Here is a 57,671-nt window from a genome sequence, read left to right on the forward strand (position 1 = left end):
CATATGTGCAGTAGAAGAAATCGGAAGATATTCTGTCAATCCTTCTACAATGGCAATAATAATTGCTTTGATTAAATCCATATTCTTTTAAAAATTAAAAAGATTAAAAGATTTAAGAATTAAAAAAGACTGGCTCTTTAGCTTAAATCTTTCAATTCTTAAATTTTTTAATCCTTAAAAATTATTTTATTTATTTTCTTTTTAAGATAGCGTATACTTCTATTACAAATCCTATAACAACAAACAGAGGTGCTATCCTGATTCTTCTGATAGAAAATATCTCATCATTCCATGAGTTCGGGTCAAATTTACCATCTACCGTATTGGCATCCGGGCCCATCATCAGTAGAAATCCTACGACAATAAATGCCAGTCCTATCAGCATCCACTTGAAATTCTGCGGTCCGAAATAGAAAGCGTTTTCCTGTGGTACTTCAGCTTCATGTCCAAAGTCTGAAGCGGAGAATTTATTTGTTTTTTTGCTCATTGTTAAGAGTAATATAAATCGTCAACGTTTGATTTTAAGAATCTCCATGTAGCGAAAACTGTACTTAAGACAGAGATAAAAACTCCTACTCCCAGTACCAAGATCACTAACCAGAAATACTGGTTGTTGTCCTGTACGAAAGCAGAACCAATCTGGCTTGTGAAATAATACCAGACACCACCTAAAGCAATAAGACCAATTACAGAACCAATAGCTCCTAAAATGATAGCTTCTATGATGAAAGGTTTAAGAATAAATCTTCTTTTCGCTCCTACCAACTGCATTGTTTTAATAATAAATCTCTTCGAGAATATTTTCAGACGGATAGAGTTGTTAATCAATACAACAGCCAATACCAGAAACAAAATTGAAAATCCTAAAATCCACTTTAAGATTCTGCTCAGGTTATTGTAAACATCCACCATCAAGGTACTGTCATTTTTAACATCGCTAATCCCGGGAACTGATTTGATCTCTTTAATAGCCTCATCAATTTTTGCTGGATCTACGAATTCCGGTTTTAGAGCAACTTCAATAGAAGAAGGGAAGATATTTTCTTCGAACAATGCATCACTGTCAATTCCCATACTTTTCTTGGCTTCTTTTGCAGCCATGTCTCTTGAAATATAGGTTGCTTTTTTTACTGGAGCTAGAGTCTGTACTTTTTTAAAAGTTTCTTCCTCCAGTTTTGCAATTTTTACAGAATCTTTAGCATCATAATTTTCATCAAAGTAGGCGTTTACCACCAATTGTTCTTTGATATAGTCAGAATACTTCTGGGCATTAATTAAAATAAGCCCCATTAATCCTAACAAAAATAACACTAAGGCAATACTTATCACTACTGTAATATTGCTGGACCGAAGCCTTTTCTTATTAAATTCATCTACAGATTTAGCCATTAATATTAAAATTTTTGGCTAAAATAGAAAAAAACTTCCGAAATTTGGGACGAAATAAAGAAAATCATTGTTAATAAAATCATAAAAAACCTTGAGTGTAAAAGCAAAAAAACATCTTGGACAGCACTTCCTGACAGATGAAAACATCGCAAGAAAAATCGTAGAAGGTCTTAGTTTTGAGAACTATAATAATATTATGGAAGTAGGTCCCGGAATGGGAGTTCTTACCAAATATCTTCTTGAAAAAGATCAGAACATTTACCTTGCAGAGATCGATACTGAGTCTATCGAATACCTGAAAAAAAATTATACAAAGGTTACTGAAGAGACTTTTGTGGGAGATTTCCTGAAACAGGACTTCAGTTTTATCAAAGATGATCAGATTGCTATTATCGGTAATTTCCCATATAACATTTCATCACAGATCTTATTTAAGATTGTAGATCATTATCAGCTGATTCCGGAAATGGTGGGAATGTTCCAGAAAGAAGTGGCTGAGAGAACGGCCGCCGTTCCGAGAACTAAAGATTACGGTATTCTTTCTGTCCTGATACAGGCTTATTATGATGTATCTTACATGTTTACGGTACATGAGAACGTCTTCAATCCACCTCCGAAAGTAAAATCAGGGGTAATTCGTCTTACAAGAAATCCTAAGAATGGTCTTGCGGGCAACGAAATTCTCTTTAAGCAGATTGTAAAAACAGGATTCAACCAGAGAAGAAAAAAATTATCTAATGCATTGAAATCCTTAACTATTCCTGAAGCTTTAAAAGGCCATGAGTTTTTGGATAAAAGAGCGGAAGAACTTAGTGTATCGGACTTTATACACTTCGCCAATCTCTGGAAAGAAAATCAATAAACTTCAATAATAAAGCTTCTGATAAAGGAGCTTTTCTGTTGAATTAATAACAACCTTTATTCCTAAAAAAGCAGAAAGCCTTTCAAAATAAATCTGAAAGGCTTTCTTATATTACATTATCAATTCTAGTTTCTGTTTTTCAGCATGATCCATCCTGACCAGTTCATCTGAGCTTTTGATTTTGGATACTCAAAATTGAACTTGTACCAGTAGGTTGCTGTAGGAAGTCTCTTACCTCCAACTGTTCCGTCCCAGATAGGATTTTCTTTTGAGAATCTGAACATCTCTACTCCATATCTGTCATACACAGAACCCGTAAAGTTTTTAAACTCTCCAAGAGCTTTAAGATCCAGAACATCATTGATTCCGTCTTCGTTTGGAGTAATAATGTTATTGATCTGCAATGTAAAGAATTCAAGAGATCCCACACAATGTGTACCTACTCTTCTTACCAACACGGTATAATTTGTATTGTCTAAAAGATTAGTAAACACGTTTGAATCCTGCCAGCTGATTCCGTTGTCAATAGAATATTCCAAAGTACTTGGCATATTGTTCATCGGAGGATTTTCAGCCGTGATCGTTACTGTTTTCTTGATGCTTTCATAGTTTAATCCAGTCACAAAAGGAGTAGCTGCACCCATTACTTTGGCTTCAAAAACTTTCTTACAAATTCCGTTATCAATTTCTACGGAATAGATTCCCCATTGGTCTACATCAATTTTCTGTGTTGTAGCACCTGTACTCCAAAGGTATTTAAAGCCATCTCCTGCTCCTGCATCAAGAGTTACTTTATCACCGATACACATTTCAACATCTTTTAATGGTGAAGTGATTTCAGGAGTAACTTCGATTCTTATTGTTGCCGGATTAAGAGATTTACAGCCTTTTGCTCCAATTGCATATACTGTAAATGTTGTCGTCTGATATAAAGTAACAGTCTGTATATTTCCTGTTCCCATAAAGTTGCTCCATTCGTAAGTATCTCCCCCTTCAGCAGTAAGGGTTACAGATTCTCCCGGACAGATTTTTATTCTGGAAGCTTTTACTTTAGCAGTTGGGGTTACTTCTTTATGCAATGTCAATTCAACCATTTTACTACAGAAACTACCATTGGAAACCACAACATAGAGAATCTGGCCATCATTACCGTTATAGTTTAACGGAGTCTGAATATAATTATCATTCTGTGCTATTGCATCCGCCTGATTTACGTAGAACTTAAAAATAGCTCCCGGTGTCGGGCTGATAGTAGAGGTAATTGTACTTAAATCAAAAGTAGTAATATCCGGTGTGGTACAAAGCAGCAACGTAGCATCCTGAGCCAGCGGAGTTGTTCCTCCATGAATCTGAATTGTAGCTTTACCCGGACATGGATTTCCCGGAACACTTACTTCGATAGTATAAGTACCCGGCTGTATAGCCGTAATTGTGTTGGTTGTAGCATTGGGTACCGGTGTACCATTATAATACCACTGATATACAAGGTTAGGATCACTTACAGAAGCGGTGATTACCTGAGGTACATTATCACACACGTTGATATCAGAAGGTAATTTTGTTCCTGCAGGGTCTAAAAGGTCTACTCCGATATTGAAAGATCCTCCTTCCAGAAATACTGCAGAGTCATAACTATGGTCACTATAATCGGCAATTACCATTTTGAAGTGGTATTGCTGTCCTGCTACTACGGTTGCTGTAGCAGTCAATGGAATTGTTCTTCCGTTAAAGTTGGTTTCCACGTTACCTGTGTTGTATCCTGCAAAATATTGTTCGTTTACGGCACCACAACTACCTGCTATTGCAGGGTGGATATTGGTAATACTTACAGGTCCTGCTCCTCCGGGAAGTACAGCCATATTTACATAAGGTCCTCCTGAGGTAGGTCTCAATAAGATGGCAAATGCATCTGCAAAGGTACAAGGGAAAGAACCCGTATATTCTTCAGAGGCAATCAGATAGTTAAATTTAATCTGCGATGTAGTGGGAACAAAGTCAAATTCCAAAAGAACGGCATCGTTCAATCTGCTTTCCACTACTCCAATTATCTGTGCAAGATCAGCATCTGATCCTCCACCATTGACATCACTCAGTCCACCTTCAAAACTGTTACCAGCTCTTCTTGCATAACCTGTGGAAAGAATAAGCCCGTCTTTAAAAGGGAAATTGGTTGTTGCTTTATGAAAGTACCCCCAAGCTCTGTCCGCATCACTTGCAGCATGATTAGGAGTGATCTTCACATTACTTACATTCGGAGTAAGGCAGGTATTGGTCCCGGATGAGATCAATACATCTTTTACCATTTTCTCTATCGTGTAACTTGTTTCAGCATACTGTGGAGCATTTACATCAATAAAAACTCCTGCCCTTCTGGATAATGCCGTAGGAGTTTCCTTTACGTGTTTCCTGGGTGGCAGATCTTGTGAAAATAAAAAAGTCGAGATGACTAAAAAAAATAAACAAAGCGGTAGATATCTTCTCATAATATTTTTGTTTCAACAAATTTAATTTTTTTTTAAATATCTCACATACATATTTATATTTTTTACTATAAAAAAACAAAACATGAACCTTTTAAAGTAAACTTTCGTTAATTAGCCCCCTATAAAGAATGTGGTAGTATCGTCTTACAAATTGTTTTAACATATTTATTCTCTCATTAAAATAATTCACAAAACGCGATAACATTTATGGTATAAAACAACAAAATCTTTCATTACTGAAAGATTTTGTTGTCTATTTTTTATTTTAATAAATTTTAGTTTCTGTTTTTCAAGAGAATCCAGCCTGAGCGTTGCTCCATTTTCTTACTGGCCGGGTTTTCCCACTGTACTCTATACCAATATGTCCCTGTAGACAGATTGATTCCTTTTAAAGATCCTGTCCAAATAACATCTCCTTTCGTGGCTTTGAATACCTCGGCTCCATACCTGTCAAAGATTGAAGCTCCAAAATCTTTATATCCACTGATTCCTGTGAAATCTATGGTATCATTTATACCATCCATATTAGGGGTAATAGCATTGCTGATAACGAATGTAAAATAATCCAGTGAAGTACCGCATTTAGCACCTTTTACTCTTACCATCAGGGAATACATTGTATTGTTCAGGATACCGGTAAATATATTCGACGGCTGCCACGTCAGCCCTCCATCTATTGAGTATTCTAAAGTACCTCCTGTGGGATTGCTTGCCGTAAGGGTAAGAATATGATTATCATATACTACATTGGTAAACTGTGGCAGGTCAGGATTAATCAACTGAGCAGAGAACGTTTTGGAACAAACTCCATTACTGATGATCACAGAATAAGCACCTGCAATATTAGTTGTTATCGTCTGGGTGGTTGCTCCTGTATTCCATAAATAAGTATAATTTGGTCCCGGACCTGCATCAAGAGTTCCTTTATCTCCGGCGCAAACAAATACATCCTTCAATGTAGAAACAATTGCAGGGACTACTTCAATAGTAACTTTAGCCGGATTCACAGAGCTACATCCGTTTCCTCCCAATGCAAATACTGAATATTCTGTTGTTACGGTAGGAGTAACGACCTGAGTATTTCCGTTTCCGGTAAGTCCTATCCAGTTATAAGTAATACCTCCCGTAGCTGTCAATGTTACAGATTCGCCTTCACAAATTTTTAATTTTGATGCTGTAAGTCCCGCTATAGGTGGACCTACCTGAACAGTTACTGTTGCTGGTGTTGCAGAAATACATCCGTTAGCTCCAACAGCAAAAACAGTATATACCGTCGTTGTTGTAGGTGAAACAACCTGAGTACTTCCGTTTCCTGTAAGACCATTGCCCCAATTATAGGTTACCCCTCCCGAAGCTGTTAATGTTACAGATTCACCTATACAAATACGAGGTACTGACGAAACAAGAGCAGCAACCGGTTTTACTTTATCTTCCTGTACTGTTACTGTTGAAGTATAGGTACAGCTCAGGTTTCCTGGTTGTGACACGTTAGTAACCGTTAGAGTATACGTTCCACCAGCACTTACAACAGGGGTAAGTGTATTCCCTCCGGACACAATGGTTCCTCCGGTTGTTGTCCAGGCAATAGTAGATCCTGCAGGTACTACAGATGCCGAAGCATTAATGGTAATCTGAGGAGTTGTGCAGGTAATTGTTTGTGGCGCTGCAATTGTAAGGGTAGTTTGCGCTGTGCTTAATAATTGCAGAGATACTACATAGCTACAACCTCCGTTGCTTGCCAATACATAAATAGTCTGGCTTCCTCCCGGTGGTGTATATGTTGTAGGTGTTACAATAAAGTTTCCGTTAGCAGCATTGGCATCAGCCTGGTTTACGTAATAAGTAAAAGTAACTCCTGCAGTAGTTGTGATCTGAGGCTGTGCTTCGGTAAGATTATAAGTTAATCCTGCCTGATAACATTTATGTAGTATTGCATTTTGTGCGGTAAAAGGTTCTGATACTTCAATTGTTATAGTGGCTGGGTTTTGAGAGACACAACCATTAGCACCTACTGCTGTTACAGTATAAGTAGTTGTAACCGTAGGAGAAACAATCTGTGTACTTCCGTTTCCGGTAAGACCGTTACCCCAGTTATAGGTAGCACCACCTGAAGCGGTAAGTGTTGCTGATTGACCTTTACAGATTTTTATTTTGCTTGCGGTAAGTCCCGTAACCGGTGGAGCACTGTTTCCCGTTACAGTCACATTGCCCACTGCTGTACAGCTAATATTACCTGGCTGATATATTTTTGTTATCGTTAAAGTATAAGTTCCTGCAGCATTGATAACAGGATTTAGGGTAGTTCCCCCTGAAACAATATTTCCTCCTGTAGTTGTCCAGTTGAATGTAGCGCCTGCCGGATAAACGGAAGCTGAAGCATCCAGTGTAGTTTGAGAGCTAGCACAGGTAAGTACTGCCGGTGGAGCAATAGTAGGTATCATTTGTGGTGCTTTCACCAATTGGAGTTGTGCTACTTTTGCACAGAAACCGTTTGCTACTCTTACATACACCGTTCCGCCTGCACTCTGATGAGCCGCTGGGTTAGGAATTGTATTTGTATTTCCTGCATTAGCGTCCGCTAATGTGGTATAATAAGAAAACACAGCTCCCGGAGTCGTACTTATTGAAGCCTGTGCTGATGTTAAATTAAATGTAGCATTTCCGGCAGCATAACAGGCCGTTAATGTAGCATTCTGTACTGTAGGGGATGTTCCGCCTACCACTGTAATAGTAGCTTCTCCCGGGCAGGTATTCCCCTGAATAAAAACCTTAACAGTATATACTCCTGGTTGGGTTGCCGTATAACTTGCATTGGTAGCTCCGGCAATTGGGTTTGTTCCCAAATACCACTGATAGGTTATATTGGGTCCCTGAACAGAAGCCGTAAACGTTTGTGGTGTATTGTCACACATATTTACAGATCCAGGCAGCTGTACTCCGGCCGGGTCCAGAATTTTCACTCCAATATCGAAAGATCCTGCTTCCAAAAATACTGCAGAATCAAAATTGGGATCCTGATAGTCGGCAAGAACGATTTTAAAATGATACGTTTCCCCCGGAATTACGGTTGCCTTTGCTGTAAGAGGAATGGTACGTCCGTTAAAATTGGTTTCAATCTGAGCGGTATTTGTTCCTCCGTAATAGGCTTCATTTTTAGGTCCGCAGTTTTGATACTGCGGGTGAATATTGGTAACACTTACAGCTCCTGCTCCTCCCGGAAGCACTGCAAGGTTGGTATAATTAGGATCAGATGCTTTCTTTAATAACAGGGCGAAACCATCTGTAATGGTACATGGAAAGTTTTGTTGATATTCTTTCGAAGCAAATAAATATCTGAAAGTAATTTCAGTAGAAGCTGCCACAAAGTCAAATTCTATAGAGGTAGCATTGGTTAGGTTGTTATTACCGATTCCCAAAGCGTTCGCCAGATCTACATCTCCTCCGGTTCCAAGGTCATCACTTAAAGTTCCCTGAAGAGTATTCCCTGCTTTATTGGCATATCCGGTAGAAAGTATAATTCCTTTACTGAACGGAAAATTGGTATTTGATTTATTAAAATACCCCCAGCTTCTATTCTGATTGGTAGCGGGTAAATTTGGAGACACGGTTACGTTGCTTACACTTGAACTGGTACAGGTAGTACCTCCTGATATAAGAACATCATTTATTAGCTGGGTTATAGGATAGCCTGATTCCGGATAACTTGGTGCATTTACATCTATAAAAGCACCTGCTCTCAAGGAAGCAGCACTGGGCTTTCTCGCAATTTCTACCCTTCCTCTATTTTGAGCCAAAATAAAGTTGCCTATGAAAACTAAAAATAACGCTAAAAATAAATTTCCTCTCCTCCTATTTAACATTTTATATTATTTTAAACAAAAATACTATTTTTTTTGATTGAAATTCATGTTAACACAATTTACATTATTACTAACGCAAATTTATTTATGTTAAGATATCAACTCTATTTATTTTAATATAATAAAAAAAGACTGACAAAATAGTCAGTCTTTCGATTATAATTTTAATTATTCTATATTTTTAAGTAATATCCATCCTGTTTTCACCGTAACTTCTTTACTCGCAGGATCTTCAAAGGTTATCTGATACCAGTATGTGGAGGTAGGAAGCTTTTTCCCCTGGAAATATCCATCCCAATATGGATTGATCTTCGCTGCTTTGAAGACTTCTCTTCCGTATCGGTCAAAAACCTGTCCGCTGAAATCTTTATAGTTGACCACTCCGCTGAAATCTATAATATCATTAATATTATCCCCATTTGGAGTAATTACATTTTTCATAACGAATGTAAAGAATTCAAGGAAACCTACGCAGCTTGTAAATTTAACTCTCACCCTGATTGAAATGACTTTATTTTTAGGGACATTGTTAAATACATTTGAAGCCTGCCATGTTACTCCGTTATCCACTGAATATTCTAGAATACCATTACTTGGATTACTTGCTGTAACAATCATTGTCCCATTATCATTATAATCCACTTTTATTACTTCAGGAATCACTGCTTTAATAACTTGTGTTTTAAATTCTTTTGAACATACTCCGTTGCTTATCATTACTGAATATTCTCCCGGAGTAGATACAGTAATACTCTGACCTGTTTCACCATTACTCCACTGATAGCTGTATCCAGGTCCTGAACCTGCATCCAGGATTATTTTATCTCCCTGGCAGATATGTCCTCCTTTTAAGTTTGAAACGATAGCTGGTACTACTTCTATTGTAATACGTGCCGGCTGAAGAGATTTACATCCCTGTGCTCCGATAGCATATACTGTATATGTAGTCGTTTGAGTAGGGCTTACAGTTCTTATTCCACCAGTAGTAGCTGCAGAATCGCTCCACTGATATGTTACTCCACCGGTAGCTGTTAATAATACAGATTCGCCTGCACAGATTTTTAATCGAGGAGCTGTAACTAATGCTGTTGGAGTTTCTTCTTTTCTTAAAGTTAAAGTTGCAATTTTACTACAAAAAGCTCCATTGGAAACCAGTACATATAATATCTGTCCATCTGTTCCGTTGTAGGTTGTCAGATTGGTAATATAACTATTATTTTGAGCCTGTGCATCAGCCTGATTGGCATAAAAACGGAATACCGCTCCCTGCGTTGTACTGATGAGAGGTTTTGCTGTTTCTAAATTAAAGGTACTGAGCGAAGGTGTTGTACAAAGCTTAAGTTCAGCATTCTGTACCGTAGGGCTCGTTCCTCCAACAATGGTAATAGTTGCTTCACTAGGACACTGATTGCCCGGAACCATTACTTTTACAGTATATACTCCTGGTTGGGTAGCAATATAAATAGCGCTGGTTGCTCCGGGAATGGCAACTCCATCTTTATACCACTGATACGTCATTCCCGGAATGGCTGCTACCTGAGCTTTCAATTGCTTTGGTGTATTGTCACACATGTTGATGCTGCCTGGCAAAACTGCTCCGGCTTCATCTACAATTTTAATTCCGACATCAAAAGATCCACCTTCCAAGAAAACAGCAGAGTCATGAGAAGGATCCTTTGCATCTGCCAATACCATTTTAAAGTGATAGGTCTGTCCAGGAATTACATCTGCCACGGCTGTTAAAGGAGTTGTTCTCCCAAAATAATTAATAACCAAATGCGGATTCGCCAAAGCGCCAAAATAAGTTGCATTGATAGGACCACAACTGAATCCATTTCCTGCAGGAACAATATTGGTTGCACTTACAGGTCCTGCACCTCCGGGTAATATGGCAAGATTAGTATAGGTAGGATCTCCAACTTTCTTTAATAATAGCGCAAAAGCATCAGAATATCCCGTACAAGGATAGTTGGAAGTATATTCATCAGAAACGAATATATAATTAAATTTTACCTGATTGGAATTGGGTACAAAATCAAATTCAAGTGCTACAGCATCCGTTAAGCTAACATTAGCCCCGGTAGCTGCCACAAGATCAGCATCACTTCCTGTTCCTACTGATTGTCCAACAGCTGCCACATAGTTATTACCTGCTTCCGAAGCATATCCTGTAGTCAGAACAATACCATCAGTGAAAGGAAAACTTGTTGTACCTTTATGAAAATATCCCCAAAATCTGTTGTTATTAGTCACATCATGATTAGGAGATACTGTAACATTGGTCACATTGGCTGTTGTACAATTGGTACCACCATTGATCAAAATATTCTTCACCAATTGCTCGGGTGTATAGTTTGAAGGGGTGTAAGGAGGTACATTCACATCAATGAATGCTCCAGCCCTAAGACTGGCAGCAGAAGGCTTTATCTTTTCTGATTTTCTGACTGGTCTCGATTGAGAAAATGCAGAAACTGAAATCAATAAAAAAGAAAAAAGGAAAAAATAGTTTTTTAGTCTATAGATTAACATTTTGTTTTCATTTGTTCAAATGTAGCAAAAATATCAATAACAAATCAGCCTTTAATGTTACTATTTTTCAAGTAAACGCCTAGATTCATAATATTTTTTTCTTATTATTACGTTTTTCGCAAATCATTTTATAACAAAAATCCACAAAAAAACAGATCAATTGTATTGATCTGTTGATATTTCATTGCTATGATTCAGTTGCAGCTATTCTTCTTTTTTCAATTGCTCAATTTCATTTTTCAACTGAGAGATAATATCTTTTAAAGCTTTTATTTCATTCTTATTAGAGTTGACATTACTCCTCAATATTACATTTTTTGCTCTTTCATTGTGATCTTCTTCTTCCTCTTCTTCATTAATCTCTTCAATATCTTCCTGAATATCTTCTATATCCTCATTAATCTCTTCAATGTCTTCGCTGATCTCTTCAATATCCTCACTGATTTCTTCGATATCCTCCTGAATGTCTTCAATATCTTCACTGATCTCTTCAATATCCACCTGGATATCTTCAATTTTCTCGTGACTTTTATTAACCGACATCTGGATAAAAATAGCCAGATAAATAGCTTCCAGAGAAAGCACTGTAGTAAGAATCAGAAGCATCTTATCAAAATCTACGATATGCAGCATCGGAAGCACAAACGAAGTAAGAAACAATAGAGTATGTACAATCAGAGACTGAATAGACCCTATCCATGATGTAATACTGTCTGCTATTTTTTCAAGAACTTCTGTTTTTTCGTTATATTTTTTCATCCTTTATATTTTTACAACAGTTCTTTGGTAACGCCTAATCCAAACAAGGCAAAATCATATTTTGCAGGATCTGTTTCATCAAATTTCCTGATGGCAGCATCCAGTTCTTCTACTGTTTTCCAGTCATTTTGTGTTCTGGAAACCAATCCCAGTTTTCTGGAGATATTTCCGGTATGCACATCCAAAGGAATGGAAAGATATTTCTGATCTATATTTTCCCAGATTCCAAAATCTACCCCTCTTTTATCTTTACGTACCATCCACCTTAAAAACATAATAATCCTTTTGGCAGAAGAGTTTTTGTAAGGCGAGCTGACATGTTTATGGCTTCTGTGTTTTTCTGTTTCAAGAAATCCACTCCTGAATCGTTCTATGGCGTGGAGAAAATTATTCTCCGGTTCTTTTACCTCAAACAGATTTTCCAGGCTTTCATTTTCTTTATAAATCCTGTTGAACTGTTTGATAAAATAGGAAAAATCCTGCCCATTGAAAGTTCTGTGAATGCTTTTATCCTGAATATCTTCCAGATCTTTTTCTGAATAATTCATCACAAAATCATAGGGAGAATTTCCCATAATATCAAGCATCTTGTCCGCAGAATTAATGATTGACTTTCTGTTCCCCCAGGAAATTGTAGCTGCCAGAAATCCTGCAATTTCAATGTCCTGTTTTAAAGAAAAACGATGAGGAATCTGTATGGGATCATTTTCAATAAAATCGGGAGCATTATACTGATCTGCCTTTTCGTTGAGAAAATCTCTGAGTTCTTCAAATTTCAGCATATTCATTTTAAATCTTTACACTTTCCAATGCTTTTGGTAAAAATGTATTGGGAAAAATCTCTCTTGCTTCATCGGTAAATACAGTCAGATCACCATATCTGTTGGAAAAATGTCCTAAGATCAATTTTTCAACCTGCGCTTTCTGAGCAATCGTTGCTGCTTCTAATGCCGTAGTATGCCCTGTATAATCAGCCATTTCCTTCAAATCATGTAAAAATGTAGATTCATGGTAGAGAACCGTTGCATTTTTAATAATCGGAATAACACTTTCAAGGTAACGGGTATCACTGCAAAATGCATAAGATACCGGCGGAACAGGCTCAAGAGTCAGAATTTCGTTTTTTAGCACATATCCATCGCTCAGTACAAAATCTTTCCCTGCTTTTATATTATGATAATCACAGGTTTCAATCTCGTTGTATTTCGCAATTTCCTTCATATTAAGATGCCTGTCTTTTGGCTTTTCCTTAAAAAGGTAACCATTACAGTAAATTCTGTGATCCAATGGAATGGTATATACTTCTACTCTGTTGTCTTCATATATTTTTTCAGAATGATCTTTATCCAGTTCATGATAGACTACCTCAAAACCGCGGTGGGTTTCCGTAATCTGAAAAATAGTTTCCAGCATCTTCTTAATCCCTTTCGGGCCATAGACATGCAGCGGAGTATCTCTTCCTAAAAGACGGAAAGAGGCAATAAGTCCCGGAAGCCCAAAACAGTGATCTCCATGAAGATGAGAGATAAAAATATGATTGATTTTTGAAAATCTTGCTTTTGCTTTTCTCAGCTGTACCTGTGTTCCTTCTCCACAATCAATAAGGAAGAGTCTTTCTTCCATTTCCAGCAGCTGGGCTGTGGGTGATGTATTGATGGTCGGAATCGCTGAATTGAAACCTAATATTGTTAAATAAGTACTCAAACCAATAATTTATTATAACAAATGTACGACAGAAAATCTAAATGGGTCGTTCACCCTGATATTTAAACTTAATCAGTCACTTTTAAAAAATCCATAAATAAATCTAAGGCCTGCTTACGGTGGCTGATTTTGTTTTTATCTTCCGGATTCATCTCTGCAAAGGTTCTGTCATGACCCGTCGGAACAAAAATAGGATCATATCCGAAGCCTTTAAAACCTTTATTTTCTGTCAGTAAATTTCCATGTACTCTACCTTCAAAATACTGAGCTCCTTTTTCATCATAGTAGCACAGAACGGTAACAAAATAAGCTTTTCTGTTTTCTATTCCCTGCATTTCTTCCAGCACCTTTTCAATATTTTTCGCAAAATCATGATCTCCGGCATAGCGGGCAGAGAAAATTCCAGGTCTTCCATCCAAGGATTCCACTACCAGACCGCTGTCATCTCCCAAACTTGGAACACCTGTTTTTTCAAAGCAGTATTTTGCCTTGATCAGGGCATTGGCATGAAAAGAATCTCCATCTTCCACAATTTCTTCGTGAATATTATAATCGGTAAGACTTTTCACAACGCAGTCACTTCCCAGGATCTGTTGAATTTCTTCTTTTTTATGTTCGTTGTGTGTGGCTACTAATAATTCCATTTCTATATTCATTTTCAATTTTACTTTTTTAGCTTGGTTAATTACATTTCAGCATAATGCACTTTATACTTTTTCATAAAAAGATAATAGAATAAAGAGAAAAGTACAATTCCTACGGCCAGTACAAGCCATTCTGAAACATGAAGAACTTTTGAAAAACTTTCATCTTTACCATAAAGTACCAACAGCGAAAGGGTTAAATTATTAAACGCATGCAGCAGTATGGGCATCAGTAAAGATTTTGTTTTATGGTATACCAATCCCAGCACGCAGCCCAGCATCACTGCGCTGATAAACTGCCATGGATTTCCGTGAACCACTCCAAAAATAATGGAAGCATACAGAATCGCTTTCCATGGTTCTACTCCTTTATTAACCAATCCTTTCTGGATAATTCCTCTGAATATAATTTCCTCAAAAATGGGAGCCATAATCACCGTCATGATAATCATTACAACAGGATTATCAGTAAGCTGGCTCATCAACTGAGTAAAATATTCATAAAAATCACCAAAAAAAGGTCCTGTAGTAGGAATCTGAGCGGCAATAAATTCTGAAATAAACATCATTCCCGCCATCATTGGAAAAATAAGAAGATAGGTAGAGAAATTAACGGATGATAAATTGAAGTTAAGCTTCTTTTGGGTGGTACGTCTTACAATGAAAAAATCAAAAAAGGCAATAGCCGTAAGGAATCCTACAGAATTCGCAACCATAAGAAACCAGTCTTTAAGCTCAATATTTTCCTTGAAAACAACTTTCCAAAAAGTACTGAATAAAGAAACAGCCATTGTTCCTACGAATAATCCAACCACCAAAACAACACCGCCAAACCATGTGAACGTAAACTTCGGATATTTGCTATTTTCCATCCTTTCTCTGTAAAAAGTTTATTAAAAACAAAGATAATTTTTTTGACTGCTACAGGCAACTAAAAAAGGATTTTCTTATTTTCGTTCTTTTATCCATGAACCTCATAAAATGAATACCGAATCTCCGTTCCAGAAGATTGAGTCTACAACAAACAAATTGATGACGATCATTCTGAATGCCCTCTTTTTCATTACATTGATTCCTTTCACGATACTTTTCGTTTTGGGGCCTGTTTACGGAATTTATAAAAGAGGATTTGAGACAATGTTTTATCCAGCCTTGGTTAGTTGGGGAATATCAGCACTTATTTTAATTCCTGTAATCCGTTACTATATTTTAAAAAGAAAAAAAATAAGAAGTAAAATTATGGTTGATGAAACCGGACTTTTATTTTATAATGCAAAAAATGAGATTGAAGATCAGATACTTTATAAGGACCTTCGGCCTTCAAAACAAAATTTTGATATTTATACTGTAACTCCGGTGGGATCAGGTATTGCTCCTTTACTGGAAATAACAACCCAATCAGAGAAAAAAGACGAGACTACAAGACGTATTGATATGAACCTTCCTCTGAAGGTGGTAAAGAATAAATATACTTTGTATGCACACTTCCTGCGCGGCATTGTTACTTTCCGCCCTGATTTAAAGGTGGATCCGCTTGTTTTCTGCAGCTATTCCATTGATACGGAAACATGGAAAGTGGATAACAAAGGAATTTCCCCGGGAGGCTGGCTTTTAATTCTTGCAGCTCTTATTATTACAGCACTTATCATCGGATTTGTCTTTTTATTATCTGAAACCTCCAATTAATATGACAGAAAAATTCCAAACCATAGAATCCAAAATCAATAAACCCATTACTTATTTTTTAATGGGAATCATCTGGATAGCTGTCATTCTGATTATTGTAGTAATCGGGATCGTTTTTGATCTTATTTACAATAATTTCAAACAATATTTAGAAAATGATCCCGGCATTCTTTTCACTCTTTTTGTTGCCCAGCTTCTTCTTCTGGGTTGCAGCATAGCTTTGATAATGGCTTTGACCTACCGAAAAAAGGAAAAGATAAGAAAAGCGGTTGTAGATGACAAAGGAATTACTTTCTACAATAATCAAAATACCATTATTGAAACCGTATTTTACAATAATCTTCATCAAGCCCAAAATTCTTCTGATGATGTATACGTCCGCAACACTCAGACCGTAAAATATGGTAAAACAACATTACAGGTCTATATGAAAAATAAAACAGGAGAAATTGTCCCTTTAACTGTAGATTTTAACTTTGAATTGGTAATTCTGCGTAATCAATATGATTTGTACCGTCATTTTCTAAAAGGCATTCAGCACTTTCGTCCTGAACTGAAAATTACCCAGCAGACCATTGAACAGTATAACCTTAGTTCAGAGCCACAAAAAACGGAATTTGGTGTGTTTGAATACATTATATCTGCCGTTTTTATACTGATTGCCGTTGGATTGATTTATGTTTTTATGTTGCTAATAAAAATGTTTGTTTGACAGCAGCGTTAATGTAAAGCCCGCTATTGATCTGTTCACAGCCCTATTTATCATTCTCAAACGTGATTATCGTTCTATTCTTCTGCCTGATCAACATTGTCGTAATATAATTTGAAAACCTCGCAAAAAATCACGATTTTTGCAACTTCAAAATACGATATGTCAGACTTAATCAAAGAAATACAAAAAAGAAAGACCTTCGGGATCATTTCCCACCCGGATGCCGGAAAAACAACTCTTACGGAAAAGCTACTTCTTTTCGGGGGTGCTATTCAGGAAGCGGGTGCGGTAAAATCCAACAAAATAAAAAAAGGAGCTACCTCCGACTTTATGGAAATTGAAAGACAGAGAGGGATCTCTGTAGCGACTTCCGTATTGGCTTTTGAATATAGAGACCACAAAATCAACATTCTCGATACTCCCGGTCACAAAGACTTCGCAGAGGATACTTACAGAACATTAACTGCTGTAGACTCAGTAATCGTTGTGATCGACGTTGCAAAAGGGGTTGAGGAACAGACTGAGAAACTCGTTAAGGTTTGCAGAATGAGAAACATTCCTATGTTGGTTTTCATCAATAAACTAGACCGTGAGGGTAAAGATGCTTTCGATTTATTGGATGAAGTAGAACAAAAATTAGGATTAACGGTTTGCCCGCTTTCTTTACCAATTGGTATGGGAAGTGACTTCCAGGGAATTTATAATATCTGGGAAGACAACATTCAGCTATTCCTGGAGGAGAAAAAACAGAAAGTTGGTGATTCTATCAAGTTTGATGACATCAATGACACTTCTATAGATGAGGTAATTGGTGAAAAAGCAGCAAAAACTTTAAGAGAAGAACTTGACCTTATTCAATCTGTTTATCCTGAGTTTAACCGTGATGATTATATGAAAGGTGATCTTCAGCCTGTATTCTTCGGTTCGGCTTTAAATAACTTTGGGGTTCGTGAATTACTGGATGCTTTCATTGATATTGCACCAATGCCACAGCCAAAAGAAAGTGATACGCGTTTGGTAAAACCTGAAGAAAGTACTTTCACAGGATTCGTTTTCAAAATCCATGCGAATATGGATCCTAAACACAGAGACAGACTTGCTTTCGTAAAGATTGTTTCAGGAACATTCAAGAGAAACGAAAATTATTTGTTGGTAAGAGAAGGTAAAAAAATGAAGTTTTCTTCTCCCAACGCATTCTTCGCTGATAAAAAAGAAGTAGTGGAAGAAAGTTTCCCTGGGGATATTGTTGGTTTACATGATACCGGAAGTTTCAGAATCGGAGATACACTTACGGGTGGAGAAAAATTAAGTTTCAAAGGTATTCCTAGCTTCTCTCCTGAACATTTCCGTTATATCAACAACAATGATCCGTTAAAAGCCAAACAACTGGCAAAAGGTATTGATCAGCTGATGGATGAAGGGGTTGCGCAGCTATTTACTCTTGAAATGAACGGAAGAAAGATCATTGGAACTGTAGGAGCCCTTCAGTACGAGGTTATTCAATATCGTTTAGAGCATGAATATGGGGCAAAATGTACGTATGAACCTCTATCCATGCACAAAGCATGTTGGGTAGAAGCTGATGAAAAGTCTGAAGAGTTCAAAGAATTTGCAAGATTAAAGCAGAGATTCCTGGCAAGAGACAAATACAATCAATTGGTATTCTTAGCAGATTCTTCTTTCACAATTCATATGACGCAGGAGAAATTCCCGAATGTGAAATTACATTTCATTAGTGAATTTCAGGAACATTAATTAAAAGACAAATCGCTTACAATATAGATCCGTAGAAATTTTCTACGGATTTTTTATTTCTTACTATATAATCATTTTTATGAAGGGGGTGAGATTATTATATCTGGATTCCTACGGAATGACAAACAGAACGCTAAATTTATCCATGCATTTTGTCATTCCGTAGGAATCTAATTCATAAGTAATAAAGTTGTATTATTAAATACTTCTTTAGAGAGCATATCTCAGCTTCTTATACTATTAAAACTCAGAAACGTTTTGTAAATCTTTTGTAAAACAAATACAAACCCCTGAAAATATAACAGTTATAATTTTACCAGCACAATACATTCTATTTACAATCTTTACAAGAACTTCCCTCCTAATTTTACTTCATCAAAAAAATTAATGTTATGAAAAAGTTCATATTACTTGTTGCTGTATCAGGCACTTTCATTATGTGTAAAAAAGGAGAAACTACTCAGGAGAGTCTTCACGAAGCAATTCATTCAGCAGACAGCGCAGCTACAGTAGCTACAGAAACCATTGACAATGCCAGTAAAGCAGCCAACCAGGTAATGGATTCTGCCAGTATTAAAATAAAAGATTTTGAGGATACCAGGAACGATATTCATCAAAAAATAGAAAAGACCTCCAAAATGGTAGATTCTTTATCTGATAAAATTGCCAATACAAAACTGGAATCCAAAATAGAGAAAAAGGATTCAACGGAGAAAAAGTCTGAAAAAATTGCTGTAAAAGCTCCGGCTCCAAAGGTTATTAAAGAAACCAAAATCATTTATAAAGACAAGCCTAAAAATGACAGTTATGAACTGAATATGCCAAAAGATAAAATGGTAAAATCAGGATATCTTGTCATAAAAGCAGAGAATGCAGAAACGGTGAAGGAAATCATCAGGGAAGAAGCCCATAAAAATAACGGCTACATCAAAAGCGAAAATCTTTCTTACGTGGAATCTGCCAGTCCTTATGGAGAAAATCAAAAAATATACAGCCTTGATATCAAAGTTCCGATCCAGCATTTTGATGATTTAATGGATGCTATCAACAGCAATGTTGGAGACATAGACACTAAGGATATTCAGGTTTCAGGGCGTAATTATGCAGACAATACGATCTGTACGATCAATATAAATATCAGTGATAAGGCTCAAACAGAAAAAGAACCTCAAACTTTCGGTGGAAAATCATTGGCAGCCATTGAATCAGGCTGGGAGGTGATTACTTCTATTTTCCTGTTTATTCTTCCGTTGTGGCCTTTATTCCTTATTGCCGGTATTGGATATTACTTTTATAAAAAGAAAAATAAAAACATTCCTCATAACGACTCTCACTAGATTTAAAATCCATCTTCATGGTGGATTTTTAATATTTTTTTAATGAGGTTTAGAGGGTAAGGTTAATTCTTATGCTTAATTTTATAACATTAATAAAAACAGCTTGTTTATTAAGAAAAATCCTCTTAACTTTAAGTGTAGATAAAAACAATGAATCTTTGTTTATACAGGATTCCCCACAAAACCGGAAATTTTTATTTCATATATTAATATTTTGTGATTTGGTGTAAAATAAGGCCCTCAATTGAGAGCCTTATTTGTTTTTATTTCATGTTCACTACTTTGTCTACGACAAACTTTGTATTTCCTCTCCATGGGAGAGCACCGTTGTATTCTTTGTAATGCAGATCAAAGCTTTTACCGCTATTGGTTTCCAATTGTTTGAAAATCTCAGGATCATCTACAGAAAACTCAAACTCGTAGCTTGTAATGGTTCCTGTTTTTCCTCTCCCGAAACCTTCCTGAATCAGTTTACCTTCATAGGTTTTGAAGACATAGCCTTTTTTCATGGCATAGTTCAGGTATCCTGATTTTACTCCTTCTCCGAAAACAAAATAGTACTTATACCAGACAAATACGCCTAGTAACAACAGTACAACACCGAGGGTGATCCACAAAGATTTTTTCATAGGTAGTGTGTTTTATAAAATGTTATTTTGCAATGCTTCTTGAGATCACGATTTTCTGAATTTCAGAAGTTCCTTCGTAGATCTGAGTGATTTTAGCATCTCTCATGAATCTTTCTACGTGGTATTCTTTCACGTATCCGTATCCACCGTGGATCTGTACTGCTTCAATAGTAGTATCCATTGCTACCTGAGAAGAGTATAATTTTGCCATAGCTCCACTTTCAGAGATATCTTTTCCTGCATCTTTTTCACATGCTGCTTTGAAACATAACATTCTTGCTGCTGTGATCTGCGTAGCCATATCAGCTAATTTGAATGCAATAGCCTGGTGGTTGATGATTTCAGTTTTGAAAGCTTTTCTTGTTTTAGCATACTTCAATGCCAGCTCGTAAGCTCCTGAAGCAATACCTAAAGCCTGAGAAGCAATACCGATTCTTCCTCCGTTCAACACAGCCATAGCAAAGTTGAACCCGAATCCGTCAACACCAATTCTGTTTTCTTTTGGAACTTTTACATTGTTAAAGATCAAAGAGTGTGTATCACTTCCTCTGATTCCTAATTTGTCTTCTTTTGGTCCGATTTCAAATCCTTCCCATCCTCTTTCTACGATGAAAGCATTGATCCCTTTGTGTTTTTTCTCAGGATCTGTCTGTGCAATTACAATATAATAAGAAGCTGTTCCACCATTGGTGATCCAGTTTTTGATCCCATTTAAAAGATAATAATCTCCTTTATCTTCAGCAGTTGTTTTCTGAGAAGTTGCATCAGAACCAGCTTCAGGCTCAGATAATGCAAATGCTCCGATTACCTGTCCGCTAGCCAGTGGAGTAAGATATTTTACTTTCTGTTCTTCAGAAGCAAATTTTTCAAGACCGGCACAAACTAATGAGTTGTTTACAGACATTACAACAGCTGCAGAAGCATCCACTTTTGCAATCTCCTCCATTGCCAGCACATAAGAAACGCTGTCCATACCTGCACCGCCGTATTGTGGATCTACCATCATTCCTAAAAGTCCCATTTCTCCCATTTTCTTCACCTGTTCTGCAGGAAATTTCTGGTCACGGTCTCTTTCAATCACTCCAGGTAATAGTTCATTTTGTGCAAAATCTCTTGCTGCCTGCTGAATCATCAGCTGTTCTTCCGATAAATTAAAGTCCATAAAAAAAATAATTAGATAGCCGTAAATTTACACTTTTTAAGCAAATCTGAAAAAATTAAATTGAAAGCAGGAAAAAGGCACAGAAAATGGAAGTTAGAGCGAGTTTAATGCCAGTGAATGCGTGTTTTGGGATTCGAAATGATGAGAGATAAAAACAATACCGGATACATTCAGAACCGTAAACATTCACAAATGATCAGTTCAAAATATAAAATCCCCTTTTCAGGGCTTCCGGCCTCCTTTTTGATTCAATATATTATGGTAAGCATTTAACTAGTTTCTAATTATTACATTCAAATGTTTTCAATTAAAAAAAATGCTTATATTTAAATTTCTTTATAAATTACGTAAAAAATCATGACGATCAAGAGATTATTCGATATTCCACACTACGCTTTAGAAAAATATCCTAAAACGGATATGTTTGTAACGAAATATCAGGGTGAGTGGAAAAAAACTTCTACACAGGAGTTTATTAATGAGGGAAATAAGATATCCAGAGGATTATTGAAGCTTGGTATAAAACCGGGTGATAAAATCGCTTTGATTACAACCAATTCCCGTACAGAATGGGCTATTATGGACTTTGGGCTTTCTCAGATCGGAGTTGTTTCTGTACCTGTTTATCCAAGTATTTCACCTGAAGATTACGAATTTATCTTCAACAATGCCGAAATTCAGTACTGTTTTGTTTCTGATAAAGAACTGTTGACTAAGGTAATGAAAGTAAAACATAATATCCCAAGTCTACAGGGAATATTTACTTTTGACAACATCAGTGGCGCTGCCAACTGGAGAGAAATCCTTGATCTGGGTAAAGATGAGTCTACACAAATTGAAGTGGATGACCTTTCCAATGCCATCAATACAGAGGATCTTGCCACTATTATTTATACTTCCGGAACTACCGGGAGACCTAAAGGAGTAATGCTTACCCACAACAATATTGTTTCAAACGTATTGGGATCTATTCCAAGAATTCCAAAGAAAAAGAGCTTAGATTATAAGGAAACAAGGGCATTAAGCTTCCTGCCTATCTGCCATATCTTTGAAAGAATGCTGTTCTATCTCTATCAATACAACGGTTTTTCTCTTTATTTTGCTGAAAGCATCGAGAAAATGGGTGAAAACGTAAAAGAAGTGAAGCCTCATTATATGACTGTCGTTCCAAGACTGGTAGAAAAGGTATATGATAAAATTTACAATACAGGGTCTTCTGCCGGAGGATTGAAATCAAAAATTTTCTTCTGGGCTTTGAACCTGATCAGCAAGAAGAAAGTAATCTCAAAACCATCCGGACTTCAGGAAATCATCGCAGACAAACTGGTATTTTCTAAATGGAGAGAAGGTTTAGGTGGTGAAATTGTGACGTTGGTTTCAGGATCTGCGGCATTGTCTACAAGACTTAACTTAATGTTTCAAAATGCGGGAATTCCAATTTTGGAAGGTTATGGTTTAACGGAAACTTCGCCTGTAATTTCTGTAAACAGCTTTGAGAGAATGAGAGTGGGAACAGTAGGTATTCCATTGGATAATTTAAAAGTAAAAATCCAGGAAGATGGTGAAATTACAGTAAAAGGGCCTTCTGTTTTCAAAGGATATTTCCAAAACGAAGAAATGACCAAAGAAGCTTTTACAGAAGACGGGTTTTTCAAGACCGGAGATATCGGACATATTGATAGTGACGGATTTTTACAGATCACTGACCGTAAGAAAGAAATGTTCAAGACATCCGGCGGAAAATATATTGCCCCTCAGACGATTGAAAATTTAGCAAAGGCTTCTAAATTTATAGAGCAGATCATGGTGGTAGGTGATGGTGAAAAAATGCCATGTGCTTTGGTACAGCCTGATTTTGAATTTGCAAAAAGCTGGGCTATGAGAAACAATCTGAATATTGGTTCTACTCCGGAAGAGATTGCAAAAAGTGCTGAGCTGAAGCAAAGAATTGAAAAGGAAATCGAAGGAATCAACGAACATCTTGGAAACTGGGAGAAAATCAAAAAGATTGAACTTACTCCTGAAGTATGGAGCATTGAAAGCGGATTGCTTACTCCGACATTGAAACTGAAAAGAAAAGCAGTAAAAGAGAAGTTCATAGCCTTATATAATAAGATGTATGATCATCAGGAATAAATAATATCAACCGCTTCATTTTGAAGCGGTTTTTTTATGTTTTGGCTAAAGCCAATAGGAAGATCTATTCTTTTAATTAAACGGGCTAAAGCCCGTTCCTATTGACTGTCTCATTAGAATTCTTTTTATTAGAGTTAGAGTTGTCATTCAGAGTGAAGCGTGGAATCTAAGCTTTATTGAGACTCATTGCATGTCTAGATTCCTGCGGAATGACAAAGACACCGTAAAAATTACACCATCTTAAAAACGCATTAGCTATTGAATGTATAAAAAAAGCTGTTTCATTTCTGAAACAGCTTTTGTATGATTTAAAATCAATAATTAGAATTTAATTACAGATTTCATTCTTTCGTTTTCTTCCATTACCAATTCGTCATCAACAAGGATTTTCCCTGAATGCTCATCAATAATAATTTTCTTTCTCTGAGCAATTTCCATTTGCTTTTGAGGAGGGATTGTAAAGAAAGATCCTTTTGGAGCTCCTCTTTCTAATCCTACTACAGCAAGACCATTAACAGAATTTGTTCTGATTCTGTTGTAAGAAGCTAATAATCTCTCATCGATTTTACCTGCAAATTCTTTAGATTGCTCTAAAAGATATTCTTCTTCTTTCTGAGTTTCAGAGATAAGACCTTCTAATTCTTCTTTCTTGAATTTCAAGTGGTTTTTCAAATCGTCGATCTTAGTATTCAGTTCACTTAAAGTTTCGTTTTTGTGAGCAATTTTAACTCCAAATTCTTTAATTCTTTTTTCAGCAAGCTGAATTTCCAGATCCTGGAATTCCATTTCCTTTCCTAATGCTTCAAACTCTTTGTTGTTTCTTACATTATCCTGCTGAGATTTGTACTTCTCAATTAAAGTTTTAGCATGGTTAATAACTTCATGCTTTGTTTTGATCTGATCGTCCTGATCTTTGATGTCAGCATGAAATTTTTCAGCTCTTTTTTCAAGACCTTCAATCTCGATTTCAAGATCTTCAACTTCAATTGGCAATTCTCCTCTAGTATTTCGGATTTCATCCAATCTTGAATCAATGATCTGTAAATCGTATAAAGCTCTTAATTTTTCTTCAACTGAAATATCGTTGGTTTTTGCCATATTTAAATGAAATAATTTACTGGGTTTGTTTTTTCAATAGATTTTGAAATTGCAAATGTACTAAATTTTTGTGATAAAATTTCAAATAATTGTTGAGCAACAAATTGTTCTGACTCATAATGCCCAATATCGCAAATCAGCATTTTAGACTCTGCTAAAAAATAGTCGTGATATTTAAGATCTCCGGTAAGATAAGCATCACATTTTCTTGAAGCAGCAGATCTTATTCCACTTGCTCCGGAACCACCCAGAACCCCTACCCTTTTGATTTTTTTATTGTTGAAAGAGGAATGTTTTATCACTTCAAGACCAAACTTTTCTTTTACAAACCCCAGGAAATCTTTTTCATCCATTTCTTCTTCCAGGTCACCATACATTCCCAGTCCGGCATGTTGGTTTTTATTATCCAGACTGTAGATCTGATGAGCCACTTCTTCGTAAGGATGTGCGGCTTTCATAGCACCCACAATCTGACCTTGTTTAAAGCCTTCAAAAATTACAGAGATCATATCTTCATCTGCATTTTCACGAACACCCTTCTGTCCTGAAAAAGGGTTTGCTCCTTCTACCGGCCTGAATGTCCCGTTACCATTCACCGTAAAGCTGCATTCATCATAGAAACCGATATTTCCTGCTCCCGCTGAGAACATAGCTTCTCTTACTTTTTCGGAATACTCTTTCGGAACAAAAACCGTCAGTTGTTTTAAATTATTTTCTTTCGGCTGAAGGATTTTCATATTCTTTAATCCCAACTGTCTGCAAATTCCATAATTGACCCCAAAGAAATCATTATCAAATGCCGTATGAATGGCATAGATAGCCACTTTATTTTCAATAGCCTTTAAAACGGCTCTTTCTACATAGTTTTTCCCTGTTAAAGATTTGAGTCCGGAAAATATAATCGGATGGAAACATACAATCAGATTGCAGTTTCTTTCAATCGCTTCATCTACAACATTTTCCAGAGCATCATGACAAACCAGAATTCCAGATACATCACGATCATAAACACCACACAGCAGGCCAACATTATCAAAATCTTCTGCCTGTCTGATACTTATTTCTTCTTCAATCTTTGCAATTACAGTTTTTAGCTTCATTAATTTATATTTTACGGTTACAGCGAAGATATTAATTTTACTAAAAATTCAAAGAATATTTCTTCTGCAATAAAAAAACCGGCTTTCATTGGCCGGCTTGAATTTGATATAAAAAAATAAATAGACTGTTAATCTTTGAAAAGCGATACTCTTGTAAATGACTCCATTACTACACTACAGGTTATATCGGCTTCCATAAAAAGCTGATAGCCTTTTCCAGGATCAAGACTCGCAGGATCGGCAATAGTATAGAAATAAAATGTAAGAATGTTACCTGTTCCACTGGAACCACTTGGTACCAACTGGATAGAGTTAATTTCAAAACCGGAGTCAGGATTTTTAAAAGTAGCCTTTACAGATCCTGAAGAGTTGGACCCGGGAGTAATAGTCGCGATAGCTCTCCAGACATGGACTTGTCCGTTAATTTCGTTTTCCCTCCATTTACCAGTAGCTGAAATATAGATATTTGAGGTAACTCCCGGAAATGGAACTGTGGTTTCCGGCCAGCTTGTAGTAGGACTTGCTGCAAAGACCAGCGGTGTGGTATAAAGCACCTGTTGTCTTGGCCCATACCCGCTCCCTGCTGCACTTAAACTGAATGAGGGTTTTACATTTGCGTTTCCAGAATTTATTTTAACGACACCATCGTTACCAGCCTGAGAAGATGTAGGAACAAAAAGTTGTCTCCAGAGGGTACCATCCCAATACTGGAAGTTATTTGTTGTCGTATTAAAAATAAGGGTTCCTGCAGTAAGGTTAGCATTTACAATACCTGCAGGGGGCACTGTAGAAGCATTATTATCAGCCAGGTATGTATCCCGGTCAGTATCTGTAAGACGAGGAATGAGAATCCCTTTCTGGTTGGAGACTATATCCAGTACTGAAGCACCATTTGGTGTTGAAGTATTAATCCCAACCTGAGCATATACAAAACTGCTTATGAAAAACAGAATAAATAAGGTTAAATTTTTTCTCATGATATAAAGCTTTTGTTGAATAAAATTACAAACTTGGATTAATATTATGTTAAAAAATAAATTTTTATATGTCATATTTTATTCGTATTTTGTTTAATATAATGTATTGAAAATCATTAAATTAAATGCGTATAATTCACTTTTTAATGATGAAAATATTTTTAACATTTGCAAGATTCTTTTAACAATCATATCTTTACCCTATACTCTATAGAAATTACTAACTTCGCTGTGAAATAACCTATATAAATGGAAAGAGAACATAATCTTGTTCCTGAAGACAATCTTTGGAAAAGATTCCTTTACCGGATAATTTATCGTTCCGATACCAGACTCGGAAAACTGTTCGATATCATCTTATTATCTTTAATTCTTGCAAGTACAGCCATCATTATGATGGAAAGTGTACCTAAGCTTGATAAAAAGTTTCATTATACCTTCCTGATTCTGGAGTGGGTGATTTCTATTTTTTTCACTCTTGAGTATTCTATGCGTATTGCAGTGGTAAAGAATAAGCGAAGTTATATTTTCAGTTTTTTCGGAGTTATAGATTTTCTCGCACTGGTTCCTTTTTTCCTCAGCTTTTTCTTTCCCATCACTAAATATTTTCTGATTTTCAGAATGCTTAGAATGTTGAGAATTTTCAGGATTTTCAATTTGCTGGATTTTATGAATGACGGCTACCTTATTGTACGGGCTCTGAAAAACAGCTCGAGAAAGATTTACATTTTCCTTTTATTCCTGATTATATTCTCAGTTATTGTAGGATCACTGATGTTTATGGTGGAAGGCGGAAGGCAGGGGTTTGAAACCATACCGCAGTCTATCTATTGGGCAGTAGTTACTGTAACTACTGTAGGATATGGTGATGTATCCCCAATCACGCCTTTAGGAAAATTTTTTGCGGTTGTTCTGATGCTGGCCGGTTATTCTATTATTGCTGTCCCTACCGGTATTGTAACGGCAGAAATGAGAAACAAGAGACAAAACCTGGAACTGATCTGTGAACGATGCGGTAACGAAGATATTGATGATGATGCGAGGTATTGTAAGAAATGTGGCAAGAAATTAGCTTGATATTGGATATCAACATAATTTATTCACCAAATACCACAAAATCATGGAACAAAAAAAGAAAAACAAACCGAATAGTTTAGTGATCATTCTTTTTGCACTGGTGGTGCTGATGATCATCGTCTACTTTATATTAGCAATGTTCTTCCCTACTATTTTTGACCTTATGAATAAGGGAGAGATTCAGCCGGTGCCTAATAAATAATGAGTAATGGGTAATTCATAATGATTTATATAACATCGAGTCATATGACAAAATAAAAAGAGGAGTGAAATATTTCGCTCATCTTTCTTTTGATCTATTAATTTTCAAAGTAAATACAATAAAAAGGACGGATCATCAATGACCCGTCCCTTTCTTTTTATTTAAATGATAAATTATTTTTTAATGGCCTTGATAGTCTGTTTAGATCCATCTTTCATTTCCATTGTAATTAAATAAACACCTTGCATTAAATCTCTTAAATGAATCACAGATTCAGGGTTTGCAATAGTTTTCACTAATCTTCCTGTTGCATCCGTTACAGATACATTTTTCACGTTTTTCACATCAGAAATGTTCAATACATCTGTAAATGGATTAGGATAAACCTGAATAGTATTTTTTGCCAGAGCAACTTCAGCTGTTGCCAGGTTCGCATTGTTAATACTAATATCATCTATATACAGATTATACTGATCCGGATCTGAATAAGCATTAAATCCAAAGTAATACACACCTGTTGCAGGAACTGTAAACGTTATAGATTCTGTATGGGCCATTTCATCATTAATTGAAGGATAATCTGCTATAGAGCCTGTCATAGCCGATGCGTCAGGTGAAGTTCCATAAGCAACTTTCAATTTTTCAACATAGGTAGATGAGTTATTACCGTACTTATAGCCAATTGTATATTGTGTTCCCGCTGTCAGGTTCAAACCTTGGGTAAAGAACCACGTATTGCCAGGATCGGAAGAGTTATAATGATAACTTAATACATTGGTAGTAAATCCCTGGCTATCAGAAGGCGGATCTACTGTTTCCCAATTATTACCAGCTCCTGCGTTAACATTCATTGTACAGCCTGGAAGTTCAGGAACAGTAACACTTTCAAAGTCTATAGCATAAGGAAGGTTCGCACTTGAGCACAATGTTGTAAATGTAGCAGAATCACTCCATATACTTTTGCTTGCAGCACTACATGCAGATCTTACCCATACATAATAAACAGTGGAAGGAGCCAAACTTGGAATATTATAAGTAGTTGCTGTAACTCCTGTAAAATTAGGTGTACTTGTAGCTGTAGGCGCTGTATTGGTTGTGCTGTAATAAATGTCATATCCGCTTGCAGGTACAGGAGTGGCAGCCGTCCAGGAAACCGTAGCTCCTCCGGCAGTAATATTAGACATAACTAATGCATTAGGCTCACTACAAGCTGGCGCTACATCTATATTAATATCATCCACATACAACTGGTTCATATTGGCATCAGAATATGCCTGGAACCCAAAATAATAAACTCCTGTGGCTGTTGGTGTGAAATTCACAAATGCACTGGTTGCTGTACTGGTAACAACACTTGAGTGATCTGCTAATGTATTGGTCATTCCCGCATCGGTAGCTGAAGTACCGTAGGCTACTTTTAGCTTTTCCTCATATACAGTTCCTTCTGCATTGGCATATTTATATTTAATTCTGTAGGTAACTCCCGCAGTAAGATTAATACCGTTGGTGAAAAACCAGGTGTCTGCATTATTGGCATAGTCATAAGAATACTGAAGAACATTTCCAGTAAATCCTTGAGCATCCAGATCACCCGTCTCCCACATATTTCCTGAACCGTCATTTACTACTGAGGTACAGCTCGGAAGATCAGGTGGAGTTATACTTTCGAAATCCAATGTATAAGGTACTCCTACAGAAACGCAGGATGTCATAAATGTTGCCATTTGAGACCATGCACTCTTATTTGAAGTACTGCATACAGAACGTACCCATACATGATAAGTTGTAGCCGGGGCCAGTGAAGAAAGACCAGTACTTAATCCACTGCTTGTCCCGGAAACTACAGTAGCAGCCGTAGGATACGTACTGGAGGTTGAATAATAATATTCATAACCGCTGCCTGGAGCAGAAGCCGGAGCAGTCCACGCAACCTGAGCTGAATTTGCTGTAACAGCAGATACCGTTAAAGCAGAAGGAGCAAAACAAGTTGGAACTGCACCAATTACTACCGTATAATCATGAGCTTCTCCATAGCCGTCTGTATTACAAGGAATAGGGTCACTGGAGAACCTGTCACCCACTCTCATTCTGTAAGTACCAGGAGTAACGGTAGAAGGAATTGCGATAAGCCCTGAGGTAATATTGTCCGCTCCTACCTGAGTACTACTCGCAGAAGCTACAAGTTCCGGAGCTGCATCATCAAAAGTACCATCGTTATTAAAGTCTATCCAAACACGTACATTCTGATCACTGTACCCATGTTTAACACTAAAGTCATAACTCAAACCTGCACTAAGGTTGATCGTCATAGAAGTGTAATCTCCATACGCATCAGTAGAACAACCTGTATTAGGATGATCAAATCCAGCGCCTGGAATTGCAAAGGAATCTATCACATCTCCTCCGCTACACCCGCTTGCAAAAGCAGGCGTACAGTAAGTCTGTGCGGAGGATAAAAAGCCGGTCATTAAGAAACCAACAAGTAAAAAATTTCTCATATAAAAACAGTATTAGTTACTCAAATCTAGTGAAAATCAACAATAAAAAAAATATTTTTTTAATTATATCACAATGAATTAAAGTTTTCCTTTTATAAAAGATAATTCCATTTATAAAAAGAGAGGCTACTCAAATTGAGCAGCCTCTTTTTCTTATTTCTTTAAGAAATTATTTATCTTTTAATTGCTTTAACGGTTTGTTTAGATCCGTCTTTCATATTCAAGACTACTAAATACAATCCTTCTTTCAGATCTCTCAATTGAAGTTCAGAAGATGGTTTCTCAATTGTTTTAATCAATCTTCCGGAAACATCAACGATTGAAACAGATTGTACCTTGGATACATCAGAAATTGTTAAGGTCTCAGTAAACGGATTAGGATATACATTAATCTTATGGTCTTTTGCGACAGTTTCAGAAGTTGCCAAATTAGGATTTTGTTTTACTTCAACATTATCTAAAAGAAGATCATCATAGAAATATCCGTTACCATTTACGTTTTTATCTACAGTAAATCTCACCTGAATAGTTGCTCCAATATAGGAAGCCGCTAAAGGAACAGCAACTGTTCTCCATTGATTTAAGTTGGTATTATCACTAAAGATCACTACCCAGCCATTTCCATCGTTTACCTCTACAGTAAGTTTATTATTATCATAACTAGAAGGTGAAACTGTAGTACTGGTTGACATAGAATGGTTTTTAAACCAATCAAAAGAAACAAGAGGAGCCGTTAATCCTGTTAAATTTACAGAAGGAGTAACCAATTGTACAGTATTTGTACCCGCTCCCGCATATGGTGAGCTTGCATCTACCCATGCATATGTTCCTGCAGCTTTTCCGTTATTAGCCGGACTTGCACCATAATCTCCATTTCCTGAGAACTTCCAGAAAAGGTTTGCATCTGTACCTGTTGCTGTAGGGTTTACATTATTCCAACAGTTTGGCGCTGCTCCACTATCAAAGTTTTGAGTAAAAGGTGCCATAACAGTTCCACAAAGAGTATTAAATGTAGCAACAATACTCCATATACTCTTATCAGAAGAACTACAAACAGATCTCAACCATACATAATAAGTAGTAGAAGGAGACAATCCGGATAAAGGAGCTGAAGTTGTAGTACTGTTTCCTAAAGCTGTAGTAGAGGCTGTAGGAGCTGTACTGTTTGTTGAATAATAATATTCATAACCACTTCCAGGAGCTGTAGCTGGTGCAGTCCATGAAATACTTGCACCGTTTGTTGTAATTGCTGAAACAGCAACTGCTGATGGCTCTGAACAAGTAGGTGTAACATCTATATTGATATCATCCACATAGATTTGATTCATATCAGCAAGAGAATAAGCCTGGAATCCAAAATAATAAACCCCTGTTGCATTTGGCGTAAAATCTACAAAAGTATTTGTAGCAGTTCCACCGGTAATATTTGCATGATCAGCTAAAGTATTTGTCATCGCTGCACTTGTAGCCGAAGATCCGTAAGCAACTTTTACTTTTTCAGGATATTGTGTTGTTCCGGTTGCATTTGCATATTTATATTTGATTCTATAGCTAACTCCGGCTGTAAGATTTAACCCTTGTGTAAAGAACCACGTATTGGCAGCATTACTGCTGTTATATGAATAGTTAAGCACTTTCCCGGTAAACCCAGTTGGAGCCGTAGCTGTTTTCCATAAATTTCCTGAACCACTATTAATAACAGTTGTACACATTGGTAAAGCAGGTGTTGTAACACTTTCAAAATCTAAAGTATATGGCAGGTTTACTGAATTACATACTGTTTGGAAAGATCTTACTGTACATGCTGTAGCCGGCCCTGTAATATTCGCTGTATACGCAGTAACAGAGTAATAGTAAGTGGTAGCAAAATTTAAAGGTGCAGCTAATGTATAAGAACTATTAGTACCGCCAGCGATATCCATGTCTAAAATATCGTTTCCTCCTGAAGTTGTTCCAACTTTTAGTTTGTAACCAGTTGCTCCATTTATTGCATTCCATGTTATTGTAGGCGTTACACTTACTCCTGTAGCACTAGATGCCGGAGCTGTAACTGTCGGACAAAGACCTAAAGTTGTGAAGTTGGCTGAACTTGACCACACCCCTTTATCAGTTCCATTACAGTTTCCTCTCACCCAATAATAATACTGAGTTGAAGGAGTTAAACCTGATAAATCTGCTGTTAAAACCCCGGCACCAACAGAACCTGATGGAGTAACTGTTGAAATTGGCGTAGCTGAAGATGTAGAATAATAATATTCATATCCATTACCTGGAGGCGTTGCTGAAGCTGTCCAGCTTATGGTTGCAGATTCAGGAGTTAAGGCAGAAGAAGAAAGGCCGGTTACTGTACTTACACAGTTAGGTGTAGTTGTAAAAGATCCTGTAGATGCATACCCACTTCCTGTTCCGGCTGCATTTGGAATATGGGAGTATACAGATTGTACTGCACCATTTAAAGCCTGTACCTGCACCTGATAGGTTGTATTCTGAGTAAGCCCCGTAATGGTAGCAGTAGCAACAGAAACAGGATTACCAACAAGATTAGTCCAATCACAGCTTCCAACTGCTCTGTACTGAACATTGTAGGCTGTTGCACCCGTTGGAGCAGTCCAATTTACCGTTGCAGCATTATTGGTAATTGCAGTTGCAGCAGCAAAAGTTCTTACCGGTGTCTGCGTACCAGGTACCCATGTATACTGCAGACCAGCCGGGATTTTAACACTTGCATTTGTTGTACTGGAAAAAAGCATAGTACTGTTATTAGCACTACCCGTAACAGCTTTAGACCAATCACAAGTAGTTCCAGACGGCACATTGCCAATCATCAGAGAATTTACATTGGATGCATAGGTAGTACTATTTCCTCTTATTCCTACATGAGGAGTGCTATTTGAGGTACTGGTTCCTGGATCCGTACAGTTTCCATATATAATTTTGATTTCACCGGTAGCATACACCAAACGAATCTGAAAATTTAATCTTTCAGTAGATCTATTGCTGTAATTAGCATGGTCCTGCCATTGTACAACAAATTCAGTTCCGAGATCTTCATATCGAACTTCATGATTTCCAATCGGCTGTGTTGCATCTGATGATGAAAAACCTCCATCCTGCCCAAAAGCAGAAATCGCCCCTGTCGTTGATCCCAGACTCGACATCGGTGTATAGTTTGTCCCCGAAGGTGCAGCTCCAAAAGCTATAAACCCATTTGCACTCACGTAACATGTTGTCATTGCAACACCACCGAAAGTAAAGGGAGAAGATAAAGGAATTGCCGCCGACACCTCATTATCATAAGTTGTATTAGTTCCGGTAGGAAATAATTTTGTTCCCCCCGTGATTGAGGTGTACGTCATCCCGCTACTTTTTGAAAAAGTATAGTTGGCGACATTAGTTTGTGCATAGACTCCCATACTCAGGAAGGCTAAACACGAAAGTAGTAATCTCTTCATAAATAGTAATAATAAAAGTTAGGACGGTAAATGTATAAATATTAATTTATATTTTAAATTAAAAATTATCACAAAATATTAAATAAAAACACATAAAAACAGCATTAAAATACAATAAAATCAAACGTTTATTTAATTTTAACAATTATTTCGCAATATGTTGAAAAATACCAAAACACTAACAATCAATTATTTAAATTACTACATCATTAAAATAGACTTCAGAAAATTTTTCTATTTAACACAAAAAACTATTTATAAATTTTCATCAATACTCTCAATATGTAAACAAAAAAAAAGAGTGGCTTTTGACCACTCTCCATATTATTATATATTTTTTTCTAATTTAAATAAAATTCATATTTATTAAGAAGCTGGATTTCTTTAATCAAGTCTCCATTCAGATCTACCGAATGCTTCATAGACTGTACTTCGATATGGGAATCATCCTCAAGATTTTTGATAAAGAACTTCAGCTTTTGATTTCCTTTATTTCTATCAAGTACTGTTCTGAAAAAGTCCAGATCTTCAGCTCTTACATCCATAACGTCCATGACCAGAGATATACTCTTGGCAAACCTTTCAAATGCTTCCTGCAGTTCTATCACATCATTTACATTAACAAAGACTCTTCCATCTTTCACCTGAGCAAATTTTATTTTGAAAATAACAAACCTCTGTACCTCCAGCTTTTCCTTCAGCCTCATATAATCCCTGTCTCCCAATCTGAATGAATACGATCCCGAATAATCTTCCAGGGTAACAAAAGCTACTTTTTCGCCGCTCCTGAAACCATCTTTCACCACATATTCCGTAATCAGACCTGCAACAGTATATTCTTTTCCGCCACCGCCGTTTTCTCTTTCTTTTTGTAAGGTCTTCCAGTCTTTTTTCTTTTCTTCAAAAAGTTCTTCCTGTTTATTTGCAAAAGCCTGCTCTTTATAGGCATCCACTTCATCAAGATTCAAAAAATGAAAAACTCCTTTCGGTTCAGCTTTTTTTGTAACTTCTTCTATAACTTCTTCCTCTTCACCGGCAACGATGTCATCAGAAACAATTTCCACAAGATCCGCAACCTCATCAATAGAGTCTTTTTCAAGAATAGGAACTTCATCTATAACTGCTTTTTCCTCATCCTTCTCCAACACCGACTTTTTGGAAAGCTGTCCCTGCATAAACTGATATTGGTATTTAAATTCATCCAGCGGATGTGCAGAAAGGTAAAATCCGATCGTTTCTTTTTCTTTATTAAGTTTATGCATGTTTGGCCATTCCGGGCAGGGTGCCAGTTTCGGCTGCTCAATCTGAACTTCCTCTGCAAAATCCGCAAAAAGAGAATGTTCCATCTCATTTTTACTCTCCTGGAAACTTTGTCCGTATCTGATCAATCTTTCAAGATTCGTTCTTCCGGCCATATCAATATCAAAATATTGACCTCTGTGGAAAGAATCCAATTCATCAAAAGCCCCTGCAAGCACCAAACTTTCCGCTACTCTTTTATTCATTTGCGAAGGCAGAATTCTTTCAAAAAAATCATAAATATTTTTGAATCTTCCGTTCGTTCTTTCCCGTGTAATTCCTTCACTCGGCCCTTCTCCAATCCCTTTGATTGCTCCCAACCCAAAACGGATCTGTCCTTTTTCGTTTACAGAGAATTTATATTGAGATTCATTCACATCCGGTCCTAATACATCCACTCCCATACTTTTACAATCCTCCATAAACATGGTAATTGAATCCGTATTGTTAATGTTATTACTCATCACACTCGCCATATATTCTGCAGGATAATTGGCTTTCAGATAGGCTGTCTGGTAAGCAATAAATGCGTAACAAGTGGAGTGAGATTTATTGAAGGCATATTCCGCAAAGGCTTTCCAGTCATTCCAGATTTTCTCCAGCCTTTCTTCATTCAGGTTATTTTTTCTACCTCCTTCAATGAATTTCGGGTACATTTTATTAAGGACATCGATCTGCTTTTTACCCATCGCTTTTCTCAAAGTATCAGCTTCACCTTTTGTAAAATTAGCCAGCTTCTGGGACAAAAGCATTACCTGCTCCTGATAAACGGTAATCCCGTATGTTTCTCTTAAATATTCTTCTGTTTCCGGTAGGTCATAAACGATCTCTTCAATTCCGTGCTTTCTATTAATGAAGTTCGGAATATATTTGATCGGCCCCGGACGATACAGGGCATTCATTGCAATAAGGTCAGCAAAAACTGTTGGTTTAAGCTCCCTCATGTATTTTTGCATTCCGGGACTTTCGTACTGGAAAATCCCTACTGTCCTCCCTTCTTTAAATAATTGATAGGTCTTCGTATCATCAAGCGGAATAAGATCCGGATCAATGTCTAAGCCATGTCTTGCTTTTACCAGTTTCAATGCGTCTTTAATGATCGTCAAAGTCCTCAACCCCAGGAAGTCCATTTTCAGAAGACCTGCACTTTCCGCCACAGAGTTATCAAACTGTGAAACCAGAATATCCGCATCTTTTGCAGCAATAGTTACGGGTACAAGATTACTTACATCTTCCGGAGTAATAATCACCCCACAGGCATGAATACCTGTATTCCTGATACAGCCTTCCATTTTTTTCGCACTTGAAAGTACGTCATGACGGGCATCATCCGGGCTATTCAGAACATATCTCATTTCATCAACAAGCATCTGTTCTTCCGGTTTTAATTTATCATATTTAGATAAAGCTTTTGCAATATTCATTCCCGGGCTTGGCGGAATTAATTTTGCAATATTATTTGTATCCGGAATCGGAACATCAAGTACTCTTCCCGCATCTTTAATCGCAGATTTTCCTCCTAAAACAGAGTACGTAATAATCTGTGCTACCTGATTTTTACCGTATTTTTCAACTACCCATTTGATAATTTTATCACGGCCTTCATCATCAAAGTCAATATCAATATCCGGCATGGAAACCCTTTCCGGATTCAAAAATCTTTCAAAAAGCAAATCATATTTAATAGGATCCACATTGGTAATTCCTGTACAATATGCTACGGCAGAACCTGCAGCAGAACCACGGCCGGGACCAACCCAAACCCCCATTTTTCTTGCTTCATTACAAAAATCCTGCACAATCAGGAAATAACCTGGATATCCTGTGTTAGCAACTACTTCCAGTTCAAAATCTAAACGTTCTTTAATTTCGGCTGTGATTCCGGTATCTGCATATCTTTTTTTCGCTCCTTCATATGTTAAATGCGTCAAATATGCCATTTCACCACGTTTCCCTCCATCAATATCATCTTCAGCATGAATAAATTCTTCCGGAATATCGAATTTTGGAAGTAGAACGTCTCTTTTTAATGTATAAGGCTTAAATTTTGCAGTGAATTCTTCATACGCATCAAAAGCATCAGGATACGCCAGAAAAGCTTCTTTTATTTCATCAGAATTTTTGATATAATATTCTCCTGTAGCTAATCCTCTTCTCTTTCCAAAGCCTTTTCCGACAGGAGTTGTCAATTTTTCTCCGTCTTTAATACAGCTTACAATATCCTGAATATTAGAATCGTCTTTATTGGTATAAAAAGTTTCGTTCTGGGCTAAAATCTTAACATTATATTTATCTGCAAAATGCAGTAAAACATCATTTAAATGCTCTTCTTCAGGCAGTTTATGATTTTGAATCTGAACATAAAAGTCATCTTCAAAAGTATCTTTCCACCATTTGAAAAGCTCCTCCCCTTTTTGCTCACCGGTATTTAAAATAGCATCCGGAATATCTCCCAGAATTCCGGAAGTCAGAGCAATTAAACCCTTTTTATATTCAGCAATCAATTCACGGCTGATCCTTGGAACTCCAAAATAAAATCCTTTTAAGAATCCGATACTTGAAAGTTTTGCCAGGTTTTTATATCCTTCAAAATCTTTCGCTAATAAAACCACCTGCGTTCTTCTGTCAGGATCATCTTTGGTAAACTGCTTCTGTTCGTAACGGTCTGAAATATAAAATTCACAGCCTACAACAGGAATTAAAGGTTCTGAAACAGGCTCAGCCTCATTAAATTCTTCTCCGTTTTCTTCTGCTTCCTGCTTTTTTGCTAAATATTCTTTATGTTTTTTTGCTCTGTCACCATTTGCACCTTCAATTGCTGAAACAAATTTAAAGGCACCCATCATATTTCCCAAATCCACCATTCCAACGGCAGGGAAATTGTCATCCGTAGCTTTTTTAATTAAATCATTAATGCTGGAAGTCGCCATTAATGTTGAGAAAACACTGTGATTGTCAAAATTGAAATATTTACCCAGATCAATTTCATCAACACTTCCGAAATCCTGCTGCTTTTTCTTATTATGAAAATCTGCAACCTGCCTTCTGATAACAATATTGAAAGGTTTTATCGGATCGGGATAAAGGCTGTTGAAATACGTCAGCTGATCCTCAGAAATCTTTAATGTTTCCGCGGGAACAACTCCAATTCTTATCATTTCAAAAAAAGCTCTTGCCGTAGCATTTACGTCGGCAGCAGCATTATGTGCCTCATCAAATTTGCTTCCATAAAGCTTTTCATAAAGTTCTTCAAGTTTCGGAGATTTATATCTTCCTCCCCTTCCTCCGCCTAGCTGACAGAAGTCGGTTCCCAAAATCATGGTATCCGCTTTGGGTTTTTCCTGTAGATTATCTTTAAGATTTTTTCTGTAAAACTCTGCTCCAACGATATTGTAATCGAATTCCACATTGTGTCCGGAAACGACTCTTACTCTATCTAAGACTTCAGCAAATTCATTTAAAACTTCTTCAAGGTCACGGCCTTCTTCATTGGCAATTTTCGTTGTAATTCCGTGAATACGGGCTGCATTGAAGGGAATATCATATCCTTCAGGCTTTATTATATAATCCTGGTTTTCAACTAAATTTCCGTCATCATCGTGTACCTGCCATGCTATCTGAACCATTCTTGGCCAGTTTTCCGAATCTGAAAGCGGAGCGTTGAAATTTTTTGGTAAACCTGTTGTTTCTGTGTCAAAAATTAAATACATATAATGTTCTAACTTTTTTATAAAAGAGAATGTAAAGTTACTCCATTTTTTCCAATTAGTTTATACTAAACATAAAGAATAAACCCTATTCACAACAACAAAATCATTGCATTTTATTAAAAAAATAAACAACTCAAACAAGAATGAAATAAAATATTAAAATATTATTAAAAAAATTAGAATTATCTACCAAAACTAACTAGTTATCAGTTTTTTGATATAAATTTGACTAACTAGAATTTTTATAATTTATTACTCAAAAATGAAGAAACAATTACTTTTAATCAGCACATTGGTTATTACATTAGCAAGTGCGCAAAACAATGAAGAATTAAACAGTCAATTAGAACGCCAAAGAATAGACAACAATGAAAGGTTTGATTCTTATGTATCTAAACGATATGGCTCTAACAAAACTCCTGAGGTTTTAAAAGAGATTGAGCAGCAAAGAACCAATCTGGCAGGGTTTTTACCTGATAACAGACCCTATTTTTTTCAAGCTCATGACATGGATCAGATTAAAAACTCCAATTCTGATTTTTTACAGGGAGGAACTATTACAGGTTTAACGGGATCTTTTAACGGCGAAGGTATTAAGTTCACTATTTTCGACGGAAGCACCTCATCCGGTGTAGCAAGAGTATTTGCTGGTCACGTTTTTTTTAACAATTTACCGAATAGAATAACGAATAAAGAAAGCAGCACTGTCAATTATGGCGACCATGCAACAGCTGTTTCCAGTTTTATAGGAGCAAAAAATTACCCATATACCGTAACATTTACGAATGGTACAACAAGACAGGTTAATTTCAAAGGAATTGCACCTAATTCTACTATAGATGCCTATGCTTTTGGAACTTCTGTTCTGGACGGCGAAACTACCCCAAAAACAGTATTTCAAAAAATTACAACGGCTCAACCTAACATTTCCAATCATTCTTACGGAACCAATCAGGGATGGGCTGACCCCCAGCTGATTAATAATGAACCTTCATGGGTATGGAATGGGGCGTTTTCAAGCCCAAATAATACCTTTGATGCTCAGGGAACTTATCATACGAATGATCGTGACTATGACCAGATTGTATACAACAACCCCTCATATATCATCGTAAAATCTGCAGGAAACTCATTTGGTGAAGGGCCTAGCGCTGATACAAGCACTTATAAAAAGTATTATAAAGATAATTCGGGAAATTTAGTTGAATTCACAGCAACTGATACATTACCTCAAAACAATTGTGCACAGGGATATGACTGTATAGGGATTGGGTCTCTCGGAAAAAACATTATCGTTGTGGCAGCAGCAGATAGAATTACAACTAATGACGGAAGATACACAAGTTCTTCAGATGTTATTCATTCCTCTTACAGCAGTGCCGGACCAAGAGACGACGGAGGTATCAAACCGGATATTACCGCTGTAGGAACAAGTGTTGCCAGTGCATGGACAGACAATAATGCTACAGGAGGCAGCAAGATCGATATAGGAGACGGAACTTCTTATTCTGCACCTGTTGTGACAGGTATTATTGGACTTTGGATACAGATTAACAAACAACTATTTTCCGGAAGTTTATTAAATGCTGCATCGGCAAAAACCTTAATGGTACACTCAGCAAAAGAAGCAGGAAATATAGGCCCTGACCCACAATTTGGCTGGGGATTTATTGATGCAAAAAAAGGAGCAGAACTTCTTGTAGGGAAATCCAACAACAGTATTATCTTTAATGATGAAACATTAAACAGCGGAGTTGCCAATGTAAAAACAGTAAAAGCATCAGGCTCAGAGCCGTTAAAAGTTACCATATCATGGGTAGATCCTGAGTTCACCAACTTTACCAATCAATGGAATAATATTTACAATAACAGAGGTTCCAAACTGATTAATGACCTGGATCTAAAAATCACAGACACTACTACCAATACTGTTTATTACCCATGGAAACTGGATGCCAACAACCCAATGACTCCGGCTACTAAAGGAGATAATACCGTAGATAATGTTGAACAGGTTGTGATTGATACTCCGGTTGCCGGAAGAACTTATAAAATAGAGATCACAAATAAAGGGATACTTAAAAACAATGCAGGCGGAAATGCTCCTCAAAACTACTCTATTATCACAACAGGGTTTACCGAGTTATTAGGAACCAGAGAAGCTGCAAATCCTCTTAATAATCTGGCAATAGCACCTACAGTTACAAAGGACTTTACAAACATCCTGAAAGCACCTAAAAAATCTACTTTCAATGTATATGATCTTACAGGTAAAAAACTACAAAACGGAATCATCAACAATGATAAAGAACAGATAGATTTATCCACATATACAAAAGGAATTTACATCATTGAAGTAAAAACAGACAAAGATGTTATTTCTAAAAAAGTGATCAAGGAATAACCTATATCTACAAAGATTTTATACAAAATACTAACAGTTGTTAGTATTTTGTTTTTTTGTGTATATTTGCTTCCTATGGAAAATGCACTTCACGAAAAAGTTTCTCAGGATATATTGCTCAAAGCGTATAATCATATGATGCTGGCCAAAGCAATGGCCGATATTTACGAAGAAAACAGAAATATCTGTAAATATGTTCATAGTACTTCAAGAGGCCATGAAGCCATTCAGCTTGCAACAGCTTATCAGCTAAAGAAAGAAGACTGGGTTTCTCCTTATTACAGAGACGAAAGTATTCTTTTGGGAATTGGTTTTGAGCCTTATCAATTGATGCTTCAATTACTGGCTAAAGCTGATGATCCTTTTTCAGGAGGAAGATCTTATTATTCCCATCCTTCAAGCAGGGATGAAAACAAACCCAAAATTGTTCACCAGAGTTCCGCAACCGGAATGCAAACCATTCCTACTACAGGAGTCGCTCAGGGAATCAAATACATACAGGATTTCAATCTTCAGGAGTTCGAAAATAACCCTGTTGTTGTCTGCAGCCTTGGAGACAATTCTGTTACAGAAGGTGAAGTGAGTGAGGCTTTACAGTTTGCCGCTTTACATCAGCTTCCTATCATTTTCCTTGTACAGGATAATGAATGGGGAATTTCTGTAACGAAGGATGAAGCGAGAACCTGCGATGCCTATGATTTTGTTGCCGGATTCACCGGATTAAGCAGAATGAGAGTAGACGGAACAGATTTCGTGGAAAGTTTCGAAGCGATGAAAAAAGCTGTAGATTTTGTAAGAACGGAAAGAAAACCTTTAGTCGTTTGTGCAAAAACTGTTTTAATCGGGCATCATACTTCCGGAGTAAGAAGAGAATTCTATAGAGACGAAGAAGATTTAACTAAACACAGAGCTAAAGATCCGGGAGAAATCCTTAGAAAACATTTACTGGAAACAGGTACTGATGAAGATCTTTTAAAGCAGATCACAAAAAAGGCCCGCCTGGAAGCTGAAGAAGCTTTTGAAAGAGCTAAAAACGCTGAAGACCCGAAGCCAGAATCTGTAATGCAGCATGTTTTTGCCCCTACTCCTATTACGGAAGAAGCAGGAACACGTGAACCTGCCAACGGAGAAAAAATTGTGATGGTAGATGCTGCCATCCACGCGATACAGGAATTGATGTGGAAACACCCTGAAGCTCTTCTTTACGGACAGGATGTAGGAGAAAGAATCGGTGGGGTTTTCCGTGAAACAGTAACTTTAGGAAAGAAATTCGGAAGCAAAAGGGTATTCAATACAGCAATTCAGGAAGCTTATATCATTGGATCTACAGCCGGAATGAGTGCTGTAGGACTAAAACCAATCGTTGAGGTTCAGTTTGCAGATTATATTTATCCGGGAATCAACCAGCTAATTACAGAGATTTCAAAATCCAACTATTTAAGTGGTGGAAAATTCCCTGTAAGCAACATTATCCGTGTTCCAATCGGAGCATACGGAGGCGGTGGTCCTTACCACAGTGGAAGTGTTGAAAGTATTTTAGCCAATATCAAAGGAATCAAAATAGCATATCCAAGTAATGCAGCAGACTTTAAAGGTCTGTTAAAAGCAGCTTATTACGATCCGAATCCGGTAGTAATGCTGGAGCACAAAGGATTATACTGGAGTAAAGTTCCGGGAACTGAAGATGCGAAAACAATAGAACCTGCTGAAGACTATGTACTTCCGTTTGGAAAAGGAAAAGTAATCATCGAAGCAGATAAAGATGAAACTGAAAAAGGCAGAACTTTATTAGTGGTTACTTACGGAATGGGTGTTTACTGGGCTAAAGAAGCCGCTAAGAATTTCAATGGAAGAATTGAGGTGATTGATTTAAGAACATTAATTCCTCTTGATGAAGAACTTGTTTTTGAAAGAGTAAAAGCGCATGGAAAATGTATCGTTCTCACTGAAGAACAGCTTAATAACTCTTTTGCAGAAGCTTTTGCCCACCGTATTTCCAAAAACTGCTTCAAATATCTTGATGCACCGGTAGAAACCATGGGATCACTGGATGTACCTGCTGTACCAATCAATCTGATCCTGGAAAAAGAAATGCTTCCCAATGCTGAAAAGCTCAGCAATAAGATTGAAGAAATGCTGAAATATTAATTTTATATCAACTTAAAACCTCTAAAAATTTTTAGAGGTTTTTTTATGCAATTTTTTCACTACATTTATTTAAGATTATCATTCTCAACCCTAGACTATTATAAACCAAGAAAACCTGATTATCCATTACCTGACAGGCATTACAAAACAAAACCCATCATAGTTTGGTATTTATTTTGTCTCTACACGCAAAACACATCTATCTTTATGATCACAACCAAATACGTCAATTATAAACAGGTTCTCAATCTGGCCGGTATACATCTTATCTTAATCTCTATCTGGTGTACATTGATTGCTGTTTTCTTTTACTTCTTCAACTGGCACTGGATGACAATTCCCTGGGTTCCTGTAGCACTGATTGGTACAGCAGAGGCATTTCTTGTGGGTTTTAAAAATAACCAGGCTTATGACAGACTTTGGGAAGCCAGAAAAATCTGGGGTGGTATTGTGAATTCAAGCCGTTCATTTGCTTCTATGGTGTATGCTTTTGATACCAAAAATGAAGGAATTGGCGTTTTTGATCTTGAAGACCGTAAAAAAAGAATTGTTTATCGTCATATTGCATGGTTGTATACTTTCCGTGAACAACTTTTGGTTCCTACAGAATGGGAACATATCAGTACAGAAAAGAAATTCGGGAATATCAATCTGAGAAGAAACAGATTGATCAAAGCTGGATTCCCTGATTACGGAAGAGCCCCTATTTTCCTCCACAAATACCTTTCGGAGGAAGAATATGATCTTAAGAATGATTATAAAAACTTTGCTACCTACCTGACTGCTCAACAGGCAAAAGACATCAATGAACTTAAAAATATGGGTGCGATTACAGAATTCAACCAAACTCAGCTGCAGAACGCCCTGAATGAATTCTATAATTTTCAGGGACAGGCAGAAAGAATCAAAAAATTTCCTTCTCCAAGACAATTTGCCAGCACAGCCTTTGTTTTTAATATTCTTTTTATCATGCTTCTTCCGCTAGGATTAGTCAATGAGTTTGCGAAACTTGGCGATTGGGGAATCTGGACTTCTATTCCGTTCTGTATCATTATCGGATGGATCTACATCATTATGGAACTGGTGGGAGACTATTCTGAAAACCCATTTGCAGGATTGATGTTTGATGTACCTATGCTTTCTATCTGCAGAACGATTGAAATAGACCTTCTTCAGATGAGCGGAGAAACAGATCTCCCTGATCCTATTTCTTCTAAAAACGGAGTGTTGGTTTAATTTCTTTCTTAAAAGAGCCATCTGTCAGACCCTGAAAATCATTCAAAAAAAAATTAAAAATATTCTTTAAAACATATTTAAAAGATCATTGTTTTTCATAATTTAGAGGAATTGAAACATCAGCTGAAATCTGTCCAAAATTGAATCACGGTTCTGTTTCGGACAGATTTTAACTTATACTTTCACCAGCTAATAATTTATCCCTTCTTTTTAAACAATGAGATCCAAGCAAGTACTGCAGGTTTTGGCAATTTTATGTCTTACCTTATTCTGTTCTAAAGTAAAATCACAGGCAGCTTTCAACAAAGAATTACCTAAAGAATTTACAGACAAATTCACCCGGGAAATCAATGACAGTATTCCGTCTCTGGGATCTTTTATCGTTTCTCAGGACAGCAGGATCATGTATGAACAGTATTTTCACGGAGCCAATAAAGAAACTGTCTTCAGCGTAAAATCTGTTACCAAAAGCATCGTATCTGTTCTGGCAGGTATCGCAAAAGATAAAAACTTACTGCCCAATCTCAATACTCCGGTTTTAAAAATCCTTCCGGAATACAATGTTTCAAGAAGCAGTTTTAAAAACATTTCCAATATTGAAGGGAAAGTTCTTCATGATTCTATCAGAAATACGTTAACATTAAAGAATATCCTGACCATGCAGGGTGGTTTCGACTGGATTGAGAATTCAAAAATATCAACAGCCATGTCGTTTTCGGGTGATCCTGTAAAGTTTGTTCTGGATCTGCCTTTCGAAGAATATCCGGGTACTGTATTCAACTACAATAGTGGTGAATCTCATCTTTTTGGAGCTGCATTGGCAAAAATTGTAAAGACCAACCTGAAACAATTTGCGACTGAAAATCTTTTCAGACCTTTAAAAATGAATGTTACCCGATGGGACACAGATTCCATGAACAGAAATTTGGCAGGGTCTGAACTCTTTATGAAACCTGAAGATATGTTGAAATTCGGTTCTATGATTCTTAACAACGGAAAACTTGGTGGCAAACAGATTGTCTCATCAAAATGGATTCAGGAATCTACTTCTGAACAGGTAAAGCTGGATTCATGGGATGTAATGCCCAATGCCAACGGATATGGTTATTACTGGTGGCGGAGAAAAACCAACGGCCACCAGGCATTCGTAGCAACAGGTTATGGCGGCCAGCTTATCTGTGTTATTCCTGATTTAAAAATGGTGATCGTAACCACTTGTTTTTTGAATGATAAAAACAAAGGCAGATCTGATATTAAAAGACTTCATTATTTCATTGATAAAATAACACAAAAGGAAACCGAAACCAATAAGAACTTATAAAAACCAATAGCTATTAATATGAAACTCCATTTAACCCTTACTTTAGCCTTCATTGCAAGCCTGTCATTCGCACAATCCAGTGAAAACATTCAAAAGGTAAGAGATAAACAGCTGAAAGTTCAGAATCAGAATCAAGATTTGGATTTTAAAAGAATGGAAGAAGAACTGAAAGTAACCGGTAAAGATTCAGGACCTTTTACATATGGTGTTTTTCCCTATCCCATCTATGACAGCATTCAGAAAGGCGGTTTTAAAGGAGTGGGAACACTGGGGAATTTTTTCGGCTTAAAACTGCAGAACAAAAGAATTGTATATACAAGCTTTGTAGAAAACAACTGGAATGCTTTAAACTCACATAAGGTTAAAAATAAAGACAGAGTCTTTTTCACCATACTGGTTCTTACAGATTTTATTGATGATAAAGAATATACCTCAAGTAAAATGAATATTGTTTCCAGGAATTTTCCGGATGTGATCGGACAGGGATTTGTAAAGACTTCCAATAACAGAATCGATTTCTCTGCCTTCACCACTCTTGAAAAGGAAGATTTTGCGATTGTGAATATGAAACTTTATCATCTGAAATACGGCAATATCATTTTGATTGCCCCTCAGAAAGACGGAAGCTTACGAAGCATGCAGATCAACAATACAACCGATCTGACTTCTGAAACACTAAAAACTTACGTTGATCAACTTATACAGCAGCCGGAAACAGTTAATTTTTTTATTAATGAAAAAACAATATGAGCCGGCTTAGGGATCTACAATATGATCGCCGTTGTGTTTTTTACTTCGGAAATCATAAATGAACTGTGCGTGCTTGCGATGTGCTGAAGCGTTGTCAGTTTCGTCAGCATAAAGCTGCGGTAATCTTCAATATCTTTCACCCCTATTTTAAGGATATAATCATAATCTCCACTTACATGAAAACATTCTGTAACCTCCTGCAGATCCATCACCTCCTTTTCAAACTGCAATACAAATTCTTTTTTATGCTGGCTTAATTTGACATGACACAGGACGATAAAATTTTTCTTAACTTTGCTTTTGTCCAGCAAGGCTACATATTTTGAAATGACGCCTGCATTTTCAAGCTTTTTCACACGTTCATAAACAGCTGTAACAGATAATCCAAGCTTCCCGGACAGTTCTTTGGTGGTTTGTTTGCAGTCTTCCTGTAAAAAAGATAAAAGTTTTTTGTCAGTTTCGTCAAGTTCCATAGATATTTTTTTTGTAAAAGTTTAATAATATCGAAGATACTAAATATTTTTTCTAAATAAACAATATTTTACAGTTTTATATTCTATAAATTCAAATTTATGTTGTAATAATTAGCAAATTAATGCAAATTGGAACAATAAAATAAAAACAATATTTATGGAAGACTTTAACGCAGCCAACGAGATCCAGGATCTTCAGTATTTTGGTGAATTCGGAGGAGTAAATCCTTCTATCTCAGATAGCTCTACTTATACATTCCTTTCTGCAAAGACCATGTTTGATACTTTTGAAGGAAATGCGGAGGGATGCTATTTATATTCCAGACATTCATCCCCTATGAACCTTTATCTGGCTCAGGCTCTTGCCAAGATGGAAAACACGGAATCTGCCAACGTTACAGCATCCGGAATGGGAGCTATCACTTCCGTTCTGATGCAGGTATGCAAAAGTGGAGACCATATTATTTCAAGCAGAACCATCTACGGAGGAACTTATGCTTTTCTTAAAAACTTCATGCCTCAGTTTAATGTAGCAACCAGCTTTGTTGATATCAACAATTTTGAGTCTATAGAAAAAGCAATTACTCCCAATACTAAAGTGATTTACTGCGAAAGTGTGAGCAACCCGCTTCTTGAAGTGGCAGACCTTAGAAAACTTTCTGAAATCTGTAAAAAACACAACCTGAAACTGATTGTAGACAATACCTTCTCTCCTCTTTCGATCTCTCCGACGTTATTTGGGGCAGATGTTGTGATTCATAGTCTGACGAAGTTTATCAACGGAAGCAGTGATACCGTAGGAGGTGTATATTGTGCAACGCAGGCATTTATTGATGATACCAAAAATGTCAATTCCGGGGCTTGTATGCTTCTAGGACCAACGATGGACAGCTTAAGATCATCAAGCATTTTAAAAAATCTGAGAACACTCCACATCAGAATCAAACAGCATAGCCACAATGCCATGTATCTTGCTGAAAGATTTGAAAAAGACGGCTTAAAGGTATCTTACCCTGGATTACCATCCCATAAAAATCATGAATTAATGAAGAGCATGCTTCATGAAGAATACGGATACGGCGGATTACTGACGCTGGATGCCGGAACCACAGAAAAAGCCAACGAGTTGATGGAGCTGATGCAGACAGAAAACCTGGGTTATCTTGCAGTAAGCTTAGGGTTCTATAAAACCTTATTCTCATGCTCAGGAAAATCTACCTCATCTGAAATTCCGGAAGAAGAAAGAGCTTCCATAGGTATTTCAGACGGACTGATCAGATTCTCCATCGGTCTTGACCACGATATTAAAAGAACGTACCATAAAATGAAGGAGTGTATGCTGAAAGTAGGTGTTCTCAACCACCATGAAAACATTTCTATATCCTAAATTTATTATTGTAAAAAGGCTGTTTCAAATTGAAACAGCCTTTTTTATTTTAAAGAATCAACATGTCTGAAACGTGATTCATTTTCTATGGGCACGACCAAGATGGCTCACCTAGGCATGCAGATCTAATAAGGTAAAGTACCCTTACAAATAATGGGAGCTTGCCGATACTCTTCAGATAGTTTATCAATTAAATATTTTTCATTTATTGAATTTACCCCAATTCCTAAATACAAGGAATTATCATTCATAAGAATCATTCCTTTAGGGTATTGAGAATTACTTTTATTTATAAAATAGAAATCATATTCCCTGTTTGGTTGAGATAAAATAAACGAAAGCATCGCAAAATAATCATCAGTTTCAAACTCTATTTTTCCAAAATACTGGGGATATCTAAAAAATTCAGCTTTAGGTTTAAATCCGATTAACCAATTTTTCATGAAATCATGTATCATTTCTTTTTCGATTTTATTAATGTGTATATAGAGATCAGTTAATTGAGATTCATTAATATCAATGAAATTTTTGACAACGCACAATGTACGATTATCCAATTTAGACAGAATAATTTCCATTATTTTAATATAGTAGTCAATAGAAGTATAAGATAATCCAGCCGTAAAGACAACCAACTTGTTATTTTCTTTTAATAAATAATAAGTAAAAACCAGAAAATTTTCTATTGCTGAACAAGAATTTAGGCGATCGTCTTTAAAGCCTATTATATTTTCAATTTCAAGTTTTAATTTATCCTTACCTCTTAGTTTGTCATAACTATTACCAAAAATTTTAACGGCACTTTTAATAGGAAAATTCACCGCAGTAAATTCTTTATTGTCAATTAAGCTTTGATAATCGCTGTCTATATCTATTACTGTTAAGCTCATATTTAATTATTTAGTAAGAAATTTTTTAATTGGTATATTGTAATTTCTCATATCAACTGGTTGTCTTGAAACCCCTTTAAGAATTTTTTGTATGTATTTTATATCTCCAGTTTCTATTGCATATCTGATTGCAGCATTCATTCTGTGATTTCCGTCAGTTACAACTGTTTTTCCATCAGTTGTAAAAAAACCACCTCCTAGATTTATAGATTTTCCAGTTTTCATCTGTTGATAATATCCTTCAATTATTACTTCAGAATTTTTGGAAAGTCCCTTTTGTCCACTATATATTCCTGCTCTCTCAGCAAAATTTGCTATTCTATTTCTCATTGATGCTTTTGCCCCAACATGTCCTGTCCCCATTCCAGAACCTATCAGTCCATGTTCTGCACCCCATCTAATACTTCATGCTACTTTACTTTGCATATAACCTGACATTTGACCTCTGAGATCATCCATTCTTGCCTGTTCTTCTGCATCCAGAACAAAAGCATTTCTTGTGTGGTTATCAAACCAACCAGATAAAGGACCTCTAATATTTTCCTGAACCCAATTTGCCGTTTTTGTTCTAAACCTGCTAAGCTTATTACCTGGAGGATCATCATCCCCATTCATGAACTGGTTAAAATTAGCCTCTGTAAAATAATTACCTGATGTTTCAGTACTTGTCGACATCGTTGCTACATATGCTTTAAAGGCAAACTGTGCAGCCTCCCCCGAAACGAACATTACATCATTTCCATCCGGATCAATAACCATTACAGGATTATTGATAGCATAGTTATAAGGACTCCATGAACTGTATTTCTCAGACATGGCATCCATTGCACCCCATCTTCCCAGATCAGGCATCATCATCCTGGCGCCATAATCATACATCCCGGTTTCCTGAAGCTCTTTACCGTTGTATTTGTAGCTGTAGAAACTTCCGAAATTAGAGGTACTGAACGGTCCTGAGATATGGTTCAGCCCAAAAGGGTAATAGTTATTGGTATCGATAATTGTAGGAGCGCCTGTGCTATCCTTGGATAAAAGAATAGTAGTAAAACCACTGCAAAAGCAATGGTTTTAATTTATTATCTGAAAACGAACGAGATGCTCGCACTAGTGGGGACTTTGCTCAGTATTTTTTTATTCTATAATTTTCTGATAGCAATTTTCTCCATAATGACCAAAGCAGAGAAAAATGTTTTTATCTTTTTTTTTGAAAGAAGTTATATAAGTTGTATTAGTGTCTTCTACATCCTCTGGAAAAGCAATTAAATCTTTGTCTAAATTTAGATAAAATTTTGAAAGTGTTATAGATTGATTATCTATTTTATATTTTGAATCGTAATCCAATAACTTTTTCCCTTCCCTATTATAAATAACCCTATTGTACACTCCATCTCTGTGAATTGTCAGGGTATCATATGTATTTTTATATGATACTGGCGAATATTTTCCATACATATCTTCACTACTAATATTTTGACATGAAAATAGAAGTGGTAATAAAATTAAACTTATACTTTTTTTCATATTTATTAAATTTAAGTTGTTCGATTTAAAATCTAGGTCTTTTTAATATAGATGGTGGTGTTACAGCTTGTTTAAAAACGTTCTTTAAGGTTGGGTTAATTACTTTTTTTTGAACTTCGGAATTGCTTTCAGTCCACATATAAGTCTGATATGTATTTCCAAAGCTATTTACTTTTCCTTCGGTTCTTTCAAAATTATTTACTGGTAATCTATAAAATAATGACTCCTGAGATTTTGAATCTAACATTAAAAAAAGTGTTTCGTCTCCTAATTTGTACCAAGATACAGTGGATCTTCCCCACATCTGCTCATACCCATCAAAATTTGCTCTTAGAGGATTAGCCTGAAGATATGTCATCTCTACAAACCCTTTTGGATCTTGTGAGTTTAATGATGCTTGTCTTGCTAAAGAAGAATACGGAGATGATGCTTTGTCTAGAGAAGCAAAAGGTCCATCATTAGAATCATTAAAATCACTAAATAGACTGCGAGCAGGTCCACTTCCTCCAAAATATTCAATTGTTATCGTTCCCCATCCTATATCTTTTCCTCTATGAGTATAACCTCTAATAATAGATTCTCCACCTGTAATAATATTTGAAGCTCCAGTTTGTCGACTAACTACTTTAGTATCTCCATTTCTTTGATGGTAAAAATCTATTTTATTTCCACCTAAGTTACTAATCATCTTGCCATCCTTATCATACTCATTATCCAATCCCGTAAATATATTTCCTCCCGATGATCCAGAACTTGTAGACATTGTTGCAACATACGCTCGGAAAGCCTGTTGTGCTGCTTCCCCTGAATAAGAAATATCATTCCCATCCGGATCAATCACCATCACAGGATTATTAATAGCATAGTTATAAGGACTCCATGCACTGTATTTCTCAGACATGGCATCCATAGCACCCCATCTTCCCAGATCAGGCATCAGCATCCTTGCTCCGTAATCATACATCCCGGTTTCCTGAAGTTCTTTGCCATTATATTTATAACTGTAGAAACTTCCGAAATTAGAGGTACTGAACGGTCCTGAGATATGGTTCAGCCCAAAAGGATAGTAGTTGTTGGTATCAATAATTTCAGGAGCGCCTGCGCTGCTTTTGGCAAAGGTTACCCTGGCATTTCCAAGGTGGTCTCTGTACTGGTAAATATAGCGGTTTTCCGTGAAACTGTAAAAGCCTTCTGCGGTAGCCATAAAATCCAGTTTCCACTCCGGAGTTGGTGTTCCCGGAAATACAAGGGATGCATTTTTATAAGCCTGCTGTTCATAGGCACTTTCTGTTCTGCATTCAAGACAAATTCCGCCTCCTTCCGTATAACTGTACTGAAAGCCGTCCAGATAATCTGTAATACGGGTGGTGGTAGATCCTCTTGGCGGAGCGCTTGAATAAATTTTTCGCAGCTTGGTTCCGTCTGCACGGTAAAGATAGTTCATCGTGCTGTTGAGCAGCTGTCCAAATGCGTTGGTCTGCTGAACACTATATTCATTGGAAAGATTCAGATGGTTGTATTGAATAGACTGGATTCCTTTATCCAGCATATCTTTCATATTTCCGTTCAGGTCATAGGAAATGGTGTTGTTTCCGCCTTCATATCCGGTGTCATTCAGGGCATTCTCTGTAACTTTAGTTAAACGGTTTCCGGTATAATTGTAGATCAGGTCATCCACCTGAACGGATGTTGTACCACCACTCGTAGGAAAAGCATTCCTTTTTAACGTTTTAATGTTTCCGTTCAGATCATAGGTCAGATATTCATTATAATTATTGTTAAAGGGAACTGTAGCATTAGGTTCAGAATATACTGCATCCTGAAGTCTGCCCAGCCCGTCATAAGCATAATTATACCGTTTCAGCACATCTTCAGAAGCATTTTTCCAGTCGATCTCCGTGATCGTTCCTGTAAATTTTCCCGGAGCAATATTCGGGTTCACAGGATTGAAATATCTCATTTCATACCCAAACAGTTTTCCGTTAAGATTAGAGGGATCATTGATTTTGGTCAGCCATCCTCTGATATTGTAGGTATAGTTGATACTCTGCAGGGGTTGTGAAGGGTTTGTTCCGCCCAGTTTTTTGTTTTTTAACTGTGATAGTTCATTATACTCGTTCTGTACCAGAATCTCTTCAGGATTGGTATCTACCTGGTGTTTATGCATCAATAACCTGTTTTGGTGGTCATAGGTGAAAGTCTGAGTGATTACCTTTTCAGGATCTGAGGAAAGTCTTTTGTGATACGCCTTGCTCTGTCTGGTGACTCCGGCAAAATCGATATCCAACTCTGTTCTGGTATATCCTCCCAGATGATTTTGGGCGTATGATCCTATGGTTCGGCCTTTTTCATCGTAATAATTGAAGGTTTTTGTCCAGGCATTATCTTCCACATTTCTGATGTAAGAGGCCAGCAAAAGACCCTTAGTATTTACAGAAGCCGTGCCTTGTCCAGGCTGTTTCAATACCGGTTTGCCCATAATGGAAACAGGTGTGGTGACTCCGAAGGGAAGAGGCGGATAGGTATCATAATAATTGACACTTAATATCGTCATACTTTCTGTTGGAAAAGCATTTTTTGTATAATAAATGTTTTCACCATTCTGGATAATCGGGGTCGTATTATTTCTTTTTTCATTATTTCCCAAATTAACAGACATATTGTTGATAAGGGTCTGTATATCAATTCTGGAAGCTGTACTCGCAAAAAAACCGGTATATACCACTCTTCCGAACTCATCATATTTGGAGAACGTCCAGCCTTTGGCCGCAAAGTTATTTTGGGTACTTCCCAATACTGCATCCTGAGAAAGTATCAGCCTGTCCTGTTTATCATAGACCATATATTCCCAGCCTTTACCGGGAAGTTTTTTCTCTACCAGCCTATTTTTGCTGTCATACTTATACTGATAACATACATCATCAACTGCTGAGGAATTCAAAGCTGTGGCTGATGCCAATGGTGGGATAACATAGGCCAACTGTTTGTAATCATTATATACGTAATAGGTATCTGCACTTTTTACGGCATCTATTACTTTTCTGGAAAGTATGGTCTGCCCGGAGGCGTCTTTAAATTCAACAATTTTATTATTATCTTCATCTGTAACCGTATTTTTAATGAGCTTACCGGCTGCATATTCTGAGATCGTGTACTGTAATTCGTTTTTGTAAAGTTTCTCCGTTGGATCCCAACTGACTGTTGCCTGATAATTTTTGACATGATCAGTAGTTATATTAAGATCATAGCCAAAAAACACAGCCTTTCCATTCCAGTTATTTCCAATCGGCTTCTGTTGTAAAACCCTCTCTAACGGGGAACTTTCAAGGAGCTTTTCTGTATATATCTTTTCCCCGGCATAAATGCCGACAGCATCAGCCACCGGATAGGGAACCATTCCCGAAGTCTGGGGATAAACAGCTCCATTGGAACTGGAACTCTGAGGAATGGCAAGATAAGTTCTGGTCTGCCTTCCCAGATCATCATATACAACAGGAGTTACGATATCTTTTTCTAGTGGAGTTGCTTTCACATTCACAACCTGTTTGGGTCTTCCCAAAAGGTCAAAGTATTGTACTGTTTCTGTTTTTTTGCTGCAGTCTTCATTCAGGCAGTCTGTAGTGGATATATAGTTTTCCGTTGTCGTTTTCTGAGCCTGTGAACAGACTGCAGAAAAAAGACCGAATAATAATAGTAATTTTTTCATCTTAATTGAAATACTAGAGGTTAGAAATGAGAAGTCAGGAAGCTGAATTTTTGTTCTTAAACGCTCATTATTCATCATCAATGTCCGTAGTTATATTGGTATTTCTTCAGTGCTTTTCCCGTTTCATCTTCTACCTTTTCCAATCTTCCCGCTGAATCATACTGGTAAACGGCACGAACTCCCGTAGGCGGGGTCATCGTCTTCATTCTGTTTAAAGAATCAAACAGATAGGTAGTAATCTGGTAATTGCTCAGATTGGCATTGTTCCTGAAAGTATCCAGAGAATTCTGAAGATCCTGTTCAGAAACAACTGTCATATCAGATTTACTGATGAGATCAGAAATATACGGAGCGATCTGACTGTATGAAGCTCCTTCTATTTTAGCAATAGGCTGTGTTTTGTTGTAACCCCAAACCACAGAAACCGTTATTCCGTCTTTGGTGGTATACTCTTCTAAGTTCCCCTTTACATCATAACGACCGAAGATGATTTCTGAAATCAAACTGTTTTGAGAATCATAAGAAATGGTAGAAGAAGGATATTTATTTCCAGCATTATCATATTTGGTTTCTGTTCTTGTGATTATTTTTCCTGGGTCTAAACTATTTTTCTTAATAGTTGAAACAGTCTCTAAAGGAATTCCGGTCATATTAGCGGCAATAAGCTTTTGATTATTTTTATCTTGAGCGTATTGATACGTTGTTTCTTGTATGCTTCCATCAAATGAAGTAGATCTTTCCAGATTAGGTTTATTATTATGGTTATTTCTGAATACCTCATTTTTAGTTTCTGCAACTCCGGAATCAAAATAATTTTTTGAAGTTACTTTACTGTCTTTTATCCATGCTGTTTTTATATAAAAGTTATAAATATTAGAACTTGGAGTAACCCAATATTTAGGAGCATTATATTCAACTATTGTATAATCAAACGCATCTTCAGATACTTTTTGATTCAAAGAATTATAAATTTCCTTTTTATCAATTAACCCTCCTCTTACAAGATTATAATTTGGCCAAATACGATTAGTATTATCAAAAGTATAATCATCCGGAGCTTTAAAATAATATTTGGTATATCCCAAATCATTTCCTTGAGTTACCTTTACATTTTTATAAATAAAAGCAGGGCTAGCCATTTTCGCACCAAGTTTTCCTCCTTCAACTAAATATCCGGAATTCCCCGAATTATCAAACTTATTATAGTCATATTCTTCGATTCTTGCAGGAGTTATATTATAGAAACCATTATTACTTATAGTATTGAAATATTTAATATTCTTAATTCTCGGCAACCCTTCTAAAGCAGAATGTTGAATCATATCAAAATTATATTGAACTGTTCCTCCTGTAGGTAATATTACTTTATTTAAAATAGTATAAGTATTATAAGATTTTCCATTAATATGTCCATAATCATTGTAAAATGGAGCTTCATAACTAGCCCCTGTGTAATCAAAAGCATATTTTTCAATTATTTTCCCAGTGGAATCTATCTGACTAAATGATTTTAAAATTCTATAAGCTATTGAAGTGTTTTCCCATGAATTAGGATAATAACCATCATATGAATAATCAAATAAATATTTCTTAATAAAAATATTATTTGCAGTTTTAAGAACTACATTATTAATTCCAAAAATATCATTGCCGCTTCTAAGTGATTCGTCCCTGTCATAATTGATTTCTACGAGCCCATATCCTTTTGCTTCAATACGGGTGAGTTTATTAGTTTCAGTCTCAACAATTGGCATCCCTAGAAAATATTTTAAATCTCTTAAATAAGTATATTTTACAAGCTCCTGTCCATTTTCATCAAGAATAGAAGAAAGATAAAAGGCACTTCTGTATTTTGCTTCCGTATAAATATCTCCCACTGCCGGATCAGGATGAGACCAAACAAATACGTTCATAATGCCTATATCATAGTCTTTAAATACATATTTAATTCCGGTTTCACTTGTTATTGTAAAAGAATCTAAAATAAGAGTTGCCTGGTTATTGGTACGGGTATATTCAACTTTAGAGGTAAAGGGAGTAAGCTTTACCATTTCGAAAGTATTATTCACTATATCTCTTACAAATCTGAATTTACCAGACTCTCCTGGGATATTGAAATTATAAATATCATTGAATTCGTTTTTCTGATATGCATGAAAGCCAGAATCGTCGAAAGATTCGTCAAAATCTTCAAAAATCTCTCTTGAAATAGAACCTCCTGATAAAAATACCCATCCCTTTCCTACTTCACTCGTTCGATCTATAGCAGAAGTATTAGCGGCATGATAGCTAAGTCCTAAATTGATATTAACCAATTTACTTGCTGTTTCAAGACTAATAAATGGATAGGAAATTTCAGGAATACCTGTCTGCACAGAAACAGGAACTGTATTGTAAGTTGACAATCCTGCAATAGATGGGGTTGGTCTTACAACCGCATCATTTTGGCTTTGCCCGTTGTATAAAGCATAGCATAAAAAACATACCAGCCATAAAAATGTTTTCTTCATTGTCATCAGATTATTTTTTAATCAATTTAGCATTCGCTGTTTTATTCGTATCTGTTTTTATCGTCACCAGATATGCTCCCTGGACCAGAGCCTGTGTATTGATTTTAGTTACTCTGCTTTTAGTTTTTACGCTCTGAAGCTGTCTCCCGCTCATATCATACAATAGAATATCAGCATCTTTAAAATCAAAACCAATTTCTATGTAAGCGTAATCTGAAACAGGGTTCGGATAAATTTTGATATCGTATTTTTCAATTAACTGATC

At 36.6% G+C, this 57,671-nt stretch carries 41 protein-coding genes (2 of these 41 cut by a window edge); 14 read left to right on the plus strand and 27 right to left on the minus strand.

Translation table 11 applies throughout. The features are described from left to right. From ACPF63_RS14230 to ACPF63_RS14240, 3 genes are all read right to left on the minus strand, one after another. Positions 1-81, minus strand: the start of a protein-coding gene (locus tag ACPF63_RS14230; RefSeq protein ID WP_426480358.1) for an undecaprenyl-diphosphate phosphatase. Its footprint begins 738 nt before the window's first position; 81 of the gene's 819 nt are visible here — the first part of the coding sequence; it begins with the start codon at positions 79-81; its stop codon lies off the left edge, out of view. Positions 82-190: 109 nt separating this feature from the next. Then, positions 191-487: a DUF3098 domain-containing protein gene (locus ACPF63_RS14235; RefSeq protein WP_180565481.1), complete on the minus strand. Its 297-nt coding sequence runs from the start codon at positions 485-487 to the stop codon at positions 191-193. Positions 488-489: 2 nt separating this feature from the next. Beyond that, complete coding sequence (locus ACPF63_RS14240) at positions 490-1,389, minus strand: cell division protein FtsX (protein ID WP_077415290.1); 900 nt, start codon at positions 1,387-1,389, stop codon at positions 490-492. Between the two features lie 91 nt (positions 1,390-1,480). Between ACPF63_RS14240 and rsmA the strand changes: the two genes are divergently transcribed. Then, on the plus strand, positions 1,481-2,251 hold the full coding sequence (gene rsmA, locus ACPF63_RS14245; protein ID WP_426480359.1) for a 16S rRNA (adenine(1518)-N(6)/adenine(1519)-N(6))-dimethyltransferase RsmA: 771 nt from the start codon (positions 1,481-1,483) through the stop codon (positions 2,249-2,251). Between the two features lie 125 nt (positions 2,252-2,376). Here rsmA and ACPF63_RS14250 read toward each other — a convergent pair whose 3' ends face one another. The 8 genes from ACPF63_RS14250 to ACPF63_RS14285 form a co-directional block, all read right to left on the minus strand. Beyond that, on the minus strand, positions 2,377-4,734 hold the full coding sequence (locus tag ACPF63_RS14250; protein WP_077415294.1) for a choice-of-anchor L domain-containing protein: 2,358 nt from the start codon (positions 4,732-4,734) through the stop codon (positions 2,377-2,379). A gap of 275 nt (positions 4,735-5,009) precedes the next feature. Beyond that, positions 5,010-8,594 carry a choice-of-anchor L domain-containing protein gene (locus ACPF63_RS14255; protein ID WP_426480360.1) on the minus strand — a complete coding sequence of 1,195 codons (3,585 nt, stop codon included), beginning with the start codon at positions 8,592-8,594 and terminating at the stop codon, positions 5,010-5,012. Between the two features lie 168 nt (positions 8,595-8,762). Next, entirely contained in the window at positions 8,763-11,123 is a 2,361-nt protein-coding gene (locus ACPF63_RS14260) for a choice-of-anchor L domain-containing protein (RefSeq protein ID WP_426480361.1), read from the minus strand. Positions 11,124-11,327: 204 nt separating this feature from the next. Beyond that, positions 11,328-11,882: a DUF1003 domain-containing protein gene (locus ACPF63_RS14265; RefSeq protein ID WP_077415300.1), complete on the minus strand. Its 555-nt coding sequence runs from the start codon at positions 11,880-11,882 to the stop codon at positions 11,328-11,330. A gap of 11 nt (positions 11,883-11,893) precedes the next feature. Further along, positions 11,894-12,664, minus strand: coding sequence for a TIGR02757 family protein (locus ACPF63_RS14270; protein ID WP_426480362.1), 771 nt, complete (start codon positions 12,662-12,664; stop codon positions 11,894-11,896). A 7-nt stretch (positions 12,665-12,671) separates the two neighbouring features. Beyond that, on the minus strand, positions 12,672-13,586 hold the full coding sequence (locus ACPF63_RS14275; protein WP_426480363.1) for a ribonuclease Z: 915 nt from the start codon (positions 13,584-13,586) through the stop codon (positions 12,672-12,674). Between the two features lie 68 nt (positions 13,587-13,654). Continuing rightward, entirely contained in the window at positions 13,655-14,230 is a 576-nt protein-coding gene (gene rdgB, locus ACPF63_RS14280; protein WP_426480364.1) for an RdgB/HAM1 family non-canonical purine NTP pyrophosphatase, read from the minus strand. 41 nt (positions 14,231-14,271) lie between these two features. Further along, entirely contained in the window at positions 14,272-15,102 is an 831-nt protein-coding gene (locus tag ACPF63_RS14285) for a CPBP family intramembrane glutamic endopeptidase (RefSeq protein WP_426480365.1), read from the minus strand. Positions 15,103-15,211: 109 nt separating this feature from the next. On the opposite strand from ACPF63_RS14285, the gene ACPF63_RS14290 reads away from it, so the two are divergent. The 4 genes from ACPF63_RS14290 to ACPF63_RS14305 all read left to right on the plus strand — a co-directional run bounded on the left by ACPF63_RS14290 (position 15,212) and on the right by ACPF63_RS14305 (position 19,720). Further along, entirely contained in the window at positions 15,212-15,916 is a 705-nt protein-coding gene (locus ACPF63_RS14290; RefSeq protein WP_077415306.1) for a hypothetical protein, read from the plus strand. A 1-nt stretch (position 15,917) separates the two neighbouring features. After that, complete coding sequence (locus tag ACPF63_RS14295; protein ID WP_077415308.1) at positions 15,918-16,628, plus strand: hypothetical protein; 711 nt, start codon at positions 15,918-15,920, stop codon at positions 16,626-16,628. Between the two features lie 159 nt (positions 16,629-16,787). Further along, positions 16,788-18,383 carry a peptide chain release factor 3 gene (locus ACPF63_RS14300; protein ID WP_426480366.1) on the plus strand — a complete coding sequence of 532 codons (1,596 nt, stop codon included), beginning with the start codon at positions 16,788-16,790 and terminating at the stop codon, positions 18,381-18,383. Between the two features lie 392 nt (positions 18,384-18,775). Then, positions 18,776-19,720 carry a DUF4349 domain-containing protein gene (locus ACPF63_RS14305; RefSeq protein ID WP_426480367.1) on the plus strand — a complete coding sequence of 315 codons (945 nt, stop codon included), beginning with the start codon at positions 18,776-18,778 and terminating at the stop codon, positions 19,718-19,720. 263 nt (positions 19,721-19,983) lie between these two features. Here the strand turns inward: ACPF63_RS14305 and ACPF63_RS14310 are convergent, their stop codons facing one another. Further along, positions 19,984-20,349 (minus strand): hypothetical protein, encoded by a 366-nt coding sequence (locus tag ACPF63_RS14310; RefSeq protein WP_077415314.1) that lies wholly within the window; start codon positions 20,347-20,349, stop codon positions 19,984-19,986. Between the two features lie 22 nt (positions 20,350-20,371). After that, positions 20,372-21,511 (minus strand): acyl-CoA dehydrogenase, encoded by a 1,140-nt coding sequence (locus tag ACPF63_RS14315; RefSeq protein WP_077415316.1) that lies wholly within the window; start codon positions 21,509-21,511, stop codon positions 20,372-20,374. A gap of 357 nt (positions 21,512-21,868) precedes the next feature. Between ACPF63_RS14315 and ACPF63_RS14320 the strand changes: the two genes are divergently transcribed. Beyond that, entirely contained in the window at positions 21,869-23,647 is a 1,779-nt protein-coding gene (locus tag ACPF63_RS14320) for an AMP-dependent synthetase/ligase (protein ID WP_426480368.1), read from the plus strand. Positions 23,648-23,968: 321 nt separating this feature from the next. Here ACPF63_RS14320 and ACPF63_RS14325 read toward each other — a convergent pair whose 3' ends face one another. The 3 genes from ACPF63_RS14325 to ACPF63_RS14335 all read right to left on the minus strand — a co-directional run bounded on the left by ACPF63_RS14325 (position 23,969) and on the right by ACPF63_RS14335 (position 26,822). Further along, positions 23,969-24,745, minus strand: coding sequence for a zinc ribbon domain-containing protein (locus ACPF63_RS14325; protein WP_426480369.1), 777 nt, complete (start codon positions 24,743-24,745; stop codon positions 23,969-23,971). Positions 24,746-24,747: 2 nt separating this feature from the next. Next, a complete protein-coding gene (locus ACPF63_RS14330) occupies positions 24,748-25,845 on the minus strand; it encodes a Nif3-like dinuclear metal center hexameric protein (protein ID WP_426480370.1) in 1,098 nt (365 codons plus the stop codon). Positions 25,846-25,973: 128 nt separating this feature from the next. Beyond that, positions 25,974-26,822: a hypothetical protein gene (locus ACPF63_RS14335; RefSeq protein WP_426480371.1), complete on the minus strand. Its 849-nt coding sequence runs from the start codon at positions 26,820-26,822 to the stop codon at positions 25,974-25,976. A gap of 249 nt (positions 26,823-27,071) precedes the next feature. Between ACPF63_RS14335 and ACPF63_RS14340 the strand changes: the two genes are divergently transcribed. Together ACPF63_RS14340 and ACPF63_RS14345 are read left to right on the plus strand one after the other, a co-directional pair. Further along, positions 27,072-27,899, plus strand: coding sequence for an ion transporter (locus ACPF63_RS14340; RefSeq protein ID WP_077415326.1), 828 nt, complete (start codon positions 27,072-27,074; stop codon positions 27,897-27,899). Positions 27,900-27,942: 43 nt separating this feature from the next. Continuing rightward, positions 27,943-28,101, plus strand: coding sequence for a hypothetical protein (locus tag ACPF63_RS14345; RefSeq protein ID WP_426480372.1), 159 nt, complete (start codon positions 27,943-27,945; stop codon positions 28,099-28,101). Between the two features lie 173 nt (positions 28,102-28,274). On the opposite strand, the gene ACPF63_RS14350 is transcribed toward ACPF63_RS14345, so the two are convergent. The 3 genes from ACPF63_RS14350 to dnaE all read right to left on the minus strand — a co-directional run bounded on the left by ACPF63_RS14350 (position 28,275) and on the right by dnaE (position 39,060). After that, positions 28,275-30,599, minus strand: coding sequence for a GEVED domain-containing protein (locus ACPF63_RS14350; protein WP_426480373.1), 2,325 nt, complete (start codon positions 30,597-30,599; stop codon positions 28,275-28,277). Between the two features lie 173 nt (positions 30,600-30,772). Beyond that, positions 30,773-34,051 (minus strand): fibronectin type III domain-containing protein, encoded by a 3,279-nt coding sequence (locus tag ACPF63_RS14355; RefSeq protein WP_426480374.1) that lies wholly within the window; start codon positions 34,049-34,051, stop codon positions 30,773-30,775. A gap of 341 nt (positions 34,052-34,392) precedes the next feature. Next, positions 34,393-39,060: a DNA polymerase III subunit alpha gene (dnaE, locus tag ACPF63_RS14360; protein WP_426480375.1), complete on the minus strand. Its 4,668-nt coding sequence runs from the start codon at positions 39,058-39,060 to the stop codon at positions 34,393-34,395. A gap of 262 nt (positions 39,061-39,322) precedes the next feature. On the opposite strand from dnaE, the gene ACPF63_RS14365 reads away from it, so the two are divergent. The 5 genes from ACPF63_RS14365 to ACPF63_RS14385 all read left to right on the plus strand — a co-directional run bounded on the left by ACPF63_RS14365 (position 39,323) and on the right by ACPF63_RS14385 (position 46,919). Then, entirely contained in the window at positions 39,323-41,464 is a 2,142-nt protein-coding gene (locus ACPF63_RS14365) for a S8 family peptidase (protein WP_426480376.1), read from the plus strand. 75 nt (positions 41,465-41,539) lie between these two features. Then, entirely contained in the window at positions 41,540-43,612 is a 2,073-nt protein-coding gene (locus ACPF63_RS14370) for an alpha-ketoacid dehydrogenase subunit alpha/beta (protein WP_426480377.1), read from the plus strand. A gap of 207 nt (positions 43,613-43,819) precedes the next feature. Next, positions 43,820-44,848 (plus strand): bestrophin family protein, encoded by a 1,029-nt coding sequence (locus tag ACPF63_RS14375; RefSeq protein ID WP_077415340.1) that lies wholly within the window; start codon positions 43,820-43,822, stop codon positions 44,846-44,848. A 217-nt stretch (positions 44,849-45,065) separates the two neighbouring features. After that, positions 45,066-46,169 carry a serine hydrolase domain-containing protein gene (locus ACPF63_RS14380; RefSeq protein WP_426480378.1) on the plus strand — a complete coding sequence of 368 codons (1,104 nt, stop codon included), beginning with the start codon at positions 45,066-45,068 and terminating at the stop codon, positions 46,167-46,169. An 18-nt stretch (positions 46,170-46,187) separates the two neighbouring features. Next, positions 46,188-46,919, plus strand: a complete 732-nt coding sequence (locus tag ACPF63_RS14385) for a hypothetical protein (RefSeq protein WP_077415344.1) — start codon at positions 46,188-46,190, stop codon at positions 46,917-46,919. A gap of 14 nt (positions 46,920-46,933) precedes the next feature. Here the strand turns inward: ACPF63_RS14385 and ACPF63_RS14390 are convergent, their stop codons facing one another. Next, positions 46,934-47,392: an Lrp/AsnC family transcriptional regulator gene (locus ACPF63_RS14390; RefSeq protein WP_426480379.1), complete on the minus strand. Its 459-nt coding sequence runs from the start codon at positions 47,390-47,392 to the stop codon at positions 46,934-46,936. 157 nt (positions 47,393-47,549) lie between these two features. On the opposite strand from ACPF63_RS14390, the gene ACPF63_RS14395 reads away from it, so the two are divergent. Further along, positions 47,550-48,779 (plus strand): aminotransferase class I/II-fold pyridoxal phosphate-dependent enzyme, encoded by a 1,230-nt coding sequence (locus tag ACPF63_RS14395; RefSeq protein WP_077415348.1) that lies wholly within the window; start codon positions 47,550-47,552, stop codon positions 48,777-48,779. A gap of 125 nt (positions 48,780-48,904) precedes the next feature. On the opposite strand, the gene ACPF63_RS14400 is transcribed toward ACPF63_RS14395, so the two are convergent. From ACPF63_RS14400 to ACPF63_RS14430, 7 genes are all read right to left on the minus strand, one after another. Next, the gene (locus ACPF63_RS14400) at positions 48,905-49,669 is read right to left on the minus strand and encodes a hypothetical protein (RefSeq protein ID WP_426480380.1); all 765 of its coding nucleotides are present in this window, start codon (positions 49,667-49,669) and stop codon (positions 48,905-48,907) included. Positions 49,670-49,675: 6 nt separating this feature from the next. Beyond that, positions 49,676-50,032 (minus strand): hypothetical protein, encoded by a 357-nt coding sequence (locus ACPF63_RS14405; protein WP_426480381.1) that lies wholly within the window; start codon positions 50,030-50,032, stop codon positions 49,676-49,678. A gap of 42 nt (positions 50,033-50,074) precedes the next feature. Then, the gene (locus ACPF63_RS14410) at positions 50,075-50,707 is read right to left on the minus strand and encodes an RHS repeat-associated core domain-containing protein (protein ID WP_426483222.1); all 633 of its coding nucleotides are present in this window, start codon (positions 50,705-50,707) and stop codon (positions 50,075-50,077) included. A 93-nt stretch (positions 50,708-50,800) separates the two neighbouring features. Then, positions 50,801-51,190, minus strand: a complete 390-nt coding sequence (locus ACPF63_RS14415) for a hypothetical protein (protein WP_426480382.1) — start codon at positions 51,188-51,190, stop codon at positions 50,801-50,803. A 25-nt stretch (positions 51,191-51,215) separates the two neighbouring features. Continuing rightward, positions 51,216-54,896 carry a DUF6443 domain-containing protein gene (locus tag ACPF63_RS14420; protein WP_426480383.1) on the minus strand — a complete coding sequence of 1,227 codons (3,681 nt, stop codon included), beginning with the start codon at positions 54,894-54,896 and terminating at the stop codon, positions 51,216-51,218. A gap of 77 nt (positions 54,897-54,973) precedes the next feature. Further along, positions 54,974-57,406, minus strand: a complete 2,433-nt coding sequence (locus ACPF63_RS14425; RefSeq protein ID WP_426480384.1) for a hypothetical protein — start codon at positions 57,404-57,406, stop codon at positions 54,974-54,976. A 10-nt stretch (positions 57,407-57,416) separates the two neighbouring features. Continuing rightward, a protein-coding gene (locus ACPF63_RS14430) for a T9SS type A sorting domain-containing protein (protein WP_426480385.1) crosses the window boundary here: on the minus strand, positions 57,417-57,671 show its 3' portion. 1,350 nt of this gene lie beyond the right edge of the window; only the last 255 of its 1,605 coding nucleotides appear in the window; its start codon lies off the right edge, out of view; it ends in the stop codon at positions 57,417-57,419.

It is taken from the genome of Chryseobacterium sp. R2ACT005 (assembly GCF_049949215.1).
Classification (GTDB): Bacteria; Bacteroidota; Bacteroidia; order Flavobacteriales; family Weeksellaceae; genus Chryseobacterium.

Bases quoted from the DNA above. Each gene is read 5' to 3' on its own strand.
- ACPF63_RS14300 (WP_426480366.1), top strand. From the start codon at position 16,788: ATGTCAGACTTAATCAAAGAAATACAAAAAAGAAAGACCTTCGGGATC.
- ACPF63_RS14295 (WP_077415308.1), top strand. From the start codon at position 15,918: ATGACAGAAAAATTCCAAACCATAGAATCCAAAATCAATAAACCCATT.
- ACPF63_RS14365 (WP_426480376.1), top strand. From the start codon at position 39,323: ATGAAGAAACAATTACTTTTAATCAGCACATTGGTTATTACATTAGCA.
- ACPF63_RS14425 (WP_426480384.1), bottom strand. From the start codon at position 57,406: ATGAAGAAAACATTTTTATGGCTGGTATGTTTTTTATGCTATGCTTTA.
- ACPF63_RS14420 (WP_426480383.1), bottom strand. From the start codon at position 54,896: ATGAAAAAATTACTATTATTATTCGGTCTTTTTTCTGCAGTCTGTTCA.
- ACPF63_RS14405 (WP_426480381.1), bottom strand. From the start codon at position 50,032: ATGGGGACAGGACATGTTGGGGCAAAAGCATCAATGAGAAATAGAATA.
- ACPF63_RS14325 (WP_426480369.1), bottom strand. From the start codon at position 24,745: ATGGCAAAAACCAACGATATTTCAGTTGAAGAAAAATTAAGAGCTTTA.
- ACPF63_RS14370 (WP_426480377.1), top strand. From the start codon at position 41,540: ATGGAAAATGCACTTCACGAAAAAGTTTCTCAGGATATATTGCTCAAA.
- ACPF63_RS14350 (WP_426480373.1), bottom strand. From the start codon at position 30,599: ATGAGAAATTTTTTACTTGTTGGTTTCTTAATGACCGGCTTTTTATCC.
- ACPF63_RS14265 (WP_077415300.1), bottom strand. From the start codon at position 11,882: ATGAAAAAATATAACGAAAAAACAGAAGTTCTTGAAAAAATAGCAGAC.
- ACPF63_RS14385 (WP_077415344.1), top strand. From the start codon at position 46,188: ATGAAACTCCATTTAACCCTTACTTTAGCCTTCATTGCAAGCCTGTCA.
- ACPF63_RS14235 (WP_180565481.1), bottom strand. From the start codon at position 487: ATGAGCAAAAAAACAAATAAATTCTCCGCTTCAGACTTTGGACATGAA.
- ACPF63_RS14335 (WP_426480371.1), bottom strand. From the start codon at position 26,822: ATGAGAAAAAATTTAACCTTATTTATTCTGTTTTTCATAAGCAGTTTT.
- ACPF63_RS14255 (WP_426480360.1), bottom strand. From the start codon at position 8,594: ATGTTAAATAGGAGGAGAGGAAATTTATTTTTAGCGTTATTTTTAGTT.
- ACPF63_RS14240 (WP_077415290.1), bottom strand. From the start codon at position 1,389: ATGGCTAAATCTGTAGATGAATTTAATAAGAAAAGGCTTCGGTCCAGC.
- rdgB (WP_426480364.1), bottom strand. From the start codon at position 14,230: ATGGAATTATTAGTAGCCACACACAACGAACATAAAAAAGAAGAAATT.
- ACPF63_RS14340 (WP_077415326.1), top strand. From the start codon at position 27,072: ATGGAAAGAGAACATAATCTTGTTCCTGAAGACAATCTTTGGAAAAGA.
- ACPF63_RS14390 (WP_426480379.1), bottom strand. From the start codon at position 47,392: ATGGAACTTGACGAAACTGACAAAAAACTTTTATCTTTTTTACAGGAA.
- ACPF63_RS14315 (WP_077415316.1), bottom strand. From the start codon at position 21,511: ATGGACTTTAATTTATCGGAAGAACAGCTGATGATTCAGCAGGCAGCA.
- ACPF63_RS14355 (WP_426480374.1), bottom strand. From the start codon at position 34,051: ATGAAGAGATTACTACTTTCGTGTTTAGCCTTCCTGAGTATGGGAGTC.
- ACPF63_RS14250 (WP_077415294.1), bottom strand. From the start codon at position 4,734: ATGAGAAGATATCTACCGCTTTGTTTATTTTTTTTAGTCATCTCGACT.
- ACPF63_RS14415 (WP_426480382.1), bottom strand. From the start codon at position 51,190: ATGAAAAAAAGTATAAGTTTAATTTTATTACCACTTCTATTTTCATGT.
- ACPF63_RS14260 (WP_426480361.1), bottom strand. From the start codon at position 11,123: ATGTTAATCTATAGACTAAAAAACTATTTTTTCCTTTTTTCTTTTTTA.
- ACPF63_RS14310 (WP_077415314.1), bottom strand. From the start codon at position 20,349: ATGAAAAAATCTTTGTGGATCACCCTCGGTGTTGTACTGTTGTTACTA.
- ACPF63_RS14270 (WP_426480362.1), bottom strand. From the start codon at position 12,664: ATGCTGAAATTTGAAGAACTCAGAGATTTTCTCAACGAAAAGGCAGAT.
- dnaE (WP_426480375.1), bottom strand. From the start codon at position 39,060: ATGTATTTAATTTTTGACACAGAAACAACAGGTTTACCAAAAAATTTC.
- ACPF63_RS14305 (WP_426480367.1), top strand. From the start codon at position 18,776: ATGAAAAAGTTCATATTACTTGTTGCTGTATCAGGCACTTTCATTATG.
- ACPF63_RS14395 (WP_077415348.1), top strand. From the start codon at position 47,550: ATGGAAGACTTTAACGCAGCCAACGAGATCCAGGATCTTCAGTATTTT.
- ACPF63_RS14330 (WP_426480370.1), bottom strand. From the start codon at position 25,845: ATGAAGCTAAAAACTGTAATTGCAAAGATTGAAGAAGAAATAAGTATC.
- ACPF63_RS14320 (WP_426480368.1), top strand. From the start codon at position 21,869: ATGACGATCAAGAGATTATTCGATATTCCACACTACGCTTTAGAAAAA.
- ACPF63_RS14290 (WP_077415306.1), top strand. From the start codon at position 15,212: ATGAATACCGAATCTCCGTTCCAGAAGATTGAGTCTACAACAAACAAA.
- ACPF63_RS14345 (WP_426480372.1), top strand. From the start codon at position 27,943: ATGGAACAAAAAAAGAAAAACAAACCGAATAGTTTAGTGATCATTCTT.
- ACPF63_RS14375 (WP_077415340.1), top strand. From the start codon at position 43,820: ATGATCACAACCAAATACGTCAATTATAAACAGGTTCTCAATCTGGCC.
- ACPF63_RS14400 (WP_426480380.1), bottom strand. From the start codon at position 49,669: ATGAGCTTAACAGTAATAGATATAGACAGCGATTATCAAAGCTTAATT.
- ACPF63_RS14380 (WP_426480378.1), top strand. From the start codon at position 45,066: ATGAGATCCAAGCAAGTACTGCAGGTTTTGGCAATTTTATGTCTTACC.
- ACPF63_RS14285 (WP_426480365.1), bottom strand. From the start codon at position 15,102: ATGGAAAATAGCAAATATCCGAAGTTTACGTTCACATGGTTTGGCGGT.